The sequence below is a fragment of the Desulfosudis oleivorans Hxd3 genome (genome assembly GCF_000018405.1).
Taxonomy (GTDB): Bacteria; Desulfobacterota; Desulfobacteria; order Desulfobacterales; family Desulfosudaceae; genus Desulfosudis; species Desulfosudis oleivorans.
Genome location: NC_009943.1, coordinates 344,400 through 402,070, shown reverse-complemented (window position 1 = coordinate 402,070; position 57,671 = coordinate 344,400). Strand labels below are relative to the sequence as shown.

Genomic DNA, 57,671 nt, shown 5'->3' with positions numbered 1-57,671 from the left:
CACCTATTTCTGCGGCAGTTACTGCGGTTACGGGTTTCATGAGGATGGGACCCGGGCCGCGGTAACCGTGGCCCGCCACCTCGGAGTCGAGCTATGAACTCAAAAATCTTTTGCGTAGACCTTTACCACAGGCGCTACGAACCGGTTGCCCATGAGTTCCACTATCCGCTTTACATCTATGTGATCGATCTTGAAGAGCTGGCCGCCCTGGACCGGGAGGTGCCGCTTTTCGGATACAACCGGAAAGCGCTGGTATCGATCCACGACAGGGACTACCTTTCCGACGCGGCGGGCACCATCAAAGACAAGCTCTTTCGGCTGCTTGAACAGGAGGGGCTGCGCGAAACGGTTCACACCGTTTACCTGGTCACCGCGGCCCGGTATGCCGGTTATGTTTTCAACCCGGTGAGCTTTTATTACTGCCTGGGGGCGGACGACGCTGTTGCCTGCATCGTGGCGGAAGTGAACAACACCTTTGGCGAGCGCCATATCTATGTGCTCAAGGACCACCTCCCCGCCCCTGAGGGCTGGGCGGCGTCCTTTCGGACCACCAAGCGGTTTCATGTTTCTCCTTTTTTCCCGCGGCAGGGGGAATATGAGTTTTTCTTTTCCCCCATCGGCGAAACAATGGATATCCGCATCAATTATTACCGGGAGGGCCGGCCCCAGCTGAAAACCCGGCTGAAGGGGCACTGCCTGCCGCTGACCCGCCGGACCCTGGCCATGACAGTGGTCCGCCGTCCGATCCAGGCGGTCATGTCCATTCCCCGCATTTTCTATCAGGCGATCATTCTTCATTACAAAAAAGGGCTCCCCATTAACAGCAAGCCGGCGCCCATGGACCCGCGAACCATGGAAAAAGCCCCGTCGCCCGTTCTTCAGAGAATATACCGGTCAGCGGTGGGGGGCGTGTTGTCCACGCTGCGGCAGGGCAGCCTCACCCTGGTGCTGCCGGACGGCCGCCGGCAGGTTCATGGCCGGCTCGGAAAACAGCAGGAAGGCGTCATTGAAGTACACCATCACGCGTTTTTTAAAAAGTTGTTTTTCAGTGCCGACATTGGCCTGGGCGAAGCCTACATGGCCGGGGACTGGTCAAGCCCGGACCTGGCCGGCGCCATAAAAGTCCTGGCCTGCAACATCGAGGCCCTGGACCAGCGGACCAGCGTCCTGCCCGCTTTTACCAGGATCATCGACTTTGCCCGGCACCGCCGGCGGGCCAACACGGTGCCCGGTGCCCGGCAAAACATCGGGGCCCACTATGACACCAGCAACGCGTTTTTCAGCCTGGTCCTGGACCCTACGATGACCTATTCCTGCGGCCTATTTGAACGCCCGACAGATGATCTGCATCAGTCCCAGCTGAACAAAATTGCGCGTATCTGTGAAAAAGCCGGCATTCAGGCCACCGACCACGTGCTGGAGATCGGCACGGGGTGGGGCGGTTTTGCCGTTGAGGCGGTGCGGCAAACCGGGTGCGCCCTCACCACCACCACTATCTCCCAGGAACAGCATGACTATGTGACACGAATGGTTTCCCGGCTGGAAATGGAAGACCGCATTGAGGTGCTGCAGCAGGACTATCGGCACCTGCGGGGCCGCTTTGACAAAATTGTTTCCATTGAGATGCTGGAGGCGGTGGGCCACGAATATTACAGGGACTATTTTTCCATCTGCGCGTCCCTGCTGAAACCCGGTGGCCGAATGGTGGTTCAGGTGATCACCATTCCCCATAAGCGTTACCATGCCTATCGCCGGCGGGCGGACTGGATACAGAAGTACATTTTCCCCGGCGGCATGCTGCCTTCCCGGGAAATTCTGGAAGAGACCATCAATCGCTGGACATCCCTGCAGGTGGCCGAAGTGACGGCCCTCGGCTCCCATTACGTGCCCACGCTGGCCGCGTGGCGGAACAACCTGCTGGCCCGGCGGGCGCAAATCGAAAAGCTGGGGTTTGACGACCGGGCGTTTCGCATGTGGGAGTACTATTTTGCCTCCTGTGAGGCCGGGTTTTCAGCCGGTATTATTGACAATATACATATGGTTCTGGAAAAACCGGCCCCATAAACAGGAACGGTTCTGAAAAAGGAGCGGCGATGGATCGACGTCAGTTTTTAAAGCACCTGGCCCTGTGGTATGCCGGGATGGTGGCCACGGCGCCGGTGTTTCGCCTTCCGGCCGAGGCCCTGGCCCTGCCATCGGAAAAGCCGGAAATCGTGGTGGGCCGGGGCCAGGATTATCCGGCCCTGGTAAAGGCCGTGATCCGCCAGGCCGGGGGCATGGAGCGGTTTGTGAAAAAAGGCCACCGGGTGGTGATCAAGCCCAACATCGGATGGGACCGGACCCCTGAACAGGGGGCCAACACCCATCCCCTGGTGGTCCGGACCCTGGTGGAACTGGCCCTTGGCGCCGGTGCCGCGTCGGTGTCGGTGTTTGACCGCACCTGCAACGAGGAGCGGCGCTGCTACCAGAACAGCGGCATCAAACCGGTGCTGGACGCCATGGGCGATCGCCGGGTAAGATGCGAATTTATTGATGACCGCCGGTTTGTGCCGGTGACCATTGCCCGGGGCAAGGCACTCACCGAGTGGCCCTTCTATAAAGAGGCGCTGGCGGCGGACTGTTATATCAATGTACCGGTTGCCAAGCACCACGGCCTGACCGGCGTCACCCTGGGCCTGAAAAACATCATGGGCATCATCGGCGGCAGCCGGGGCCAGATTCACCACCGAATCGACCAGAACCTGGCCGACCTGAACTCGGTGCTGCGGCCGGACCTGACCGTTGTGGATGCCACCCGCATTCTGACAAAAAACGGGCCCCAGGGCGGCAGCCTGGAAGATGTGAGCATTCGCCACACGGTTTTTGTTTCCACCGATCCGGTGGCCGCCGACGCCTATGGCACGACCCTGTTCGACCTGGCGCCGGACGCCGTGGCCCCAACAGTAGCGGCCTACAAGATGGGTCTGGGTGAGATGGACATGGATAAATGTCGGATCATTGAAGTTTAGAGGACGGCTCCTCGACCCCTTGGATCCTTGGACCCTTCGTGCCACCCGAATTGAAGATGAAAAAAAACAGGACAACCCCGTGAACCAGAACCGCCTTTTCAAACGATTGCGCCAGGCATGCCAGCTGCTGTTTCTGGCCCTGTTCCTGGCCCTGTTCCGGCTTACGGATTACTCCGGCGCGGACACCATTCCCTATGCGGTCAACATCTTTTTTCGCTGGGACCCGCTGGTGGCGGCCTCGGTGATGCTGGCCGGTCGGGCCTTTATCTTTCTGCTGCTGCCCTCCCTGGCGGTGATCGGCCTGACCCTGGTGTTCGGCCGGGTTTTCTGCGGCTGGATCTGTCCCCTGGGTACCCTGATCGATGCCGGGGGCAAGGTCATTCAACCGGTCCGGCGGACGCCCCTGCGCTGGCGGGCCGCCAAGTACATGGTGCTGACAGCGGTCCTGGTGTCCGCGGCCTTTGGCGTGCAGTGGGTGGGGTTTGTGGACCCCTTTGCCCTGCTGGTGCGGGGCCTGACCATTGCCGTGGACCCCATGCTCAACGCCATGGTCGCGGCCGGTTTTGACGCCGTCTATTTTCACGGCCCCTCCTGGGCTGTTCCATCCAGCGAAGCGGTCTACGATGTTTTCAGGGATTTTATTCTGCCGTACAAGCAGTCCCGGTTCCTGCTGCCGTTTTTCACCTTTTTCATGCTGGCCGCCATTTTTGCCATGGAGCTGCTGGGCCGGCGGTTCTGGTGCCGCACCCTGTGTCCCCTGGGCGCCATGCTGGCCCTGGTGTCCCGGTTTTCTTTTTTTCGCCGAATCCCCCTTTCTTCCTGCAAGGGGTGTGATGCCTGCCGTCAGCAGTGCCGGATGGATGCCTTTACCGAAAACAGGGAAATGATGGCCGAAGAGTGCAGCCTCTGCATGGACTGCCTGGATTTCTGCCCGAGAACCATAACGACCTTCCGGTTTTCCCGGCCCGTCAATAAAACCGGTCCGGACCTGGGCCGCCGCCACTTACTGGCCGCCGGCCTGGCCGGCCTGGCCCTTCCCTTTTTATCCAGAATTGATGCCGCCGCATCGGCCCCGCTGCAACGGGTGATCCGTCCCCCCGGGGCCCTGGTCGAAGAAGATTTTTTGAAAACCTGTGTCCGTTGCGGGGAGTGTATGAAGGTGTGCATTCAAAACGCGTTGCAGCCGGTTTTTCTGGAGCAGGGGGTTGAGGCGATGTTTACCCCGAAACTGTTGCCCCGCCTTGGATACTGCGAGTTCAACTGCACCCTGTGCGGCCAGGTCTGCCCCACCGGGGCCATTTCCCGGCTGACCCTTGACGAAAAACACGCCTTTGTCATGGGCCGAGCCGTGATCGACAAAAACCGGTGCCTCCCCTTTGCCCGGTCCGTGCCCTGTATCGTGTGCGAGGAGCACTGCCCCACCCACGACAAGGCCATCCGGTTTGAGACGGTTCAGGCCGTTGACACCGGCGGGAACACCGTGACGCTCAAGCGGCCTTATGTGGTCGAAGCGTTATGCGTGGGCTGCGGCATCTGTGAAACCGTATGCCCGGTGGCCGGAAGGGCCGCGATTTACGTGGTGGCTGAAAAGCGGGGCTGGTGACGGACGGCTGGTGTTAAAAAAGATTTATCTCCGGTTTACAGGAAAATACGCTTTGAGATCAATACCGTAAAGACAATTCGATTTCGATCCCGATAGCGATTTCGACAAACAACCCGGGCGCTTACCAGACCAGGGGCCGGTATATCCATCCGGTATCGCCGTCGGCGTGTTTTATCTGAAGCCAGTCCCCGTCGTTTTTGATCACTTCAAAGGGAACCCCCTTTTCCGCCTCAAACACCACAGGGTGGTTTGTGCCGGGGCCGGATCGGACATTGACCCGTGTTTTTTTCACAATCACCGTGGAAGTGGCGGACACCAGCGCGCCATAAATCCATCCTTCATCACCTTCGTAATCCTTGAATTTCACCCACCCGTCCTTTTTTTCCACCACCACTACCGGGTAATTTTTTTCCGCCTGCCACGCCTTGTCATAACTGGTGCCCGGCCCGGTCCGAATGTTGGCCGTGGTGGCCGTCACCGAAAGCCGTTCCTGCGAGAAGGCCGGGGCCGCGACCAGCAGCGCGCAGATAAAAACCATGCAGAAGGACTGAAAAAGCCGAAGGTTTGTCATATATCTCTCCAGTTGCCGAATTTATGCTTCGTAAAATTTTCTTGCCGGCAGTTCGATGCAGGTGAGCTTGTATCCGTACACCGCACCGGTGTCCACGCCGATCTTATTATCCTTGACCACCACCTCGGGATAAGGCGTATGGCCGAAAATCACTATTTTTCCAAAATCATAAGAAGATTCAATAAACGGCTTTCGAATCCACAGTAAATCTTCGGGTTTCTGCTGCTCCAGGGGCACACCGTCCTTGAGTCCGGCATGGACAAAAATATAGTCATCGGTTTCGTAGTAGAGCTGCAGGGCGTTAAAAAAATTCAGGTGTTCCTTGGGCACCGAGATGTCGCCGTCTGGGCTCATGTAGCCTTTCAGTGTCTGTTCGCCGCCGTTAAACAGAAAACTGACCTCGTCCTCGCCGGAAAGATAGTTGAAAAACAGCTCTTCATGGTTGCCCTTGAGAAACACAATGCCGGGATGCTTTTTCCGCAATTCCGCCAGGTACGCCACCACTTCAAAAGATTCGTCCCCCCGGTCGATATAATCTCCCAGAAAGACCAGGGTGTCTTCTTTGTAATTAATGGGAATCCGGTCCATCAGTACGCGAAGCTTCTTATAGCATCCATGAATATCACCGACGGCAAAAATTTTTCCCATCCTGCAGGCGTCTTTCTTTTTCAGTATTTACGGGCCGTCACCGGCCTGATGGTTCCACCGCTCATTCGTTCCGGCACCGTTTATTGATTTTGCGTCAACCTTTACAGTGTAGCCCCACTTACCCCCAAAATCAACCGATGCCGATGATTTTCCCGGCGTTGAACACCACAAAGGAAGCGCACCAGGCCACCAGCGTGGTATAGGCCACGGTGAACATTGACCAGCGCCACGATGCCTCCCGGGAAATGCTGGTAACTGTTGCAATACAGGGGATATACAGCAGCACAAACACCATGAGCGACAGGGCCGAAAGCGGGGTCATGCCCGAGGCCCGCAGGGCCTTGCCCAGGGCACGGCCGTCCTGGTCGGCAACGGCATAAAGCACCCCCATGGTGCTGACAACGATCTCCTTGGCCACAAACCCGGTCAGCAGGGCCACGCTGCCCCGCCAGTCGATACCGATGGGCTCGAACACCGGTGCCACAAACCGGCCGATGCGGCCCATGTAAACCTGCTCGCTGCGCTCCCGGCTTCTGGCGTTCCTGATCGCGGTAATGGCGTTTTCTTTTTCCGCGCCAATGGCGGTCAGGGCCTGTGCATTCTCCGTGGCAGCGATCCGTTGGGTGTAGGCCGCTTCAACTTTCTGAAGCTGTGACTCATAATCCACCGAATAGGCGACGTTCCGGGGAAAGGCCGACAAGGCCCACACCACGATGGCGCCGACAAAAATGTAGGTCCCCATCTTCCTGATAAACATCCTGGCCCGGTCCCACATGTGAATCACCAGGCTTTTTGCCATGGGCATGCGGTAGGGCGGCAGCTCCATGACAAAGGGGGCATCGGCCCCTTTAAGCAGGGTGGAGCGGAAAAGCCTGCCCGTGAGCATGGCCACCACAATGCCCAGCAGGTAGATCATGAAAATAACGGTGCCCGCGTTTTTCGGGAAAAAGGTGCCGGCCAGGACAATATAGACCGGCAGCCGGGCCGAGCAGGACATGAAGGGCGTGATCAGAATGGTCAGGATTCGGTCCTTGCGGTTGTCCAGGGTACGGGTGGCCATGATGGCCGGCACGCTGCACCCGAACCCCATGAGCATGGGAATAAACGATTTTCCGTGAAGGCCGATCAGGTGCATGATCCGGTCCATAAGAAAGGCGGCCCGGGCCATGTACCCGGTGTCTTCAAACAAGGCGATGCAGAAAAACAGAATCAGGATGTTGGGCAGGAAAACGGCCACGCTGCCCACGCCGGCCAGCGCGCCGTCGATAATCAGGTCCTTTACCAGGCCATCGGCCAGCAGGCCGTCCACGCCGGCGGCCAGCAGGGCAAACCCGCTTTCGATCCAGGTCATGGGGTAGGCCCCCAGGGAAAAGGTGGCCTGAAACATCAGCCATATAAAAAAGATAAATATCGGAAATCCCAGGTACCGGTTGGTCAGTACCAGGTCAATGTTCCGGGAAATATCGGCCCGGGCCCTGGGGCTGACATGGACCACCTCTTTGATCAGGCCGGCGATAAACCCGTACCGCTCGTCGGTCATCACAATTTCCGGGTCGTCGTCAAAGATATCGGTCAGGTGGCTGCGGCAGGCGTCTACCGTGTCCAGGATCGACCGGCTTCGCTCTTCGTAAGCATTGACCAGCCGCTGCCGAACGATCTGGTCGTTTTCCAGCAGCTTGATGGCCATCCAGCGGCTGTTGTAGATGGGTGGGCCGGCCTGTTCGATTTTTTCCCGAATTCGGGAGATGGCCGCTTCCGCGTCCCGGTTGTATTTCACCCGCCGCTCCGGCACGGTGATCTTTCCCGACTCGGCCAGGTCGATGGCCAGGTCCAGAAGGGTCTCCACTCCGTCATTTTTATTACCCACGGTAAAGGCCACGGTCACGTCCAGAAGCCGGGAAAGCGTGTCCGCGTCAATGGTCATGCCCTTGGCCCGGGCCAGGTCGGCCATGTTTAAGGCAAAAAGAACCTTGCAGTCCAGCTCCCGCACCTGGGTGGCAAGATAGAGGCTGCGCTCCAGGTTGGAGGCGTCAATAATGGTGATGACCACGTCCGGCGCTTCGTCGATGATGAAGTCCCGGGCAACGATCTCTTCAATGGAAAAGGGAGTGAGGCTGTAGGTGCCGGGCAGATCCACAAGCTGAATCTCGTAACCCCGCCGGTAAATCAGGCCCTCTTTTTTTTCAACGGTGACACCGGACCAGTTGCCCACCTTCTGGCGGGTGCCGGTAAGGCTGTTGAAGATGGTGGTTTTGCCGGAGTTGGGATTGCCGGCCAGTGCTATGGTGAATCGCTTTTTTTCCATCACGGGCTACCCGTTGTCCGGTATTTTTTCCACGGTTATCAGGGCCGCCTCTTCCACGCGAAGCGATACATGGTAACCCTTGACCAGAATTTCAAGGGGGTCTTTGAGAGGCGCGTATTTTTCCACGTGCAGGTCCGTACCCTGCACGATGCCCATCTCCATGATGCGGCGGCGAAAAGGCCCCTGGCCTCCCACGCGAACCACCCGGGCCGACTCCCCTTCTTTCAATTGACTCAACAACACGCGTAAACCCCTTTTAAAACAGGATAAACAAAAAACGTCAACGGAAAAGCCTACCAGAAACGACCCGAAAGAACAAGTACAATAGCTGTCACTAGCTGTCGAAAAACCGATAAAAGCACGACGTGGCGGTAAAGGCGGAGAAAGAGAGCGGGTACTCTGGCGAACAGTGTCAGGCGGCAGGGTCGTCCGTGTGCCGGGCCATCACCTTGCCGGCAAGGCCCCGGCCGATGGCATACCGCTTGTTACCCGAGGCGATCACCACCTGGCCCCTTGGGTCGGAAGTGATCACCTCCACCGGGTCCCCCGTTTTCAGGCCCATGGACATCAGGCGCATGCGGGCGTTGGTGCCGCCGGTAAACTCCTCGATCACCAGGTGCTCGCCCTGCCTGGCCCGGGACAGGGGAATCACCCGAATGCGGTTTTTCAGGCAGTCCGCGCAGATGCCGTAGATGTCCATGCGGTGGCCCAGCATGTGAAATCCATGGGCCGCGGCCACCTCGGCCTGAATGGTTTCAAGGGCATCGTCCACGAATTCGATGATCTTGCCGCACTTTCGGCAGAGCATGTGATCGTGGTGATCACCGAGATGGCAGTGCTCGTATCGAATCTTGCCGTCGTCAAACCGCAGCTTCTTGGCAAACCCGAACTGGGTGAGCAGGCGCAGAGAGTCCCGCACAAAAGAGGGATCGAAATCAAAGCCGTGTTCCGTGAGCCGGTCGATCAGTTCATTGGCGGTGATGTGACCCTCGGTTTCAAGAAACACCTCCAGCACGGTCATCATCTCTTCGAACCGGTCCACACCTTCGTTGCGGAACAGCTTTTTAAACTGGGACTTTTCCCTGTCGTGAAGTTTTGTCATGGCACTCTTTTTCAGAGGAAACATTTAGGAACCATCAATCCGGGTTGTCGGCAGGGTTGCCGGTTTTATAAGCCAGGGCCGCCTTTATGAATTCCCGGAACAACGGGTGGGGGTCTTCCGGCCGGGACTTGAATTCCGGGTGGAACTGGCATCCCAGAAACCAGGGATGGTCCCCTGCCTCCACAATCTCCACCAGCTCGCCGTTCGGTGACGTGCCGCTGATGATCAGGCCCTTTTCCTGCAGCGTGGCCTTGTAGTCGTTGTTGAACTCGTACCGGTGACGATGGCGCTCGGAGATGGTCGTCCGTCCATAGGCGGTGTGGGCCAGAGAGTCGGGCGCAACGGCGCAGGTGTACGCGCCCAGGCGCATGGTGCCGCCCATGTCCGAATCCACGTCCCGCTTCTGGATCGTGTTGAGCCGCTCGTCAAACCATTCGCGCATCAGGTAGATCACCGGGTCCGGCGTGTTCTTGTCGAATTCGGTGCTGTGGGCTCCGGCCAGGCCCGCCACGTGGCGGGCAAACGTCACCACCGCGATCTGCATGCCCAGGCAGATGCCGAAATAGGGAACCTTCCGGGTCCGGGCGTATTCGCAGGCCGCGATTTTGCCCTCAATGCCGCGGGGGCCGAAACCGCCGGGCACCAGAATGCCGTGGGCGTCCTTGAGGACCTCGGCCACGTTTTCTTTTGTGATGGTCTCCGAGTCGATAAACTGGAGATTCACCCTGCTTTTGTTGGCAAACCCGCCGTGGTAGAGGGCCTCGTTTAAGCTCTTGTAAGACTCGGTGAGGTTGGTGTATTTGCCGACGATGGCGATGGTCACGTCGTGTTCCGGCGCCTTGATGGCACTCGACAGGTTTTCCCAGAAGTCCAGGCGGGGCGCCCGGGTCCATATATGCAGCAGCTCGACGATCTTGTCATCCAGCCCCTCCCGGTTGAAGTTCAGGGGCACTTCGTAGATGTTGTCCACGTCCTTGGCCGTGATCACCGCGTCCTTGCTCACATCACAGAAAAGGGCGATCTTGGCCTTAAGCTCGTCGGAAAGCAGGCCGCTGGTCCGGCACAACAGGATATCCGGCTGAATGCCGATGCTGCGCAGCTCCTTGACGCTGTGCTGGGTGGGCTTGGTCTTCACCTCCTTGGCCGTGGGGATGTAGGGCACCAGGGTCAGGTGAATGTAAAGCACGTTTTCCTTTCCCATGTCGGTGCGCATCTGGCGAATGGCCTCCAGAAAGGGCAGGCTCTCGATGTCGCCGATGGTGCCGCCGATCTCGGTGATGACGATGTCGGCGTCGTTTTCCACCATGCGGATGCTGCGCTTGATCTCGTCGGTGATATGGGGAATCACCTGAACGGTGCCGCCCAGGTAGTCGCCCCGGCGTTCCTTGGAAATGACCGAGTGGTAGATCTTGCCGGTGGTGAAGTTGTTGTTGCGGCCCATGACCGCGTGGGTAAACCGCTCATAGTGGCCCAGGTCCAGGTCGGTTTCGGTGCCGTCGTCGGTGACAAAGACCTCGCCGTGCTGAAAGGGGTTCATGGTGCCGGGGTCAACGTTGATGTAAGGGTCCAGCTTCTGAATGGTGACGGTAAGGCCCCGGCTCTCCAGAAGAGCGCCGATGGATGCCGATGCCAGGCCCTTTCCCAGCGATGATACCACGCCGCCCGTGACGAAGATGAATTTGGATTTTGACGTCATGCCCACCTCTGCGCGTTATTCATACAGTTTATTGAAATTGTCGATGGCCTGCTGAATCTCGTCGGTGCTGCTGTCCGGCGGCCGGCCTTCGGCCGCGTCCGCCGGCGGATACCGTCGCTGCAGCGCGGTGATGTCAAAAAGGCCGCTTTCAAAAACGCTTTTTTTTGTCACCGTGTGGCTGCAGATGGTCTGTATCAGGCGGTGGTTCCGGTATATCTCTATGTGCATGGGAAACCAAAAGGCCCCCTCCTTGTGCCACTGGGAATAGCGGGCCTCCACCTGGGTTCTTTCTCGGGAATCATTGATTATAAGGCGAAAGGGCAGAAAGGTCTCCTTGGCCACCCAGAGCTGGGATGCCGAGGCGTCGGGAAACCTTGCCCCCACCACGTAGGCCACGGTGCCGTCCAGCCGGCCCAGGGAAGAAACCGTTGTGTCGATGCCCATGCCCACCAGACGAGCCGCCAGAAGCTTGCGGTCCCGGCACAGCAGGGGTTCCCGGTATCGCATCAGGGGGCTTTGGGCGGTGGACACCACGTGGCCGTCCACAATGGTCAGCGCCGCCTCAGGCGTGGCCACATAGATCCGCTTTACTTTTTTGAAAACAGACTCAAACCGAAACCGGTCGGGCGGGTCATACCAGGCGGTTTCCGTGGCAGTCGCCTCATGAAGGGGCGGGCAGGCCGTATCGGCCACAGCCGTGGTGTGAACAACGGAAAATTTTCCCGTTCGGCCCAGGGTGCTTGTCATGCGATCGAGTATCAGTTCTCCGGGCGGCACATACCCGGCCGCCGGCAACACGCCCCACAGGCAGGTCCCCACCAGGATCAACAACATAAACGCCGGTTTGAATCTGGGTGTCATGCGCAGCGCACGCTATCGGACGACGGCTGTAAAGTCGTTGGAGAGCACCGCGCCGGCGCCCAGGGCCTCTTCGATGCGGATCAACTGGTTGTACTTGGCGATCCGGTCGGACCGGGACAGGGACCCGGTCTTGATCTGCCCGCCGTTGACCCCCACGGCCAGGTCGGCGATAAAAGCGTCTTCGGTTTCGCCGGACCGGTGGGAGATCACCGTGGTATAACCGGCCTGTTTGGCCATGTCGATGGCCTGGAGGGTCTCGGACACCGTGCCGATCTGGTTGAGCTTGATCAGGATGGAGTTGGCCAGTCCTTCCCGTATCCCCTTCTCAAAAATGGCGGGGTTGGTGACAAACACGTCGTCCCCAACGATCTGGGTGGTATTCCCCAGCCGGTCGGTCATCATGACCCAGTTGTCCCAGTCCTGCTCGGCCAGGCCGTCTTCAATGGACAGGATGGGATATTTGTCAATGAGGTTTTCGTAGTAGTCCACCATCTGTTTGGAAGAGAGTTTTTTGCCCTCGCCCTTGAGAACATACTTGCCCTTTTCGTAAAACTCGCTGGCCGCGGCATCCAGGGCGATGCCGACATCCCTGCCGGGCCTGTAGCCGGCCTTTTTGATGGCCTCCATAATGAACCCGATGGCCGCTTCGTTGGACTCCAGATCGGGGGCAAACCCGCCCTCGTCACCCACGGCCGTGGCAAACCCCTTGGCCTTGAGCAGTTTCTTTAAGGTGTGAAACACCTCGGCGCCCATGCGCACGCACTCGGCAATGGTTTTGCCGCCCACGGGAATGATCATGAACTCCTGAATGTCCAAGCTGTTGGCCGCGTGAGCCCCGCCGTTGACGATGTTCATCATGGGCATGGGCAGGTGCTTTGCGTGAATGCCGCCCAGGTACCGGTAAAGGGGCAGCTCATAGGCGTCGGCCGCGGCCCGGGCCACGGCCATGGAGACCCCCAGAATGGCGTTGGCCCCCAGCTTGGACTTGTTGGCTGTGCCGTCCAGGCCGATCATGGTGCTGTCCACCATGAACTGCTCGTCCGCCGGCATGCCGTACAGAACCGGTCCGATGAGGGTGTTGACATTTTCCACCGCCTTTTCAACGCCCTTGCCCAGGTACCGTTTTTTGCGCGTGTCGCGCAGCTCAAGGGCCTCCCGGGTGCCGGTGGAGGCCCCGGACGGCACCGCCGCCCTTCCGGTGGCGCCGCCGGAAAGGGTGACATCCACCTCAACGGTGGGGTTTCCCCGTGAATCCAGGATTTCTCTTGCCTGTACCTCTATGATTTCAATCATCTTTCTCCTCCATGGAAGGGGTTGGCGGCTGAAAGTCGCGTGCTGGAAAAATCAAGCCGATGCTACTATCAAAAGGCGCTTGTGTCAAGGCCGGAAGCGGCTTATAATTGCCTGAAAAAAGGGCGTGAAGAGCAGTTCACGCCCTGAATGAAGCCGGGTTTGAACAGGCCCGGCCCAAATGCCGGCAACAGACAGGAGGCCCGATGGAAGCTCTTTCGTTATATAAAAAAGCGCACCTGGTGGTGGCGGCAATCCGCGTTCTGACCTACCTGAACAACAAACCGCCGACGGCAGAGGATGTAGAGGGCCTGCTTGGCACATCTTCCGAGGAGGTGCTCCTGGTCTGCCGCAAGCTGGAAAAAAAGGGGATCGTGGAGGCGGTGGAGGGGGCCTACGGAGCCCGGCTCTTTGTGCTGGACCATACAGCGATTGAGGAGATTTCCAGAGATCTTCCCACCAGCGGCATGGAAGAGGAGATCGAAAAGTTTAAAAAAACCCAGCAGGAGCGGGACAAAAAGATAGAAGAGATCAAGGCCAAAGAAGAGGAACGCAAGCGAAAACTGTTTGAACAGCTCAACCAGGGGTTGAAGCAGGGAAAACCGGTATCGGAATAAAACAGCGGTGATTATGTAGGGGCAACCTGCGGTTGCCCATCAGTCGGGCGGCCGCCGGCCGCCCCTACCCTGCCCGGCATCCAGCTACAAGGCCTCCCCCTCTCCAGATCGGGATCGCTATCGCTATCGGGATCGGGATCGAATCACCGGCTGATCGCGTCCCGACGGCTCAACTTTCATTCATCATTGCGCCGCAGGCGAAGCCATCTTTACCATTAAAACCTATTTTTCTTCTCCTTTTTTCCGTGTACTTTTCTTGACGGCAAGAAAAGTACCAAAAGAACCGCGCCCTGCGGCTCGGCTGCGCCGCAACGGGCGGGGGGCATCATTGTGGAGACGGGCCGGGGGAAAACACCAGGGTTTGTAGTGTGCCCGTAAGGGCATTCGGCAGAACGGTTTCAAACGCCTGACGGCGTCACTACAAACAGGAAAACGTCATGAAAGTTTGTTGAAGCGTGGCCTGCCGTTTGAGTTGCCGCACCGGGGTGCGGCGCTCCCGGGTTTGCCCGGAAACAAAGCACGGGCAAGGCTGCCGCTCTGGCTCGTGCCACCCGTGGATTCGATTTCGATACCGATACCGATTTCGATGACAGGGATAAGGGATCGTGCCCTGCCGGTTCAGGAACGCCAATCCCACTTGATCCCTTGATCCCTTATTTTTGCTTTGCCTCCTCCTTCAGCACCCGGCGCAGGACCTTGCCCACCGGGGACGTGGGCAGGGCGTCCCGGAATTCAATGGCGCGGGGCCGCTTGTAGCCGGCCAGCTTCTCCTTGCAGAAGTCGAGAATCTCCTGCTCGGTGGCGGTCATGCCTTCCCGAAGCTGCACATAGGCCTTGACCGCTTCCCCGCTTCTGGGATCGGGCACGCCGACAACAGCGGCCTGGGCCACCTTGGGATGCTGGAACAGCACCTCCTCCACCTCCCGGGGATAGCAGTTGAACCCGCCCACCAGGATCAGGTCCTTTTTGCGATCCGTGATGAGAATGTACCCGTTCTCATCGATATGGCCGATGTCGCCGGTGAGAAAATAACGCTTTCCATCAATTTCACGGAATACCTCTTTGTCCGCGTCCGGCTTCTGCCAGTAGCCCTTCATCACCTGGGGACCGTTTACGGCGATCTCCCCGTCCTCACCCTGGGGCAATACGGTTATGCCGGTTTCAGAGTCCACGATCTTGATGTCGGTGTTGGAAACGGGAAAACCCACGGACCCGAACAGGCGAAGGTCCTTGTCGCTGGGATTGCCGGTGATCACCGGCGAAGTTTCGCTCAGCCCGTAGCCTTCAAAGATGATGGAGCCGGTCTTGGCCTCGAAGTTTTTGGCCAGTTCCACGGGAAGCGGGGCCCCGCCGGAGGCGCAGCAAATCAGGGAACTCAGGTCGTATTTGTCCAGAAGGGGATGATTTTCAAAAGCCGAAAAGATGGTGGGCACGCCCACGAGAATGGTAGGCCGGTAGGTCTGAACCAGCTTGAGCACCTCAGTAAAGGGCGGGTTGCCGGCCCGGGGATCGGGCACGCAGATCAGCCGGCTGCCGCTGGCGCAGGAGGTGAGCATGCACATGGTCATGCCGAAGCTGTGGTACCAGGGCAGGACCCCGATGTAGCAGTGAAACCCGCCTTTGCGAATCTTTTCCGGCGGGGCCCCGGGCTCCTGGGAGAGATAGACCCACTCGTCCATGGCCTTGACATCAAACACGAAGTTGGCATGGGTCAGGGCCGCGCCCTTGGGCACGCCGGTGGTGCCGCCGGTGTAGATGATCAGGGCCAGGTCCTCAGAGGGATTGATTTCAACATCCGGGGCCTGGGCCGGATAGGACGCCATGATCTCGTCGTACATCACGTGGCCGGGCTCGTGGCTTTCGGCCTTTGGAATCTTGTTGAGCAGGGCGCCCAGAATCCGCTTGACCGGCGGCAGAAAGGCCTTGACGTTACAGATGACCACGGTTTCAACACCGGTCTCCTGAATCGCCTGCACCGTGGTGGGGTAGAACTGGGGATGGTCCATGCAGAAGACCACCTTTGATCCCGAGTCCTTGAGCTGGTAATTGAGTTCCGACGGTGTATAGAGAGGGTTGCAGGTCACGCACACGGCCCCGGCCTTGAGAATGCCGAAGTAGATCTCCGGGTAATGCGGCAGGTTGGGCAGGAAAATGGCCACCCGGTCCCCTTTTTTGATGCCGCTGGCGGCCAGAAAATTGGCCACCCGGTCGGCGGCCTGCTTTACCTGGGCAAAGGTGCGGGTGCCGCCGTTAAAAATGGTATACACATTGTCGGGATAGTCACGGGCCGCATCATCAAGAAAGGAAAACAGAGGATGTTCAAAGTCCGCGATCTCCCGTGAAACGCCTTTGGGCCAGTTGGTGGTGGGCCAGGGTTGGATGCTCATGACGGACTCCTTTTCATGGGGGTTTAAAGCATGGCACATGCCGTCCGGATGGGGGGCGTGCCGGACAGTCCGCAACGCGCTGAAACGGTTGCGACAAAATTTATGTTATTGTAGTTATAAAGAGGTTTGTTTTCAAGTGGAATTGACAGGCGGCGGGCTCCTGAACGTTTGGTTTATGGGTTGAAATTGAATAGTATTCACCAGTGATTCAGTTTACTTTGGAATCATTGGTGTCCAAAATAGCTTCCAAAAGGACTTTTAGACTTTACAACCATCTGAATTTGCAAATTCTGAAAATAAGACTGAAAACCATGTTGCCTCTGGAGAAACAAATTTTTTTATACACCACGTTGGGGCATTAATGGCAGGCCCCGCCCATTGCAGCGCAGCCGAGCGCAAACGCTTTTTTCGGGGAAAAGCGGGCAGGCTGTTTGAGCACCGCGAAGCGGGCGAGTTCCTGCCCGCGCCGAAAAAAGCGTTTGCGCGAGGGACGCCGAAGGCCAAGCTGCGGGGCGCGGTTCTTTTGGTACTTTTCTTGCCGCCAAGAAAAGTACACGGATAAGCAGGATAAGAGAGATGCCCTTTAAGAGCACTGCCTAAAGACAATTCGATTCCGATACCGATACCGATAGCGATTTCGATTGGGATAAACAACCGGGAGACTGTCCTGCTATGATTAAAACGTTTTTGGACAATAATACTTTGGAACAACAAGAAAACAAACCCTTGGACCCTGTACATCCGCTAAAGCGGAGAATGTCCAGAAAGGAAAACAAAATGACGCAGCAGCGGTTCGGCAAACTGGTTTTTATTCCCGGCACCAACAGCGGCAAGTATCCCTTCTGCAACTCCCTGTATATCGATGACGAGATGCGGGGCATCATTGATCCGGCCTCGGACGCGGAGACATTAAAGGCCCTTGCCGCGGCCGGTCCCATGGACCTGCTGATCAACACCCACTACCATGAAGACCATTTTTCATTTAACTTTCTTTTCCCGGGCGCCTCCCTTTGCGTGCACGACAAAGACGCCGACTGCCTGGCCTCCATGGATGCTCTGCTGTCCGCCTACGGCATCAATGACCCGGACACAATCGCCCTGTGGCGGGATTTTCTGGTGGAAGGATTCAACTACCGGGAACGGACCCCGGACAGAAGATTAACGGACGGGGAGATTCTCGATTTCGGCAAAACCCGGCTTCAGGTGGTGCACACACCCGGCCACACGCCCGGCCACTGCAGCTTTTACTGCGAGCAGGAAGGGGTCCTGTTTCTGGGGGACCTGGACCTGACCCCTTTTGGCCCCTGGTACGGGGACGCGGTCTCCAGCATTCCGGACACCATTGCGTCGGTGCGCCGGCTCATGGAGATTCCGGCCCGGGTCTGGATCACCTCCCACAACATGGGGGTTCTTACCCAGGGGGTGGCCGAAGCCGCGGCCCGCTACCTCGCGGTGATCGACGAGCGGGAACAGAAGATCGTGGATTTTTTAAGCACGCCCCGAACCCTGAATGAAATCGCGGCCCAGTGGTTTGTCTACAAAAAACCCCGGGAGCCGGAAATGTTCTACGCGTTCGGCGAGCGGGGCATGGCGGCAAAACACCTGGAATACCTGATGGAAAAGGGAGACGTCACAAAAGAGGGGGGCCGGTACCGGCGGATGTGAATCCATTTTTCAAATCACTATCGGGATCGGGATCGGGATCGAAATTGATATACGTTGTCGATTTTTGAAATTCGATTGCGATACCGATACCGATATCGATCGGGATAAACGGACAAAAGATATCCCGCCATATTCCGCGGTCCCGTACTTTTTCGGTGAGCCACATGGGAGAGCGGGCTATTCTGACGGAAGGGCATCAAACACATCCTCCATGCCCGCGGCGGCCAGCTCTTCGGCGGTGAGCCATTTGGCGCCCTGTTTGAAAAACCCCACCACGTTGAGCAGGTTTTCGGAAAGGGGCTGCTGGGTCCGGTCAAAGCCGCCGGACCACACGCCGGTCCCCTGCTTTACATCCACCAGGTAAAGGGCAAAGGCCACAGAGGCGGGCCGGCTGGCCGACGCGGCATATCCCTCCCGTTCCCGGAACCGCCACACGGTTCCCGCCATCACGTAATCCACATTCAGGGCCGCGCCCACGCGCCGGGCCAGCAGGAGCAGGGTGTCCACGGCCGGGTCCTTGTCCATGGCGGCCCAGGTGTCGGCCGCCGTATGCATGGGCGTTACCGCCTCTCCCCACCGGTTCGCCGCCGCCTGCCAGGCCAGCCGGGTCAGAACACGGTTCGCGTCTTCCGGGAAATCTTCCTGCGTAACACAGAGATCCGATACCGGGCAGGTCAGGGTCAGGTCCAGAGGGGCCCCTGATTGAAGGGCATGTCGTCCTTTTATAAAAGGCATCACGCACAGGGTGGCGCCGGGCAGTTGAATCGCCGGGGATGGTTTGTGCCGGGGTCCGGCGGTAAAGCACCCGGCCAGTAAAAGCGCCATTGCCCATGCCAGGAGCACCTGCGCCGTTAATCGATTCATACCACACCTCCGTTGAATGAAAACCGCCGGCCTGCTGTCTTGCGCACGGCCGGGCGTTGGGCGCCCGGCCTGTGGCGGCATTGGCCCGGATATTTCACGGGTTGATTTTCATACATCGCCCGCGGCGGCACAAGGCGAAAAAGCGGAAAAACCGATAATTTTTTTCGCGGAATAAACCACCAGATATGGTGATTATGCATAATTATGCAACAATATGCATTAATTTAATAAAAAATATACATAATTTTCTTGACTCCGCTATAATGAATCATGATTAATGTTAATTAAAATTAATTATCAAAAATTATCATACGCTTTATTGCGGTTTCAGCCGCCATGTCAACTCTTGAAAATCAGGGACAGCTAATGGGCAAGACAAAAAATCGTTTGAACAAGATACGAGAGTCACTCCTGTTGAGCAAATCCGAGCTTGCCAGAAAGGCCAATGTGTCGCCGATCACCATCGCGCGAATTGAAGCGGGGATGCCCTGCCGTATGGAGACGCAACGCAAGATACTCAAGGCCCTCGGATTTGAACTTTCCGAACGAAACAAGGTTTTTGACTAGGAGAAGAATATGCTTTTCGGAAAAAAGGATCATCTGGTGGGGCTTGACATCGGCTCCAGCGTGGTCAAGGTCGCGGAGGTGGCCGTCTCCTCCTCTGGTCGAAGCCTGCTGCGGTTCGGCACCCTGGAAATGCCGGCAGGCGCCATTGTGGAGGAGGGCATCAAGGATCCGGAGGTGGTGGCCGCCACCATAAAAGAGCTTTTTTCACTCTATAATATAAAGGAAGACCGGGTGGCGATCTCCATCGGCGGATACTCGGTAATTGTCAAAAAGATCAACGTGCAGAGCATGAGTGAAGAGCAGCTTCAGGAAGTGATCGCCGTTGAGGCGGAGCAGTATATCCCTTTTGACATCAACAACGTGAATTTGGATTTCCAGATTCTGGGCGACAATGACCAGAACCCCAACCAGATCGATGTGATGCTGGTGGCGGCCAAAAAAGAGACGGTCAACGATTACCTTAACGTCATCGATATCGCCGGGTTGACGCCGGTGATCATTGATGTGGACGCCTTTGCCCTTCAAAACATTTACGAAGTCAACTATGAGGCCGAGGAGAACTGCGTTGCCCTCATCGACATCGGGGCCAACAAGACGTCACTCAATATTCTGAAGGGCAGCAAATCGGTATTCATGCGGGATGTCTCCTTTGGGTGCAATCAGATCAATCATCATATCGCCACCAAAATCAACTGCAGCCTGGAAGAAGCAGAAGAGCTGAAGCTCAGCGACAAGCAGGAGCGCATCTCAACCGACGAGCTTAACAGCATCATCTCTTCGGTGGTGTCCGACTGGACCACCGAAATCCGGCGGGCCCTGGATTTCTTTTATTCCACCTACTCCAACGATCATCTCAAGTGTATATATTTAAGCGGCGGCGGATCCAACATCCCCGAATTCAGGCAAATGCTGGCGTCCCAAACCTCCTCGGAGCTGGAAATACTTAATCCTTTCAGCAACTTCGACGTCAAGGACGACCGGCTGGATTCGGCTTACCTGAAACAAATCGCACCCCAGGCAGCCATCTGCATGGGGATTGCCATCAGACGGGTGGATGACAAATGATAAAAATCAACTTACTCCCCTATCGGGCGGCCCGGCGGAAAGAGAATATTCGAAGACAGATCTCGGTATTTCTGCTGTTTTTTATTTTCGTGGCCATGGGATTGACGTATTATCATATTGTGCTTTCCGGTAAGGTATCTGCCGCCAAAGATCGGCTGCAAAGAACCCAGTCGGAACTCAAGAGCTATCAGGCCAAGGTGAAAGAGGTCGATGAGCTGAAGGCCAAACTGGCCACACTGGACAAGAAGCTTGACGTGATGGCCAGGCTCAACCTCGACCGGAAGGCGCCGGTGCTCCTGCTTCGTGAGATCGCGGAACTGACGGTAAAGGGGAGAATGTGGATCACCCGTCTGGAAGAAAGCGGCAACACAGTTTTCGTGTCAGGCATTGCCATGGACAACAAGACCGTGGCCACCTTCATGACCCGCATCGAGGAATCGTCTTTGTTTTCAGGGGTGGACCTGAGCAATCTTGTGCATGAGGAGCGATCGGGGCTGAAACTGAAGCGGTTTGAACTCAGGTGCTCAAAAGCGGCATAGGGTAAAAAATTATGAAAAATCGTTTTGAAAAATACTCGGAGTCCATGAAGCCGGTATTCGAGGCCGTTTCGAGCCTCACCATGATCCAGCGCATTCTTATCGTGGTGGTGGTCTTTGCCCTGTTGATCGGCAGTTTCGTGTTTTTCTCTTACATGCCCAAGTACAAAGACATCGCCAAAATAGACAAGCAGTATGAAACGGTGGCAAAAGAGCTGAACGTTGCCAAACAGAAGGCTGCCCAGCTTGGGGCACTTCAGGAAGAGTGGGCCGAAAAGGAAGAGAAATTCAAACTGGTCATGGCGGCGCTTCCGGACAAAAAGGAGATCCCCTCTCTGCTGTCCGAAATCTCCAGAGCCGGTAACAGCGCTGGACTGGAGTTCACCCGGTTTGTTCCCCAGCAGGAAAGTATCCGGGATTTTTACGCCGAGATTCCCGTGGCCATCAGCATCACCGGCCCCTACCACAGCATCTCCCTGTTTTTTGAAAAAATCGCCGAAATGTCACGCATCGTGAATGTGCGGGGCATAAACATAAGTGCCAGTAAAAACGCCGAGGACACGCTTTCCACGCAGTGCACCACGGTGACGTACCGATTTCTGTCACCGGCAGAACAGGCAAAAACACAACCCAAAGGTAAAAAAAGATGATGCGCGTGCGTAAAAACCTTATTATCTGTTTAGTGTGTGTCTGCCTGGCGGCGGGTGTGGGATGCAAGAAGGGGGCTGACAACCCCCCGGAGCAAGCCGAGCCTGCGCGGCAGACCATTTCCATGGAACAGCCGGCGCCGGCCCCCCCGGCGGAACAACCGACAGCGCCTGAGGTGATGGTTGTTGAAGAGGAGGCTCCGGGACCAATGGTGGTGACAGGCACGCCGCAGGTTCCGGCCGAAACAACGCCCCCGGCATCCGGACCGGCAACAGAAACAGAACCGGTGGCAAAAAAGGCGGCCGAAGGGCCTTCGGCCGAGGAGCAGCAGGCACCGTCCGATATGCCGCCCACACCTGCTGAGGAGCCGCCGGCCCCACCGGTGGAAGCCGTTTCCGATTCCCCGGCGCTGACGGATACAGCCGATCCGGAAGAAACGGATATCGCCCTGCCGACATCGGAAGTGGAAGCAGGCGCGGGAACAGTGGATGGCACTGCCATGGAAACAACGGATGAAATGGAAGAAGCGCCTGCTGACGACGTTGCGTCTGAAATCAAAATCGTGATCGACCTGATGGGAGAAGAGGACCTTGATGCTGAAGAAGCCGCCAAGACAACGGCCGAGAACCAGGCGCTGGCCATGTTCAGCCCGTTTACTCCCCTTTTCCAGAAAGACGCAAGCGAAGATGACATGTTTCTGGAACAGGACTCCCAGCGGAAACGGGCCTTTTTAACCCCCCTGGAGCGAATCAGCCTGGGCCAGTTACAACTGTCCGGCATCATCCGGGCCGCCAGCGGCAACCGGGCCATTGTGACCGACGCCACAGGCAAGGGATATGTGGTCAAAAAAGGTACCTACATCGGGCTGAATTCCGGCCAGGTGGAAGAGATTGTGGATGATCGCGTGATTGTTGTAGAGATGGTCGGCGGACGCAGGGCCGTAACCGAATTGAAACTTCAGAAACCAGCTGGAGAATAGAATATGCACAGGATGAACGCAAAAAAAGCGGCAAAAGTTCGCGGTACTCTTTATTTTCTGAGCGCCATTTTGATGGTGGCGATGATCGCGGGATGCACTCCCTCCGCAGGGGTCCGGCAGGGCACCGAGGCTACGGCACCGGAAGCAACCTCTGACACCGGGCAATTGGCCAGACGTATTACCGGCATATCAGTCAAGGATACGCCGGATGCCGTGGTGGTCTCTATTCAGACCAATCACCTGGCAGACTATACGCTGGCGGAACCGCCCCTGGAGCAGGCCGTGGTGCTCTATTTTCCAGAGGCCGGCCTGGCCACGACCACGGCCGATCCGGCGGAACCCAACGATCTGGTGGGCACCGTTACCGCTGCGGAGCTGATTGCCGGGGGGCCTTCAAAGGTCGTTATTCCCATGCAGCAGCCCGGCCTGGCCTACGAGGCGATGCGGGGCCAGGACAACAGCCTGAATATTTTATTTAACAAGACGGCGGTTTCCCCGGCACCGGAAGCAGCCTGGGGACAGGAAGAGGCCGCGGAAACGGTTGCTGCGGCAGAAACAAAAGAGGATGCGTCTTCTGTTGTTGAGGACGCCACACCCGCGGCACCCGCCACCCTGATGGAAGACATCACGGTGACCGGCGATGCCGATGCCCTGGATATAACGATTCTGGCCGACGGCGCCATCACCGATCATAAACTGAGGATACTCAAGGCCCCGCCCCGTATCGTTTACGACCTGCCCGGCATTCGAAGCACCCATGCGGGCGAACAGCGCATTGCCGTGGATTCGGCCATTGCCGGCCGCGTGCGCCATTTTGCCCACCCCGACTACCTGCGGGTGGTAGTAGACTTAAAGGATGACCTGTATCTTGGCAAAGCCAGGGCTTACAGCTTAAGCAACGGCTTGCTGATTCACGTGGGGGAGAAAGAAACCCCGGCCCTGGCCGCGGCCCGAAAGACCGGACCGGTGACCACCGAAGCCCGGACCTCTGTTGCGGAGGCCGCTTCCGTTGAACCTGTTGACGCCTCCCCGGCGGTTGCACCGGCACCTGCGGAGCAAGAAGCCGAGCCGGCCCCCGCCGTGGCGGTCAAGCGCTCCGGCAAGCCGGCCATGGTCAACCGCATCGACTTTATGGAAGAGATGGACGGCCGGTCCGCCATTGAAATCGGCACCACCCGGCCGGTGGATTATGAGATGCTGACCATTTCCGGCAACCAGCTCTTTCTGAAGCTGGACAACACCGACATTCTCAGCTATCGTCAGCGGCCCCTTATCACCACCCGGTTTGAAAGCGCGGTGGACCTGATTTTGCCGGTACAGACAAAAAAAATGAAAGAACAACGGTTTTCCGCGGTCAACATCGACCTGCGGGAGGCGGTGCCCTACACCATAAAACAGATGGATAACACCATCCGCATTCTGTTTGAACCCTCTTCCGTTGCCCCGAACCCGGCAAAAGAGGTGGTGATTCCCACGGAACTGGCCATTGAGTCCCTGGTGACCGACACCGCCGGAGCGCCGGATATCGAGACAGCGGTCACGGAACCGGCCCCGGCATCTGAAGCGCCGGTGACGCCTCCGGAAACCGACGTACCGGCCCCGATTGGAACCGTTGCGGCGCCTGAAGCCGCGGTTCCCCAGACCGCGCCTGCTTTCGAGGCGCCCACCGGCATGCGTACCGAACCCGATGCACCGGCGCCATCCCTGTTCGGCAAAAAGAAAAACTTTACCGGCGAGCCCATTGCCCTGGATTTTTACAAAACCGACATTCGCAACGTGATTCGCATTCTCAAGGACGTAAGCGGCAAGAACTTTGCCATCGACGATGATGTGTCGGGCAGCGTAACCTTAAGTTTTGTCAACCCGGTCCCCTGGGACCAGGTGCTGGACCTGATTCTTGAGATGAACAATCTGGGTATGGTGGAGGCCGACGGCATCATTCGCATCGCCACCCAGGCCACCCTGGTGCAGCAGAAAGAGTCGGAAAAGGCGGCCCTGACAGCCCAGCAGGACATGAAAAAGGCCGAAGAGACCCTGGCCTCCCTGGTCACCGAGTATTTCTCCATCAGCTATGCCAACGCGGGTGAGGATATTCTGCCCCATATCGAGGGCCTGCTGTCGGACCGGGGCCATGCCAAGGTGGACAACCGCACCAACCAGGTGATCATGACCGATGTGGAAGAGAAGGTGGAAAAGGCAAGGGAGATCATCGCCAAGATCGACAAGGTGACCCCCCAGGTGATGATCAAGGCCCGGATCGTGGAGACCAGTTCCAGCTTCTCCAGGGAGTTCGGCACGGAGTGGGGTATTGACAACCGTTACAACAGCCCCAACATCAACATCGGCACCGACGGCGCCTACAGGGACGAGATGGGCGGCACCTACACCTATGATGTGGCCTTGAACAGCCTCTCCTCTCCGGTGCAGAACCTGATCGGCATCAACTTTGCCAGAATCATCGGCACTCCCTTTTCCCTGGATGCCAAGCTCTCCCTGATGGAGTCCACCGGCGACGTAAAGATCATCTCCACACCCAAGGTAGTGACCCTGGACAATAAAACCGCCACCATCTCCCAGGGCATCGACTATCCCTACACCGTGGTGGAAGATGGAGAGGCGGACGTCAAGTGGAAGACCATTGACCTCAACCTGGATGTGACGCCCCACGTGACCCCGGACGACCGAATCTCCATGAAGCTCAACATTCAGAAGAACGACGTGGGTGAGATCATCAACGGCGAGCAGTCTTTCAACACCAAACGGGCATCCACCGAGCTGCTGGTCAATGACGGCGACACCGTGGTAATCGGCGGCATCATCAAGGAACGGGAAGGCGCGGGTGAGCGGGGCGTGCCCTGGATCTCCAAGATTCCGGTGCTGGGCAACCTGTTCAAATACAAGACCCGGTCGGATGAAAAAAGCGAACTCCTGATTTTTATCACGCCCAATGTGGTGCGTCTGGATTAGGCGGATAACGAATGTTACGAAAAACAGGTACCGATGATATGACAGAAAACAAAAGGGAGCATGCCAAGATGAGAATACTGTTTTCCCATGGTATTAAATTGTGTGCGGTACTGGCGGTTCTGCTGCTGGTCGCGGCAGGGTGCAGCAGCAGCGGAGGGGAAACCGGAACCACACCGGTGGTACCCACAGGCTCAGACCCGGCCGCCGTTGCTCTTTCCGCAACGCCCGGCACTATTTCGGCAGGCGGAACCGCAACAATCACCGCCAGGGTGACCGACGAGGACAGCGCCATTGTAGTGGGGGCAACGGTTGTCTTTTCCGCTGAAAGCCTATACGGCACTATTACGGCTACAGCCGATACCGATGCCAGCGGCGTGGCCACAGCCACCTTCACCTCTTCCGGCCAGACCGGCACAACCACGATTGCCGCCTCTGTCGGCTCATCGGTGACCGGCTCCACCACCCTGACCATCACACCGGTGGCAGCTTATCTGTCTCTTTCCACATCCCAGACGTCGATTCTCACCGACGGAGTGGACGCGGCCGATATCACCGCCACCGTGCTTAATGCCAGCCGGGTGCCCATTGAAGGCATTGCCGTCAATTTCAGCGTGGCTGCCGGCCAGTTGAGCGTAGCCAATGTAATGACCGATGGCAGCGGTCAGGCGGAAACCAGCCTGACCTCCGGCACATATGACAAGACCAACCAGGTCGTCACGGTCACGGTTACCGCTCAGGACCTGATTGCCACCATTCCCATTCAGGTCACCGGTACCACGGTGTCCCTTAGTATTGACGAAACCGTTCTTGCCAGCGGTGGCACACAGTCCACACCCCTGACCGTCACGGTCAAGGACGGCGGCGGAACGGAAATTTCCGGCGCTGAGGTAACCCTGACCCAGAGCGGGTCCGGCACGGTCACTCTGACCCCTGCGTCCGGCACCACAGCAACCAATGGAACCCTTGCCATAACGGTCACCGGCCAGAACGCGGGCAGTGTCACCATCACGGCCACGGCCCTGGGCGCGTCCGCCAGTCAGGCTGTCACGGTCTCCGGCACCCCTTTTGAGATCACCAGTCCTGCGGCCAGCTCCGTGTCTCAGGAGACCGGCACCGCCCTGCCCATTACCGTGAGAAGCCCGGACAACCATGATGTTAAGTTTGTCACCACCATGGGAACATGGGACATCAACAACCAGGTATCCGCCACCCTTGCGGCGGGAACCGGTACTGTCACCAGCACCCTGAATGTCGGTATCAATGCCGGTATTGCCACTGTGCGGGTGGAGGATAACACGGACAGCTCCATCAGCGATACCCTTCAGGTGGCGATTTACGCGCCTTCCGATGAGGCGACCAGGCTGACTCTTCAGGTCTCACCTTCCACCATTGCCCCAAGTTCCGGGGGTGTCACCAATAATACCACGATCAAGGCAACCGTGAAAAACGGGGATGGACAGGTCGTGGGGGACGCGCCGGTGATTTTCACATTATTTCGGACCACCGGCGGAGGGGAATATATCTCGCCGCCTATCGTTTATACGTCTAGCAATCCCGAATCTGGAGTGCCTATCGGCGTGGCCACCACCGACTTTTATTCCGGCTCCCTGGTTTCCAATACCCAGGGCGTCTTATGTCTGGGGCGCATTGACGGTGCGGCAATCGCCGGTCCGGCCAAAGTATTTGATTTTGACCTGGCAACCGGAACCATCACCCGCAGCGACACCGGGGGCAGTTTTATTGCAGACGGTTTTAAGGAAGGCGATACGATCCGGGTTTCCGGGTCAGAGGAGAATGATGATACTTATACGATTACAACCGGAGGCTTGGCAGCCGGGTCTTTGACGGTCGATGACTCCTTGAAAGCCGATGAAAGCCCAGGGAACCCGGTTGTTATTGCCACGGCAGAGGACACCGACGTGGTCTCCGTGGTGATATCCGGAGAAGGCAGTTCAGTGGCCATCGGCGGGGCCACGGTGATCGAAGAGGTTGAGAACAACCCGGCCGCTTACAAATACCCCATGTCCGTGCTGGTCAACGACTCCGGCGGTAATGCCGTGCCCGGTGTCACGGTCACCCTGAGCCTCTGGCCCACAAAGTACGCCACAGGTTATACCGACCCGGATGCCGGGCCGATCATTACCGGCGAATTCTGGAATGAAGACCTGAATCGCAGCGATTCTCTGGATATCGGAGAAGACACCGACGGCAATACGTGGGGGGGTGTGTTTCCTCCAAGATATTTTGGTGTCCTTGGCGAGGGGGCCTACGACACCGCCCTTAACGGAATCATTGATCCGGCCAAATCGTGCGCAGGCGCCGTGCCGGTCACCGTGGTCACCGACGAAAACGGCTTGGCCCAGTTTGATCATGTGTATCTGAAAAATAATGCCGCCTGGGTCAAGGTGGAATACCGGGCCACGGCCCTGGTTTACGGCAGTGAGACCGTGTCGACCCTGAACATGTGGCTGCCCTTTATTGAAGACGAAAAGGCCAATCTTCCGAACTCTCCCTGGGGCCCGTACCCATAAAACCGACACCAAAGAATTTAAAAAAGGGGCTTTTACAAGCCCCTTTTTTTTTTGCATAAAGCCACCGGCCACAGAGAAGGCCTTTGCCTTTTTTTATCCACGCACCTTCTGTGTAAAGAAAAACCGGTTCACGCAGTGTCGTTTTCCTCGTTTTTTACCAGGACGTCGATGATTCTGGGAATATAGTCGTCGGCTTTGTCTGCCAAAAAGGTGCAGGCCCCGGCCCCGCGGTGGCCCCCGCCCTCAAATTGAGAAAGCATCTCCCCCACGTTGACATTGCACCCCCGGTTGAAGATGCTGTGGCCCACGCTGACAATGACCCGGCTTCGGTCTTCGGCCGGATGGCGAATTTTTACGCTGACCACGGCTTCGGGAAAAAGCGAATAGGCCAGAAACCGGTTACCCGTGGGTGCAACGTCCAAGGCCCGAAAGTCGGTGACCGCCACGTGGCCGTAAAGGGTGGTGTGTTTTTTAAGGTGGGCTGCCAGGTTCCGGTTGTCTTCAATGGTCTGCCGGCACCGGGCCTGGACCGCGTCATGGGCCATCACCCGGTCAATGGGCAGACGGCCCAGCAGATCCACCAGCAGGTTCCAGTAGGGCGCTTCAGACCAGTCGTGGTTGACAATGGTCATGGAGAGCAGGATATAGGGGTGATCTTCGGGCCGGGCCACCTCATCCGCGGACAAGTCCGCGGCATCAATCTTGTCGGCCTGGGCCACCAGTTCGGAAAAGTCCCGGCTCAGCCTCTCTTTGTAATACTCATACACCAGCCCGGCGGCGGACGGCGCCACCCGGAAAAGCCCTTCAAAGGGAACATCCACCCGGTTGGAGTGGTGGTGGTCGAACCAGAGGGAACAATTCTCATGAAACGGCAGGTTGGCGAGAATGTCGCCTTTTTTGATGCTCACCTCGTTTTTCTGAATCTGGCTGGGCTCCACCCAGGCAATGGGCGCCGTGATGTCGGCCACATCGTAAAGCAGGACCGCGCACACAATGCCGTCAAAGTCCGGGCGCGTCACAATTCGCATGGTTTATCCTTTATTGTCTATCAGTTATATAAAACAGGGCTTTTTTTGTGCCAGCCTAACAGCTATGGTCCTGTAATTCAATGTGTTTGTAGTGACGCCGTCAGGCGTTCTACGGCTGTCCAATCGCGATGCCCTTACGGGCACACTACAAACAGTTTCTTCGCTCCGCACCTCCCCCGGTTCGTAGTGACGCCGTCAGGCGTTCTATGGCTGTCCAATTGCGATGCCCTTACGGGCACACTACAAACATTTTCTTCGCTCCGCACTTTCCCCGGTTCGTAGTGACGCCGTCAGGCGTTCTACGGCTGTCCAGTTTCGATGCCCTTACGGGCACACTACAAACATTTTCTTCGCTCCGCACTTTCCCCGGTTTGTAGTGACGCCGTCAGGCGTTCTACGGCTGTCCAATCGCGATGCCCTTACGGGCACACTACAAACAGTTTCTTCGCTCCGCACTTTCCCCGGTTCGTAGTGACGCCGTCAGGCGTTCTTTGGCTGTCCAGTTGCGATGCCCTTACGGGCACACTACAAACAGTTTCTTTGCTCCGCACTTTCCCCGGTTCGTAGTGACGCCGTCAGGCGTTCTATGGCTGTCCAGTTTCGATGCCCTTACGGGCACACTACAAACAGTTTCTTCGCTCCGCACTTTCCCCGGTTTGTAGTGACGCCGTCAGGCGTTCTACGGCTGTCCAGTTTCGATGCCCTTACGGGCACACTACAAACAGTTTCTTCGCTCCGCACTTTCCCCGGTTCGTAGTGACGCCGTCAGGCGTTCTACGGCTGTCCAATCGCGATGCCCTTACGGGCACACTACAAACAGTTTCTTCGCTCCGCACTTTCCCCGGTTCGTAGTGACGCCGTCAGGCGTTCTACGGCTGTCCAATCGCGATGCCCTTACGGGCACACTACAAACAGTTTCTTCGCTCCGCACATCCCCCGGTTTGTAGTGACGCCGTCAGGCGTTCTATGGCTGTCCAGTTTCGATGCCCTTACGGGCACACTACAAACATTTTCTTCGCTCCGCACTTTCCCCGGTTTGTAGTGACGCCGTCAGGCGTTCTATGGCTGTCCAATTGCGATGCCCTTACGGGCACACTACAAACAGGCCTTTTCCCGCCTTCTTATTCATAAGGAACCACCCGGCCGTAGCTGCTGGCATCCGCCTACCATGTCTGGTAAAATATGAAACACTATTAAAATTCACCGCACACGGGTTCGATACCGATACCGATAGCGATCCCGATTTTGATTTCGATTTTGATTTCGATTTTGATGCGTGGAAAGGAGAGAATATCATGCTGGCAAAAATCATCATCAAGCGCCGTTTCAGACAAGGGGCCACAGACGAGATTCTGGCCCTGCTTCACGACCTGCGGTTTGCCGCCATGTCCCAGCCGGGGTATGTGTCCGGCGAGACCCTGATGCAGAACGATGACCCCCGAAAGCTGGTGGTCATCGGCACCTGGCAGGACATGGAAAGCTGGCACCGGTGGAAAAACAATCCCCGGCGCAACGAATTCGAGGTCATGCTCAATGTCTACCAGGAAGGGCCTACGGTCTACGAGGAGTACGTGCTGGGCACGGCCCTGCGCTGACCCCTGACATGGCGCTTGTCATGGGGCGGTTTCGGTTCGGTTGCGGCCGTTCTTCTTGGCCCTGTAAAGGGCCCGGTCCGCCGCCTTGATCACGGCGTCGGGGGTGGTGTGGCGTGACGACCGCTGGGCCAGGCCGATGCTGACCGTTACAGACACGCGCTTTCGCTTTCCCGGCGTTGCCTTTTCCGGGGCGCTGCCGTCTTTTTTCTTCCGGGCCGGGCTTCGAATGGTAAAGGCGGACCGGCTCACCGCGTTCCGGGCTGCTTCCGCCGCCGCTTTTCCCTGGGCCAGGGCTTTTCCCGGAAAAACAAGGGTAAACTCCTCCCCGCCGAACCGGTAGGCGTTTCCCCCGGCTCTTTTGAGGGCCGCGGCCACCTTTTTCAGCACCTCGTCGCCCACGTCATGGCCGTACCGGTCGTTAAACCGCTTGAAATGATCCACATCCACCATGGCAATGGTGTAGGTCCGACCCAGGGCCTGCAGCTTTTCATTCAGGGCCCTGCGGGACGGCAGGCCGGTCAGCTCGTCCCGGTAGGCAAAAAAGTGCCCGGTTTCCACCATGGAGACCAGCAGCACCACAATGGCCCCGGAGGCCGCCAGTTGAAGCACCACAGGGCCTTTCTGAAAGAGAAAACCGGCGGATACAATTGCTGTTGCCCAGAAAAAACCGTCCCGGGCCGGAGAGGGGTCACGCAGGTACATGACCAGGAGAAGCATCAGGGCCAGCAGGGCTGCAATCAGGGGAACCAGGGGAACATCCGGGAATCCTGAAAGCGCGCGGTGAAAAACAAACCGTGCCAGGCCGGGGTGATGGATGATGTCGGGAACCCTGCAGGCGGCCGCCGCGGCCGCGGGCACCAGGCCGATCCAGATCAGGCGGGAAAGCCCCCACATGTTGAGAAGGCCCCGCTCATGCCACCAGGCGAACAGAACGAAATGCAGCGGTGCCAGGACGGCTGCCGCATGATAATAAAACCGCTGTTGGGCCGTGGCGGACGAAAAAGTGGCCGGCACCAGAAGGGCCGCGGCCCCGGCCAGGCCGGCCAGCACAAGGACCGTGAAAAAATGGTTGCTTCTGCCCAGCCGCAGGGAAAAAAACAGGGCCGGCACCAGCGTGGCAATAAAAATCGTTTCGGAAAACCGTAAAACAGATTCACGGGTTCCGTCCGCCCACAGCAGTATGATGATTGCCAGGGCAATCATGCCGGAAGGGAAAAAAAGGCGTCCCAGCTTCTTCACGTTCACGCTCCTTGTTGACCGGGCCACACTTTACCAGCACAAGGCCGTTTTGCCCAGCCCCTATTTTCAGACCATCCGTCGGTTTTGCGCGCCTGTGTCACCCCTTTTTTGCCGGCTGCCTGCCTGTTTTTTCCATACTTGCCCTGAACCCTTCGGCCGGGTATAAAGAAATGACGGCAAAGTAAAAAGCCCAATTTCTGCGTTGCGCTGCACCCACTCGTCACTGCGGCGTACGACAAGTACGCCTCATTCCTCGGGATTTGCGACGCCTTGAACTTGAACTTTTTACTTTGCCGTCTTGGGAGTCAGGCAACAGACTATAACCATGACTTGACAAACAGCCGAAACGTTCGGTTTATGGATTGAAATTGAATATGATTCACCAGTAATTAAATTTACTTCCGAATAACAATAGCGCAGTAACAAAAACAGGAAACCAACAGGTATGAAACGGGTGGGCGTTATATCGGACACGCACGGGCTGCTGCGGGAATCGGCAGCCGCGGCCCTGCACGGGTGCGACATGATCCTTCATGCCGGCGACATCGGTCACCAGGGCATTGTCGACACGCTGGCATCCATTGCCCCGGTGGTGGCGGTGCGGGGCAACATGGACCGCGGTGAATGGGCCGACCGGCTCCCTGTCTTTGAAACCGTCACCGTGGCAGGCGCAGACATCTATATGCTGCACGACCTTCTGGCCCTGGACCTGGACCCGGCCGGGTATTTTGCCGTGGTGATCCACGGCCACACCCACGCGCCGTCCGGCACCACCAGAGACGGGGTCCTTTATTTCAATCCCGGCAGTGCCGGACCCCGGCGCTCCAGCCTGCCGGTGTCAGTGGGACTGCTGACCATTGATGACGCATCGGTAAAAGGGACGTGGGTGATGCTGGATGCCTGATAGGGACAGGATTGCGTCGCTGCGCAATGACCCCACTTCCGTCATTGCGAGGAGCAAAACGTTTTCCGTCATTGCGAGGAGCGTCAGCGACGAAGCAATCTCCTTCGTATATGAACAAGATTGCTTCGCTACGCTCGCAATGACGCGTGGTATGAACAAGATTGCGTCGCCTGCGGCTCGCAATGACACAAATATGTACGGGTTGCTTCGCTGCGCTTCCGCCGTCGCCAAAGGCTATGGCGGACAGGCGCAATGGCGTTTAAAATAAACGCTCTTTTAAGTTACAACCCTTTCAACCGGTCCACCTGCGGCTGGTAAGACTTGTCCAGCTTGATCGCTTTTTTGAAAAAGGCGTCCGCCCCCCGGCCGTCACCCGACTCCAGGGCGTCCACGCCCCGGGCAAAGAGCAATGCCGCCTCAATACTGCTTTTGGAGCTTGCCTGGGCTACCGCTTCCTTGGCCTGCATGGATCCGGCGATCTTTTGCGCCAGGTCCCGCTCAAGGGTAAAAAAATCGTCGGTCTTTCCGGTGATGGACTCGGCCATGATCAGCGCCCCGGTCTCCACCTCGACCATTCTCATGTCGATGCGGACATTTTTGCCCATCACCATAAAGGCCCCGAAACCAATGGCCTGGGCCCCGAGCATCTTGCCCATTTTCACGGCCGTGGACGCGTCAATGACCCCGGTCTGGCCAAGGGTGATCTCGTCAAGCAGGGCACGGATCTTTTCCCGCTCCACCAGCGTAAACGCTGCCTCGCTGTTGGCCAGCTCGGTCATCAGCATCACGGACAGGCCGCTTTTTAACGGGTCATAAGTCTCCGGGGTGGTGACGGAGTTATTTTCAAAGGGCAGAATGGCAAGGGTCCGATCCCCGTCCGGGGACGCGCCTGCCGGACCAACAGGCAGCACACACGCCATTACGAAAATGGCCGTCGCTACAAACAGAATCCGTTTTTTCAAGGCGGAATACCTTTCTTTATAAAATTAAAAACCCGTGACACAGCCCCGGTCGGGGCTATAGGGATCAGGCGGTTCCGATCCTGAAAAGGACCGGGACCGCCTGATCGTCAATATTTTAATGGCCGCCGCTGCCGCCGCTCAACGAGTCCTTCTTGGCCTTGTCTGCTGCCGCCTGGTCGTTTACCGCGGCGGCAAAACTGTTTTTCAGCGACTCGGGGGTCACCTGGCCCATACCCCCCGTGCCGGATGAGGAGTCGTCCGGGCAAGATTCGCGGCCCAGAAGGGCCAGCTCAAACTGGGGGTCAGCCTGAAGGGCCTTGTTGAAAAGCTCCAGGGCTGTTTTCCAGTCCGCCTGGTCCATGGCATCCAGGGCCTGACCATAGTAAAGCACCGCGTCGATGTTCTTTGTGTGGACCTTGCCGACAGCCGACTGCTCGGCCGGGGTGAGCTTGATGCCCTTCATCTCCGCCACACCGGCGGCAATGGCGCCGGGCAGCTGAAAAAAATTGTCCCTTTTTACGGTCAGGGCCGCGTTGCCGATCACCTTGCGTCTCGTGGTGGAAGCCAGGGCCGTGTCCGTGCGAATGTCTTTGGACAGGGTGCCCACGATCAGGTGTTCCGCACCCACCAGCCGGCCCAGGCGCGGCGCGGTTTTTGAATCCACAATACCGGTCCGACCCAGGGCCATCTCCTCCATCAGGGCCTGAAGGCGAAGCCTTTCAACCACCTGAATGGAATTGATATGTGAAAGATTGCTGATGGTCATGGCGGCCAGAGCCTTCTGAAAGGCCGCCATATTCTTGCCGGGGGTTTTGTCTTCATAATAAAACACGGCATAGGTCTCCACAGGGGGCTTTACCGTGGCCAGTTTTTTTTCTGATGCCACCGCCTCTTTGGCAAGCTTCTTGTTGTAGTCGATTTTCAGCAGGGTGATCTGCTTACCCACCGCTTTTTCCAGCAGGGGCCGCGAGGGATCTTCAAAGCTTTCAAAGGTGGCAATGGCGTTTTCATAATCGGCTTTTGCCACATAGGCCACACCCAGAAACAGGATGGCTTCCGGGTCGCCGGGATTCATTTCCAGGGCCTTCTTGAGCGTGGCCACCGACTTGTCCAGTTCGCCTTTTTCAAGATAGGCCCGGCCCAGCATGTAGGTGGCCTGGAACGAATCGGGTTTCTGCTCCAGGTAGGCGGTGAAATCGGCAATAGCGCCGTCATAGTCCTTTGTCTGGAACTTGTAGTCCCCCTTCACATAAAGGGAGCATCCGGCAAAACCGGCCAGCAGAAAGCCGACCAGGCACAGGCATGTCAGTATTCGTTTCATGAGCGGGTTTCCTTTCTTCTTAATGTTCGATTATATTGTTTATTAATGATGTTATGCCATGACTGACAGAACGTATCGGCGTGTCTCTTTCAAGGTCCGGTTATAATACCGTTTCAGGCCATGGTTGTCAAACATCAATGCCGGTGATCAACCGTGCCGGAGCGGTTGACACGGGCCCGCCGCTGCGACTATGCTTGATGGACTTTTTACGGGTTTATCATGCTTGTATGGCAGCAGCAATCAGGTCGCTTTTTAAATGCAGGAACAAAATGAATAAAAACAGGTTGCAACGGTTTCTGTTCCCGGCCCTCTCCCGGCGGTATATGCTCCGCGTCGTTCTGGTGGCGGCCGGCGCGTTCCTGTTTTTCGGATATGTGTGCATACCGTTTCGCATTCAGGGCCACAGCATGGCCCCCACTTATGAAAACGGGGCCGTCAACTTCTGTTTTGCCCTGCGCTACCTGTTTTCCGACCCCAGCCCCCCGGACGTGGTGGCGGTGCGGCTGGCCGGCACCCGGGTGATGCTGTTAAAACGGGTGGTGGCAACGAAAGGCCAGGCCGTGGCGTTCCGTAACGGTTTTCTTTTCGTGGATGGGCGAAAGGTGGCCGAGCCCTATGTGGAGAAAAAAAGCGACTGGAGCCTCCCTTCACGCACCGTGAAGCCCGGCCATGTTTATGTGGTGGGGGACAACCGGAGTGTTCCCATTGAAAACCACCAGTTCGGCCAGACGCCGACAACCCGAATTGTGGGGGTGCCGTTATGGTAAAAAGAAAGTATTGGATCGCGGCCCTGGTGCTGGCCGGGGCCGGCATCGGCCTGGCCCTGGTGCTGGTGGACTGGGAGGCCAGGGCCGTCAAAAAGCGAATGACCGCCATTGAAAAAGAGCTGCAATGGGCCCCGGAGGACAACGACCTGGTGGTGGCGGCCCGGATCAAGCGGGTGGGCGCCATGGTGACCGACCCCTGCCGGATCGACATGCCCACCTATCAGGTCGCCCGGTCCTTTTCGCAAAAGGATGTGGCCCCTTACCTGATGATGGCCCGCAGGCGGTACACTCAGGTGGCCGTTGCGTTTCACGACATGTCGGTTGAATTTTCCGGGGCCGGCACGGCCCGGGTGGTGGCCACCGCCCGTGTCCGGGCCGTTGCCTCGGACGGGCTGCGGGACGATGAGGTGATGGAAATCGCCCTTGTACTGCAAAACAGGGAAAAACAGTGGTATATCACATCGGTTGAAGAGCAGGTGGTGCTGGAGAGATAAAGCCGCTCAATGGGTTGACGGCTTCGTAAAAAGTCCAATTTCTGCGTTGCGCTGCACCCCTCGTCACTGCGGCGTACGACAAGTACGCCTCATTCCTCGGGATTTGCGACGCCTTGAACTTGAACTTTTTACTTTGCCGTCTTGTTCCTGACTTTTTACGATGGCATCAATCAGTTGGCAGCTTTGCAAAAATCCCTGCCCCGTTTCCGGTATCACATCTGTCATGAGGGCACGAAAAAGGTTTCCAATCCAGTCCCGCCAAGGCTGGATTTCGCAAGATCAAGGAAAACAAGGGGTTCAGCGGAGGCGTACTGTTGTACGCCGCACAATGAAGCCCGCAGTTTGACGCAGAGATTGCGGAAAAAGGCCATTTATGGATGGAAACTAAGCAAAATTCAGAATCATACTGTCATTTGGAACAAACATGGCGTGGGCCAGGCCGCTTTCCCTGGCAAGATACCCCGGTGTGGCCACGCCTGAATCAAACTGGGCATAATCCACAAAGGTCCGGCCGTCGACACGCACCTTCATTCCGGCGGCCGGGGCCTTTAACGGCACAATGGCGGTGGCCGCCCCGAGATTGTCGGGAAGGCCGGAAAGGCCCATGATTTCTGCCTGCTTTCCGATATTGATCTCCAGGTAGTGACGGGCACGGGGATCAATTCGGTCTTTGTATGTGTCACCGATGGTGGTAAGAATGGTATCAATGGATGCGTTCATTTTTCATCCTCCTTCAAAACGGTTGTTTGTATGGTCGCCCGGATCAAGTGAAAACGGCTTCCGGGAAGTTTGACGTGTTAAAAAGATAAGGCCTTGGTCTGGAAACGCAAGCATGGCTCGGTTAATATATTGAAAAAACAAGAGATAAAAATAGATTCAGCGCCGGCAAAGCCGTTTGATTTCTGGAGCGACCACTCCAGAACTTTTCTTGAAATGGCCTTTGACATGACCCGCCGGGGAAAAATGGCCCATTCGGACGGACATGGCGCAAAAACCGGGGAGTGCGGGGATACGGTTGAAATGTTTATCAAAAAAGGAACTGACAGCATCATCGAACAGGTGTTGTTCGACATTCGCGGATGCCGCAACACCCATGCTTCCGCCAATGCCGTGGCCGTTCTGGCTGAAGGCAAAAAGATCGAAGCGGCCTGGGAGATCACCCCGGAAGCCGTTATCGACCTTCTTGAGACCCTGCCACCGGACCATTTTCACTGCGCCGAGCTGGCGGTGGGGGCCTTTTACCTGGCCCTGGCCGACTGTCGGAATCAACACGAATCGTAAAAAAAACAGTGCCCGCCTGAAGCGCTTGAGACTTCAGGCGGGCACTGTTCATACCCGGCTTCAAAAGCGTACGGATTTTAAAGTGTCATTGCGGGCGAAGCGAAGCAATCTTGCCCATATGCGAAGGGGATTGCTTCGTCGCTTTGCTCCTCAATGACCGCGTATGTGGATTAATGCAGCCCCTTTTGAATTGGTTCTACCATCCAATCGTCAAATAGTCGTGAATGGAGTCGGCGGCCACGCGGCCGGCACCCATGGCCAGAATGACCGTTGCCGATCCGGTGACGATGTCACCCCCGGCCCAGACCCCTTTCCGGGTGGTTTTGCCGGTTTTTTCATCGGCCACGACATAGCCCCATTTGTTTAATTCCAGCCCTTCGGTGGATTGGGTCAGCAGGGGGTTGGCACCGGCGCCGATGGCGATGATCACCAGGTCGCAGTCAATGCGGAACTCCGACCCCTTGATCTCAACGGGCCGGCGGCGGCCCGACGCGTCCGGCTCGCCCAGCTCCATCTGCAGGGCCTCCATGCCGATGACCCGGCCGTTGTCGTCGCCGAAAAACTGTGTGGGGTTGGTCAGCAGCTTGAACTGGACCCCTTCTTCTTCGGCATGGTGAACTTCCGCGGCCCGGGCCGGCAGTTCGGTCTTGGACCGGCGGTATACAATGTAGGAGTTTTCCGCACCCAGGCGCAGGGCTGTGCGCGCCGCGTCCATGGCCACATTGCCCCCGCCCACGGTGACCACGTTTTTGCCCCGGATCACCGGCGTGTCATATTCGGGGAACCGGTAAGCCTTCATCAGGTTGGTGCGGGTCAGGTATTCGTTGGCGGAGAACACGCCGGCAAAGTTTTCGCCGGGCACGTTCAGAAACATGGGCAGGCCGGCGCCCACACCCAGAAACACCGCGTCATAGCCCTGCTCGAACAGTTCGTCCACGGTGACGCTGCGGCCCACCACCACGTTGGTCTCCACCTTGCCGCCCAGGGTCTCAAGACCGTCCACTTCGGAGAACACAATCTCTTTGGGCAGCCGGAACTCGGGAATGCCGTACACCAGGACACCGCCGGGCCGGTGAAACGCTTCAAAAATGGTGACATCATGGCCCTTTAACAGCAGATCCCCGGCAACGGTCAGGCCGGAGGGGCCGGAGCCCACCACCGCCACTTTCTTGCCCGTGGCAGGGGCCCTTTCCGGAACCGGGGCCTTGCGGTTGGCCCGCTCGTGATCCGCGGCAAACCGCTCCAGGTTGCCGATGGCCACGGGGTCGCCTTTTTTGCCGAGAATGCACTTTCCTTCGCACTGGGCCTCCTGGGGACAGACCCGGCCGCATACAGCGGGCAGGCCGTTTCGCTCCCAGATTTTGCTGATGGCGCCGGTAAAGTCGTTGTCTTTAACCAACCGAATAAACCCGGGAATGTCCACCCGTACCGGGCACCCTTCCACACAGGCCGGGCTCTTGCACTGAATGCACCGGGAGGCCTCGGCCACAGCCGCTTCCGGGGAGAGTCCCAGGGGCACTTCGTCAAAGTTTTTCGCCCGTACTTTGGGCGGCTGCTCCGGCATGGGCTGCCGGGGCGTTTTCTCTTTTTTTTCTGTATCTGCCATGGTGATTCCCCCGTTATCCTTGCTTTGCTTTATTCAAAAAACAGGCGTGGCTCTCTTTTTCGTCCGCCGTATAGGCCCGCAGCCGCAACGCCAGCTCGTCAAAATCCACCTGGTGGCCGTCAAATTCCGGGCCGTCCACACAGGCAAACTTGGTCTCGCCGCCCACCGACACCCGGCACCCGCCGCACATGCCGGTACCGTCCACCATGATGGGATTCAGGCTCACCATGGTCTTGACCCCGAACTCCTTTGTCAGGTTGGAGCAGGCCTTCATCATGGGCACCGGCCCGATGGCCACCACCAGCTTGATATCGTTGTTCTCTGTGAGAATGCTCTTCAGCACGTCAGTGACAAACCCGTGGTGCCCGTAAGAACCGTCGTCGGTGCAGACCCGCAGGTCGGAGGACGCCGCCTTCATCTGCTCTTCCAAAATCAGCAGATCCTTGTTGCGCGCCCCGATGACGCAGAACACATGGTTGCCCGCCTCTTTTAACGCCCGGGTGATGGGATGAAGCACGGCCACGCCGGTGCCGCCGCCCACGCAGATCACCTTGCCCAGCTTTTCAATGTGGGTGGGGGCCCCCAGGGGACCGATCACGTCCATGTAGGCGTCCCCCTCTTTAAGCGTGGCAAACAGGGCCGTGCTCTTGCCCACGATCATGAAAATAATGGTGATGGTGCCCTTTTCCGGGTCGGTGTCGGCCATGGTCAGGGGAATCCGCTCTCCGGTCTCGTTGGCCTTGAGAATCACAAACTGTCCCGGCTTTGCCTTGGCCGCGATCAGGGGGGCCTCGATCTCGTTGAGCACCACCGTGCCCTGGGCCATCTCCTGTCGTTTTACGATTTTAAACATGGTATGCCTCCTTTGCGAAAACACATTACATCCATACCGCTTTCTTCCCGCATTTATTTTTGTTTCCACCGGCAAAAACACCTGAATTCCACCGATGGCAAACCCGTTTTACCTGTGGTATGAAAGAACAGTCTATAGCACACATGACATGACAAAAAAAGAAATTCCGGAAAGGACGTCATGATACAACTGTTTGACAGCCACTGCCACCTGGACGACCGGTCTTATGCCGACGACCTGGACAAGGTGCTGGACCGGGCGCATGTGGCCGGAGTGGCGGCGGCCATGGTGGTGGGCACCACCCTGGAAAGCTCAAACCGGGCCGCGGCACTGGCAGCGCAGCACGAGGGCCTGTTTGCCTCGGTGGGGGTCCACCCCCACGACGCGGCCCGGTGCACCGAACACCAGATCAAAAGCCTGGGCCGCATCGCCGCGGAAAACCCCAAAGTCCGGGCCTGGGGTGAAACCGGCCTGGATTTTAACCGCATGTACTCCCCTGAAGGCGACCAGGAAAAATGGTTCGAGCGGCAGATCGCGGCGGCGCAAAAAGCCGGGCTTGCCATGATCTTTCATGAACGGGACTCACAGGGGCGGTTTCTTCAGCTGCTCAAGTCCTGTTTTTCGAACACGCAAAAAGGGGTGGTCCACTGCTTTTCCGGCACCCGGGCCGAGCTGTCCGCCTACCTGGACCTGGGCCTCTATATCGGCATCACCGGCGTGCTGACCCACAAGACCCGGGGCCAGGACCTGCGGGACATGATGGGCCACATTCCGGACAGCCGAATTCTCATCGAAACCGACGCGCCCTACCTCACCCCGGCGCCGGAGCGCAACCGTTTCCGGCGCAATGAACCCGCCTTTGTAAAAAGCGTGTTTGACACCCTTGCCGCCATTAAAAATCGGGACCCCGCTGACCTGGCCGCCGTGCTGTGGAACAACACCTGCCGTCTGTTTGACATTTAACCCCCCCCCAACCCGGCACCTGCCCATGGCGCCGATTCATCTGGCCTTCTGTTGCAACCCATGTTATACTGACAAGCTAATGTATCGGGATATATGAAAAAACCAACCAAAAAATGAAGGAGGGCAAATGGCCATCAAGGATTATAAAAATATTCATGAAATGCTCAAGGAGACGATTGACGCCCGCGCCGACCAGACCGCCTACCGGTGGTTCCGTGAGGCCGGTGTGACGGACTCAATCACCTGGGCCGGGTTTTACGACCAGGTCCGGCAGGCGGCCAAAAGCCTTATTGCCCTGGATGTAAACAAACAGGACAAGGTCAACATTCTCAGCTACACCTGTTATCAGTGGGTGCTGTGCGACATGGCCATTGCCTCCTGCAACGGGGTCACCGTGGGCATCTACCAGTCCAACCTGCCCCATGACTGCAAATACATCATCAACCATTCGGACGCGGTGGTGATCTTTGCCGAGGACCAGAAACAACTCGATAAGCTGCTCTCCATTCGGGCCGATATTCCCAACATTCGTAAGGTGATCCTGTTTAAAGGCAAGGGGACCGGAGATGGCTGGGCCATCAGCTTTGACGAGTTCCTGGCCCTGGGAAAGGATGTGGCCGACGAAAAACTCAAGGAACGCATTGACGCGGCCGGCCCGTCGGACCCGGCCGCCATTGTCTACACATCCGGCACCACCGGCGTTCCCAAGGGCGCCGTGCTGACCCACGACAACCTCACCTTCACGGCCCAGTCAGCCAGGGAGTGCGCCGATATTCACGAAGGAGACAACACCTTCCTGTTTCTCCCCCTGGCCCACGTGTTTGCCCGGCTCTGCGTCTACTTCTCCGTGCTGACCGGAACCTGCACCACCTTTGCCCGCAGCATCGACACCCTGGTGGACGACCTGAAGGCATCCGAGCCCGACTGGTTTGCCAGCGTGCCCCGCATCTATGAAAAAGTTTACGCCAAGGTGATCAGCGGCGCCGAAGCCAAGGGCGGCCTGGCCCTGAAAATTTTCCGGTGGGCCTGCACCGTGGGCAACGAGATCAGTGACCGCCGGCTCAACAAACAACCCATTCCCGCGGGAACGGCCTTTAAATACAAGATCGCCACCAAGCTGGTGTTCTCCAAGCTTCAGGCGGCCCTGGGCGGCCGGGTACGGTGGTGCATCAGCGGCGCCGCACCGCTGAACCCCGATATCGCCAAGTTTTTTCATGCCGCCGATGTGCTGATCCTGGAAGGCCTCGGCATGAGTGAAAACACCTCCTTTACCAACGTCAACCGGGTGGACAACTACCGGTTTGGCTGGGTGGGCCAGCCCGGCCCCGGCATTGAGCAGAAGATCGCCGAAGACGGAGAAGTCCTGTTTCGCGGCCGAAACGTCATGAAAGAGTACTACAAGATGCCCGAGGAGACGGCCAAAACCATTGCCCCGGACGGCTGGCAATCCACCGGCGACCTGGGCGAGATCGACGACCAGGGATTTTTGCAGATCACCGGACGGAAAAAGGACCTGATCATCACCGCCGGCGGCAAGAACATCGCGCCTTCGGCCATCGAAGGGGTGATCGCCACCTCCAAGTATATCGCCCAGGTCACGGTGATCGGGGACCGGCGAAAATACCTGACCGCGCTGGTGGTGATGGACCCGGAAACCGTGGCTGAATACGCACAGAGCAACAACATTGCCTTTACCGACATCAACGACCTGGGTCAGAAACCCGAGATTCTCAAGCTGATCGAGACCGAGGTGGCGGAAAAGAACAAGGCCTTTGCCTCGTTTGAAAACATCAAAAAGGTGACCATCGTGCCGGAGTTCACCATTGACAACGGCCTGATCACCCCCACCTTCAAGATCAAGCGCAACGTGGTTATGGAGCGGTTTGCCGAAAAGATCGACGCCATGTATCCCAAGGACTGATACACAGCAACGCTTCCAAGAGAAAAGAGCCCGGACAGGAACCTGCTGTTCGGGCTCTTGTTTTTCGCACCTTTACCGCCTCTAATCGAAATCGGGATCGCTATCGGGATCGAAATCGAAAATTTGCTTTTCCGCTTTTTGTCACTCCGGGCACCGCCCCGGGGTCCAGTTAAAATTGGTTTTTCTAGCACATTTATCAGTGTACTTTTCTTGGCGGCAAGAAAAGTACCAAAAGAACCGGCCCGTGCAGCTTGGCCTTCGGCTTCCCTCGCGCAAACACTTTTTTCGGCGCGGGCAGGAACTCGCCCGCTTCGCGGTGCTCAAACAGCCTGCCCGCTTTTTCCCGAAAAAAGCCTTTGCGCTCGGCTGCGCTGCAATGGGCAGGGCCTGCTGTTGATGCCCTGACGTGGTGTATAAAAAGAGTTGTTTCTCCAGAGACAATCGTAATCCGGGATATTCGGTTCGGTGCATGTCCGTCCTGACGCACGCCGCTATCGGGGCGCCATCTTTTCCAGCCGGCACAAAAGGGACTTTATGGGCACCGACGCGGTCACCGGGCACAGGGGCTCGTCATTGGTCACCATGTTGATGTTGAGCCGGCGCCATCCATCCGCCACCCCGTACCAGAAGCCGTGGGGTGCGTGCACCACCCGGGGGTCAATGTCCGCAAAAAGGCGAATTTTAATTTCCACCTTTGCCCGGGGCGTGGCCAGATAAACCCATTCCCCCTCGGAAACCCCCAGGTCGGCGGCCGTGTCCGGATGAATCTGAAGCTCCGGGTCCGGTGCCTTTTTTCGCAGGGAGGGAATGTTCCGGTGGGAGGAGTGGTAATAAACGATATTGCGGCCCCCGGTGGTCAGGATCAGCGGATATTCCCTGTAAAGATCGGGCCGGCTGACCGGTCCTTCGTCGGGCTCACGGAACACCGGCAGGGGCGCGATGCCCAGCCCGGTCAGGTATTCAGCGTAAAGCTCCACCTTGCCCGACGGGGTCCGGAACCGCCCGGTCTTTTCGTATCGCTTATATTCGACGGGATTGGCGAACACACCGGTCTTCTTAAATTCCGCAAAGGTCATGCTCACCGGCTCCAGCCGGTAGTCCAGAATTTCGGTAACCGACTTCCAGTATTCTGTAAGCCCCATTTTTTGCGCCAGGCCGATGAGGATCTCCTTTTCATCCCGGCATTCCGGCACCGGCTCCACCGCCTTTGGCTGGCAGAAAAGATGGTTTTTCATCAGCAGGTCTTCCACGTCGTCCCGCTCGCTCCAGTGGGCCGGGGGCAGGATCACATCGGCCAGCTCGGTGGTGGGGGTGTGAAAATAGTCCACGCAAAAAAGAAAGTCCAGGCGCTGGAGCACCGAGCGTACCCTGGCCGAATGGGGATAAGCGCACACGCTGTTGTTGGCAAACAGGCCCAGGGCCCTGACCGGATAGGGTTTGCCGTCTGTGATGGCCGGCCACACCGCCTGGGGCGGGCAGGGAATGGGCACCAGCCCGAACAGGGGATAGGTGTCGGCGCCCAGCTTCTTGGCGGCCTGGTCCGGGGGGAGGTTTCTGGGCGCGTCATAGTCGGAACCGTAGCAGCTGCGTTTGCGGGTGGGCGGCGTGCAGTTGAGGTTGCCGCCGGGCACCTCCAGATTACCGGTGATGGCGGCCAGGATGGTCAGGCCCCGGGTCAGGTCAAAGGCGTCGTTGGCCTGGCACACGCCGCCCATGCCCGGTCCCACCACCGACGGCCGGGCAGTGGCAAACACCGTGGCCGCAGTTTTGATCTGACCGGCCGGCACCCAGGTGATGGATTCAACCTTTTCCGGGGCAAAGTCGGCCACATACTCCCGAAGCCGGTCAAACCCGGATGTCCACTGCTCCACAAAAGCCTTGTCGTAAAGCCCGTTTTCAATAATCACGTGAATAAAAGAGAGCACCAGGGCCACGTCCGTGCCGGGCCGCAGCCGCAGCCAGTGATCGGCTTTTTTGGCAAACCGGGTGCCTCTGGGGTCAACCACAATCAGCGTGGCCCCTTTTTTCAGGCCCTGGTTGATATCGTAAAGGTAGAGCCCGGGCCAGGAGTTTTCCGGGTTGTGGGCCCACAGCAGCATGCACCGGGTGTTGGCGTAATCCGGGTCCACCAGGCCGAAGCCGGTGGTGGTGGCGCTGCCCAGGGCCAGGGGGCCGCCGCTCATGTTGGAGGGGGCCATGAAGTTGGGGGACCCGAACAGGGCCAGAAACCGGTTGATGTAAGGCGCCATGCCCCGGGTGGTGCCGGAGCCGAACACCACGGACTCGGCCCCCCACTGCTCCCGGCTTGCCAGCAGCCGCTCGGCGACCAGGCCCAGGGCATCATCCCAGGAGGCCTTTTCAAAACGCGTTCCCTGCCGTTCCCCCACCTTGATCAGGGGCGTGGTGATCCGGTCCGGGTGGTAGATGATCTCCATGCAGGCCCGGCCCTTGGGGCAACTGTAACCGTGGCTGTGAGGATGGTCCTTGTCTCCATGGACGGCCGTCACCCGGCCGCCCTCCACCTCAAGCACCAGGCCGCAGCGGGAGTGACACTCAAAACAGATGGTTTTAACCTTTGTGGTTGCCATGGCCATTACTCCTCTTTGTTCTCTGAAAAAACCTTAAAGGATTTACGCCGACACTTCATCCAAATCGCTATCGGTCTCGACATCATACGCCGCCATACGCTTAACCGCTTGTTCTCCGCCTGTCCTTTTTTTCCGAGCCGGATTTGACGATTTTTTTCTTTTTCACCGAGGCCAGCCACTCCTTTTGCTCGGCCTGGTATTCAGCCTCGGTCTGGTGATACCGGGAAAAGTCGGGATTGTCCAGGTCCGGCTTTTGCCCTTTCCAGTTTTTGAAAAGATCGATCAGCTTTTTGATCTGGTCTGTCATGGCTTTTTGGCTTGCCGCATCCATCGTTGCAAAACACTGAGCCCTCCACTACCCATGGATGATGCCGGCATTCTACAAATCAAAAGTGTCCTTGAAAAAACGATCTCTTTTAGCCCGATTATTTCATGAGATTTTCCGACATAACTGTGGTGAAAAACACCTCGAGCCATTCATGACGATTTGCATTTTTGATAACCACCTGCATTGCAGCATATCATTGATAATGATTGCATGGCAATAAACCAAGCGATCAAGAACCCGACCATTACCCGGTTGACCGGACAGTCCAACAGAATTGCGGCAGGTGGTGGTCCTGTAAAGGTCCGTCCGGGCATTTCATGAAATAGTCGAACATGATCCGTAATGTAATGTTTTTAAGAGATTCCGGTGATTTTGCACAAAGTCGAAATGTCTGGTGAACAGGTTCACGTCTGTTGTCAAAACAAAAAGCCCCCGTGCGTTTTGCAGGGGGGCTTTTTTGTTTATGAAAGATTAAGGGAGAAAGCTTATCCGCGCCACTCGGTGTCGTCCACCGTGGTCTTGAAGTCCGGCGTGACAACCGACGGGGCCTCTTTGTCCGCCACCGCGGCCATGTCTTTTTCAGAGGGTTTTCCCACCAGCACGATGCCCTTCTGCGGGCATTTGTCAATGGCCTTGAAAATATCTTCCAGGTGCTCAGGATCGTAATCGTCGTAGTTGATGCAGGAAAGATTGTCCTTGATGGCAAACAGGCCACAGGCCCGCTCGCACGCCTTGCACCCCAGGCAGCCTACGTCGCAGACCTTCTTGACTTCCTTGCCCGCGTCCTTGTTGGAACAGAGTACGGCAAACACCCGGTCCGCCTTGAACGGGGTCATGGTGATGATGTTGCGCGGGCAGGCCTTGGCACAGGCCCCGCAGCCCACGCAGGCGGTATAGTCCACAACGGCCAGGCCGTTGATCACATGAATGGCGTCATAGGCACAGGCCTCGACACAGTCGCCGAACCCCAGGCAGCCGTAGGTGCAGCCCTGAACATCGGCCACGATGTTGGCGGTGACGCAGCGCTGCTCACCCCGGTAGTCGCTGATGCCGTGCTTGTCTTTCGTGTGGGCGCCACAGTGAACAATGGGCCGGTAAGGCAGGGCCTCGCCCACCTCCACGCCCATGATCTGGGCAATGGCCGCCGCGCAGTTGGCGCCGCCCGGGGCGCACTTGTTCACCGGAGCTCCCTGCATCACAACCGCTTCGGCATACTCGCCGCACCCCACAAAGCCGCAGCCGCCGCAGTTGGCGCCGGGAAGGGCCTTGGAAACCGCATCCACCCGGGGGTCCACCTCCACATAAAAGGCCACGTTGGCCCAGCCCAGTATGTAGGTCAATATCACCGCCATTCCCACCAGGGTTCCGGCTGCCAGTCCGATGGTTACCGCCGACATAGTCATCCTCGCATTTAAATATATTTAGGCAAACATTCTAGTTTTCAATTGTCACCCGGGCCAGAACCGGCGCCGCATCCTGCAAGTTGATGCTCATTTCCTGGGCCGGTTCCGGCTTCAGTGCCTTTTTCAGGCCTGAATCCACGCCGGTGAATCCCATAAATCCCATGGCCAGAATCCCGGCGGTCACCAGCGTGATGGCCGCGCCCTGAAGCGGCTTGGGCACGTCGCACATGTCCAGCTCCTCACGAATGCCGGCCATGATCACGATAGCGATGGTAAAGCCCACGCCGCCGAAAATGGCCAGCACCAGTGCCCGGCCCAGATCCCACGCCTCGGCCGGATTATCCACAGCCACGTTGCTCATGATGGTCAGACAGGCAAAGAGAATGGCGCAGTTGGTGGTGATCAGGGGCAGAAACACGCCAAAAGATTTATAAAGGGGCGGAAAAAACTTGCGCACATACATCTCCACGAACTGCACCGAAGAGGAGATGGCAAAAATATAGACAATGTAGCTCAGGATGGTCAGGTCCACGGCCGCCGCCTGCTCCCCGGGCAGAAAGAACCCGGCGACAAAAGCGGTTAGCGGGGCGCCGGGAATCAGGACAAAGGTGGTGATGGCCCAGCTGATAAAGGCCGCGATGGTGATGACAAATGTCACGGCGCACCCCATGCCGAAAGCCATGCTGATGTTGCGGGACACGCCGATAAAGGGGCAGATGCCCACAAAGTAATAGAGCACGAAGTTATTGATCAGGGCCGCGCTCATGGCGATCAGGAAGATGTCAATAATATAATTCATCGCTTTACCTCTGTTCGGTTAGCTGTTTTTTTCTTTTTTGGCTCTGTTGGCCGTAAACCAGTTCACCAGGCCCAGCAGCAGGCCGAAGGTGAAAAACGCGCCGGGCGGCAGGGCCATGATGACCCAGTCGGGCCAGACATCCGGCAGCACGGGAAGACCGAAAAACATGCCAGTGCCCAGGATCTCCCGAACGGTGGCGATGCTGGCCAGGGCCAGGGCAAACCCCAGGGACTGGCCGATGGCATCGGCCCCGGCATGGAACACCGACTGTTTGGAGGCGCACACCTCGCACCGGCAGATGATGATGCAGTTCACGATGATCAGCGGGATGTAGGGGCCCAGCGCCTTGCTCATGTTGTACATGTAGGCGGCCAGGAACCGGTCCACAATGGTTACAAAGGTGGCGATGGTCAGGGTGAAAATAACAATCCGCAGATGGGGTTTTAAAATGTTGCGAATCAGGCTGATCATCACATTGGCACAGAAAAGCACGAAAAGAACGGCCCCGGCCATGGTCATGGCCGACTGCATGTTGCCAGTGACCGCCAGTACGGGGCAGAGGCCCAGCAGCTGGCGGTAGACCGGATTTTCCGGAATAATGCCCTGTAAAAATCTTTCCATCGGTGTGGGTTCGGTCGACATTCTTTACATCCTCATATGTTATTGAGTTGGCGCAACCTGTCAGTCAACTGTCGAAAGCTGCCCCTTTACGTCGTTCAGCGTGCTGTTGATAATCGTGCACACGGCCCGGGAAGAGATGGTGGCGCCGGTGATGGCGTCGATCTCGTTTCCCGCCTTGGCCCCGGTCTTTACCACGGCCAGACTTTTGTCGGTCTTTTTCTGAAGAAACTGATTTCGCCAGTCGTCCTCAATAATCTTGTTGCCCAGTCCCGGGGTCTCCTTCTGGTTTAAAATAAAAAGGCCGGTGATGGCGGACAGATCCGGGTTGACGCCCACCAGCAGCTCGATCTTATCGGCATATCCCTGGCCGGAACTCTTGATAACCCAGCCGGCCGGCTCACCGTTCTGCATGGCCTTGTAGACGTCGTAAAACACCTGCCGGCCATTTTTCTCCAGGGCCAGGGTGGTGGACTCCATTTCAATGGCCTCGTCGGCCCGGTCAGCCCCCAGCACCAGGCCGGGCACCTGCTGCCGGGTCTCGTTGATCTTGTTTTCAAGAATCTTCGGAGAAAGGGTCAGCTGAACACCAGCCAGTGCCCCGCCGTAAAAAACCGCCAGCAGCAGCACCAGCCATGCCTGAACAATGTAATTGTTTTTCATAGATTTTTGTTCCTGCGTTACGTTTAACGACACGTTATGATTTTTCAGGCCGCTTCTTCGACCTTGACCGTTCCAAAAGGCTTGGGAATCATCCACCGGTTGATCAGCGGGGTCATGGCGTTCATCAGCAGTACCGCAAACATGACGCCCTCGGGATAGCCGCTGAAAATCCGCAGCAGCATGATGATGGCGCCGACCCCCAGGCCGAAGACAAACTTGCCGCCGGATGTCAGCGGGCTGGTCACCGGGTCGGTGGCAATATAGAAGGCCCCAAACAGCAGGGCCCCGCCGAACAGGTGGTGCAGAACAGTCCATTCAGAATCGGGGTTGGCCAGGCTGACCAGCACCGCGCACACCACCACGGCCAGGATCACGCCGGCCGGAATCTCCCAGGAGGCGGTGCGGCGAATGCACAGGTAGGCGCCGCCGATCAGGCAGGCCAGGGCGCTGCCCTCCCCCAAAGAGCCGTTGGTGGTGCCGATAAACAGCTTAAACAGCGGGGTCACCACCCCTTCCTGCTGAAACAGGGTCAGGGGCGTGGCCTGGGATACGGCGTCCACTGCTCCACCGGCGGTCATGTAACCGGAGGCGGCCATGGCGCCGGCAAAGGCGATCATGACAAAGGCCCGGCCCACCATGGCCGGGTTAAAAATGTTCATGCCCAGGCCCCCGAAAATAACCTTTCCGATGCCGATGGCCACAAAAGACGCGATCACCCCGACATACCAGGGCGCCGGTCCGGGCAGGGACAGGGCCAGAATCACGCCGGTGATGGCCGCCGACCCGTCTCCCAGGGGAATGGGCCGCTTGCGCATGCGGGTGAAGATCGCCTCCGCCGCCAGGCAGCTGACCAGGCAGATAACGAGCTGCTTGACGGCAAACATGCCGAAGACATAAACCGCCATGCCCACCACCGGAATCAGGGCGATAAGCACATCGGCCATCATGCGCCGGGTGGTGAAAGACTCGTTGGACAGATGGGGAGACGGGGCCGTCTGAAGGACCGGGCCCGCCGTGGTCTCCCGGGCTTCTGCTTTCTTGTCTGCGTTTTCGTTCATAACCTGCTCTATCTTTGTCTGGTGATGATGTTATTTTTTCCTGGTGGCCATGATAGCCGCCTTGCCCATACGGATCAGCTGGACCAGGGGGAGGCTGGCCGGACAGGTGTAGGCGCAGCAGCCGCACTCCAGGCAGGTAAAGATATTGTATCGCTCCGCCACTTCCAGGTTCTTATTCCGGCTGGCGACGGCCAACTTGCTGGGCACCAGGTTCAGGGGACACACATCCACGCACCGGCCGCAACGGACACAGGCGGTCTCTTCGGCTTTTTTCACATCATCCCGGGTCAGCACGGTCACGCCGCTGGCGCCCTTGGTGACCGGCATCTCCATGTCGGTAAAGGCAAACCCCATCATGGGGCCGCCGGAGACGATGCGGGCCGCTTCGGGCCTCAGTCCGCCGCAGAACTCAATCAGTTCACCGTAGCTGATGCCGATAGGCACCAGCAGGTTCTTGGGCTGCACGATGCCGCCGCCGGTGACGCACACCACCCGGTGGGTCAGGGGCTTTTTCCGGAGCACGGCCCGGGCCACGGCCACCACCGTGCCCACGTTGCTGACCGCGGCTCCCACTTCCAGGGGCAGCTTTCCGGGCGGTACTTTTCGTTTCATCACCGCCATGATCAGGTGTTTTTCACTGCCCTGGGGATACTTGGTTTTCAGCACCGCGATCTTTACGGCGGTTCCCTGGGCCGCCCGGGTCATGGCCTCCACGGCCTTGGGCTTGTTGGCCTCGATGCCCACCACAATCTGTTTTGCGCCCACGGCCCGGCCGGCCAGCAGCGCGCCGCATATCACGGCGTCCGCTGCTTCCACCATGATCCGGTAGTCCGGTGTCAGAAAGGGTTCGCATTCGCAGCCGTTGATCAGCAGGGCGTCCACGGGCCGCTTGTCGTTGGGCATGATTTTTACATGGGTGGGAAAGGCGGCACCGCCGAGCCCCACGATGCCCGCCGCGGAAATGGCCTCGGAAATGGCCTTGGGGTCATGCTTGTCCGCCGCGTCTTTGGGCCAGTCCCCGCCCAGAATCTCTTCCATCAGGGCCGCGCCTTCCAGCTGGTCGCCGTCGGCCTTGATGGGCACTGCCGGCACATGGCGTCCGTTGGGAAGGGTCACGTTTAATACTTTTTGTACCTTGCCGTTGATGGGCGAATGAATCGGCACCGACACAAACCCGGTGGCCTTGGCGATCATCTCACCGAACGTCACGTCCTGCTTGGCCTTGACCACGCATTCGCTGGGCGCGCCGATGTTCTGCATCAGCGGCACCACAACCTTTGCCGGGGTCGGCACCACCTCAATCGGCACATCCTGTGAAAAGTTTTTATGGCCCGGCGGGTGGACACCCTTTGCAAAGGTGCCGCTGCCTTCAAAGCCTGCTAATTTCAGCCCCATGCCGTCTCCTTAAAAATGCATCCTGATAATAACGAGTGAGTACAGGCAGGATAAAATCCATGCCAAATCGTTTTCTATATCACCTGAAAAACAGGTATGTCCATATTTTTTTCCCCGATTTTTTATTTTTTGGCCGGCGCCTAATGAATATGGTTGACACGGCTCCGGTTTTGGTCTACTGCTCATAACTTTGAATGAAAAGGTTAGTTTCCAGAACAAGGATATCGCAATATTTTTTAAAAAATTAATTTTGGTTTTAAAGGTGCCGGTAATGATGAAAAAGAAAAACCGTGTATTGATGCTGAGCGTGATGGTGGTGGTGGCATGTGTCTGCCTGGGCGGCCTTTATGGACTTTCAACAGGTGCCGATGCGGCCGAAGATGTAAGCATTCTCCAGATTGACGCGATGCAGCCGTTTGCGCCCCTGGAGCGCCCGGTGGTGCGTTTTTACCACGACACCCACACCGCGGCCCCCTCGGGACAGGACTGCACCGTGTGCCACACGGCGGACGGGTTTACCTTTATTGAAATGCCGGGGGATGCGTCGGCCAGGGCCACCATGGACGCCTGGCACAAGGCCTGCATGGACTGCCACAAAGGCCTTGTGAAAAAGGGAGAGGCAACCGGCCCCATGACCTGCGGCGAATGCCACCCCAAGGGAGCCCGCAAACTGCTGCCCGAGATGCCGGCCACCGGCTTCTACGACGCGTATCATGATTTTCACATGGACGCCTTGAGCGGCGGCTGTGAACTGTGCCATCATGACTATGATCCCGCCACCGGTGAACTCTATTACGCCGAGGGAATGGAAACCGCGTGCATTGAGTGCCACGGCGACACCGCCGACGGCGATACCCCCTCCGTAAAGGACGCCTCCCACCTCTCCTGCATTAAATGTCACCTGGACATGGCGGTGGGGCCGGTGGCCTGCGGCGAGTGCCATCAATAAAAAATTGGCTACTGAAAGCATAAATATTTATATTAATTAAGGAATACAGGTTCAAGGAGGCCGTATGTCGGATCCAGCAAAGTGGGATTGGGACACAGGCGAAAAGCTTGTATCGGACATCAATCAGTGGCAGTCCGATTATAAATGGGTGGAAGAGCCCTATGCCAGCCCGGACGGAGAAAAAGTGGCGGCCATCGTCAATGTGGACGAAGGGGAGTTCAATGTCTGCGTGAACGGCGAGGCATGGGAGCGGGAGGCCAATTTCGAAAAGGCCTGGTACCTGCGGTTTTCGCCGGACGGCCGCCTGACGGTGATCGCCTCCGAAGACATGGCATGGACCGTTGTGGTGGACGGCGAATCCTGGGAGGAAAGTTTTGACTACGTGTGGGACACCCGTTTTTCCACTGACGGCAGTGTGATCGCCGCGGCCACACAGGCCGATGGCGAGTACGCCATAGCCGTGGACGGGGTTGCCTGGGAAAACCGGTACGGCAACATGAACTGCATGCATTTGAGCGCCGACGGCAAGAACAGCGCTGCCGCGGTGCAAACCGAACCCTGCGGCGAACCCGAGATATTCAAATTTCAGGAAGGGGTTTACACGGCGGCGGTCAACGGCGAGCCCTGGGACCGCAACTTTACCAGCGTCTGGAACATGGCCTTTAACGCTGACGGCACACGCCTGGCCGCTGAAGTGCGCCTGAACCTTTACGACTACACCATTGCGGTGAACGGCAAGCCCTGGGACAAGGTGTTCGGCTGCGTGTGGGAGCCGATTTTTCATCCGGTCAAGGGCACGGTACTGGCCCCGGTCATGGCTGACGGCGGCTGGACCCTGGCGGAAAACGGCAACCTCATCTGGGACAAGCGGTTTATTCAGGTGTGGCACCAGATGGTCAGCCCGGACAACCGGAAAATCGCCGCCATTGTGGCCCCCTCCTTCGGCCGGTGGACCATGGCAGTCGACGGCGAACCGTGGGCACTGACCTTCGGCGATATGGTGACTGACGCGGTGTTCTCCCCGGACAGCCGACGCCTGGCCTGCCTGGGAAAAGAAAACGAACGCTATACGGTGGCCGTGGACGAAAAAGCCTGGAACACCACCTTTGACATGGCCTGGAAACCGGTCTTTTCTCCGGACTCCAGCATGGTAGCCGCCAAAGTAGCATCCAACGGCAAATACACCATCGCCCTGGACGGCAAAACCTGGGGCCGGTCCTTTGACGCCCTGTGGGACCCGGTATTTTCTCCGGACGGAAAGAAACTGCTCTGCCGGTGTGTGGAAAACGGAAAGTATTTCCGGCGCGTGGTGCCGGTGACCGAAATAAAATAAGATCAGGGAGACAACCATGAACACTCCGGATACCTTTGACGTCATATACAATTTTGTCAGCGGCCCCCTTGTGTGGGCGGCCTTTATCCTGTTTGTCGGGGGCAGCATCTACCGGCTCTGGAAAATGCTTGCCCTGGTCAACAAAAAAGACCGGTTCATCTTTACCTACATGAGCCTGTATCACAGCCTGCGCTCCATCGCCCACTGGATCGTCCCCTTTGGCACCACCAGCTGGCGCATGCACCCGGTCATGACCGTGGCCACCTTTGCCTTTCACATCTGCCTGCTCGTGCTGCCGATCTTTCTGGCCGGCCACGTGGTGATGATCGCCTTTTCCTGGGGCGTGAGCTGGCCCACCCTGCCGGCGGGGGTAGTGGATGTGATGACCGTAATCGTGATCGCCTGCTGCATCTTCTTTCTGGTACGCAGAATCGTGCAAAAAGAGGTCAAGTACCTGACCACCCCGTCGGACTATGTTCTGCTGCTGATCACGGCGGCCCCGTTTGTCACCGGTTTTTTTGCCTATCACCAGTGGCTGGACTACCGCACATGGATCCTGCTTCACATTCTTTCCGGAGAGATCATGCTGGTGGCCATTCCCTTTACCCGGCTGAGCCACATGCTGTTTGCCGTGTTCACACGTTCCTACATCGCCTCTGAATTCGGCGGGGTACGGTGTGCAAAAGACTGGTAAAAACACCTACAACCACTGCTTTTTGTTCCCATGCAAGGAGGAAATATAGATGGCCGAAACAGCTGAAAAAGAAAAAAAAGTCATAATAGACGAGGGGCTTGATACCGGAGCCAGGCGACTGACCCCGGAACGGATTAAAACCGTATATAACAAAATGCTGGGCAAGGCCATGGGCGCCAAGGTTCGCACCTACGTGGACACCTGCGTTCACTGCGGCCTTTGTTCGGATGCCTGCCATGTCTACCTGTCCAACGATAAAGATCCCAAGTATTCACCAGCCGGAAAGGTGAAGCGGACCCTTGGGGAACTCATCAAGAAAAAAGGCAACGTCTCTCCGGATTTCATCAAGGAGATGTCGGAGATCGCCTCCACCGAGTGTAACGTCTGCAAGCGGTGCGCCATGTACTGCCCCTTTGGTATCGACGTGGCCTACCTGATGCTGGTGGCCCGTCGCTTTTGCCACCTGTGCGGGGTTACCCCCCTGTACATTCAGGCCACGGCCCACAGCCATGCCGCCACCATGAACCAGATGTGGGTAAAAGAGGATGAGTGGATCGACACCCTTCAGTGGCAGGAGGAGGACGGTCGCGAAGAGATGCCCAACCTGCGGATTCCGCTGGAAAAAGAGGGTGCCGAGATCATGTACTCCGTGATCGGCCCGGAGCCCAAGTTCCAGCCCACCCTGATCTACAACGCCGCCATTATCATGAACACGGCGGGGCTTGACTGGACCATGCCGGCCACCCCGGGGTGGGACAACAGCGACATGGCCATGTACACCGGCGACAACGAGATCATGGGCCGGGTCAAACGGGCCCATTTCGAGGCGGCGGCCCGGCTCAAGGTCAAAAAAATCGTCATGGGCGAGTGTGGCCATGCCTTCCGCTCGGTCTATGATATGGGCAACCGGCAGCTCGGCTGGAAAATGCCGCCCATTCCGATTGTGCACGCCATCGAATTTTACTATGACCTGCTCAAATCCGGTAAAATAAAGATAAAAGAAAAATACAAAAAATCGGTCACCCTGCACGACCCCTGCAACGTGGTCCGGGGCCGGGGCCTACATGAAAAGGCCCGGTACGTGGTCAACCAGATATGTGAAAACTTCATCGAGATGCACCCCAACCGTGAGCACAACTACTGCTGCAACGCCGGCGGCGGGGTGATCAACTGCGGCCCTCCCTTTAAGAACAAGCGGGTGATCAGCAATTCGGTCAAAGCCAAGCAGATCGCCGACACCGGAGCTGAAATTTTAATCACGCCCTGCCACAACTGCCACAGCGGCATGGAGGATATCATCAGCTACTACGAGGTCGGCATGCACACCAAGTTCCTCTCCGAGATCATCTACGAGGTGATGGAAAAACCCGAGCCCGCCGAGTAGACAAAAACGCTTCATGAAAGACAAAAAGCCCCTCCTGATAAAGGGGGGGCTTTTTTTATTGGGACTTTCTCCAGTCTAATGGAGGCTCAGGATTCAAGGGGTCGAGGGGGCCCCTTTCAAAACCATCGACCGCACTGAAAAGCATGCAAGTCTTTACTACCACTAATCGGGAGATGAACTGTTTATCCACCGTGCCCGCGTGATCACACACCCCAGGGAAAAGAACATAAAGATCATGGACGCAAACAGGTGAAAAAAGTTTAGGACCGGCATCATGGGAAAATCCACGGACACGCCCGGCAGGTTTTTTACCGCCATCACAAGGCCGGAGAGCAGGGCCAGCACCAGAAACACGACACGCAACACACCGGAAGTTGTCAGGCGTAAGCCCCTGACGCGCAGGCCGGTGTAAACAATGGCGGCATAAACGGCCAGGGCCACCAGCACGGCGCCGGCCACATAATGCACCTGCACATTGACCATGAAGTTGCTCGACCACCCGAAGCCCGGCACATTCCCCACGTAGTAACGGCCGTAAAGGGGCATGTTGCCGAACCCGGTAAAGATCGCCACGCCGACCCCCACCCGGTAAAGCCACAGAAGAAGGCGGTCTGTTATACCGATCATCACATGTTCTCCTTTTCATGGTCTTTGTTGCCGGCCAGCAGTCCGAACCGGGCCACGGCCGCCACAATACCGGCCACCGGCGCAATGGCCAGGGCCGCAAACATCCGGTTGGGCGTGGTCATGGCATCGGCCACCGGTTGCAGGTGAGGTTTGCCCGGTCCTTTTTCCACCGATCCGTTTAGCACATCAAAAGGCACCGGTGACACATAAATGGTGTTGGTGCCGCCGTTTTCCTCCAGCCCGTAGATAAACCCGTTGGTCTCCTTTGCCAGCTGTCTTGCCTTTTCAATGATCCGGCTTTTCGGCCCGATCTGCTGAACATCCACAGGACAAACCTCAATGCAGGCGGGCAGCTCACCTTCGGCCACCCGGTCAAAGCACCGGTCGCACTTGTACATGACCCCGTTGCCCGCGTACTGGGGCATCAGGTTCAGGTGAAGCCCCACCCCGGACTGGCGTTCGGGAATGTGCCAGGGACAGACCGCCTTGCACTTGGCCCCGCCCATGCAGATGTCCGGGGAGATGGCCACGATGCCGTTGTCCTGCTGGTAGGCCGCGCCAAAGGGACAGAGCTTGGAGCAGGGCGGGTTCTCGCAGTGCATGCACCGCCGGGGAATGTTGAGCTCAAAGGGTTCGCCGTTGTGTTCACCGTAGGCCCGCTGAATGTAGAGCCAGTTGTAGGGGGTGAGCCGGTCGGAAACGGCCTGTTTTTCCGGGGCCGACCAGTCGGCGATCTTTACCTTTTCCCTGGGAATCATCTCGGGAATGGCGCCCTTGAGCTCCGGGAACTTGTGGCCGTTGACCTCCCGGCAGGCATACACGCACTCTTCGCAGCCGATGCACCGGCTCAGGTCCAGCAGGGTGCACAAGGGCTCACCGGAAGCAGCCCCCGCCATGGAGGCCAGGCCCGTGCCCGAGGCGGCCACGGCCCCGGCCGTGATCAGACCGGCCTTTAAAAAATTACGCCTGGAAATGGTGTCGGGCATGT

The 57,671-nt window shown here is 57.7% G+C and carries 52 protein-coding genes (1 of these 52 only partly in view); 24 read left to right on the top strand and 28 right to left on the bottom strand.

The window, feature by feature from the left end; all coding sequences use genetic code 11:
* The 4 genes from DOLE_RS01765 to DOLE_RS01750 form a co-directional block, all read left to right on the top strand.
* Positions 1-97, top strand: partial view of an NAD(P)/FAD-dependent oxidoreductase gene (locus tag DOLE_RS01765; RefSeq protein ID WP_012173779.1) — the 3' portion only. 1,175 nt of this gene lie to the left of the window's left edge; only the last 97 of its 1,272 coding nucleotides appear in the window; the start codon falls outside the window, past its left edge; the stop codon is at positions 95-97.
* The gene (locus tag DOLE_RS01760; protein WP_012173778.1) at positions 94-2,064 is read left to right on the top strand and encodes a DUF1365 family protein; all 1,971 of its coding nucleotides are present in this window, start codon (positions 94-96) and stop codon (positions 2,062-2,064) included. The genes DOLE_RS01765 and DOLE_RS01760 overlap by 4 nt, the downstream gene beginning before the upstream one ends.
* 29 nt (positions 2,065-2,093) lie before the next feature.
* The gene (locus DOLE_RS01755) at positions 2,094-3,008 is read left to right on the top strand and encodes a DUF362 domain-containing protein (RefSeq protein WP_012173777.1); all 915 of its coding nucleotides are present in this window, start codon (positions 2,094-2,096) and stop codon (positions 3,006-3,008) included.
* Between the two features lie 79 nt (positions 3,009-3,087).
* Entirely contained in the window at positions 3,088-4,611 is a 1,524-nt protein-coding gene (locus tag DOLE_RS01750) for a 4Fe-4S binding protein (RefSeq protein ID WP_012173776.1), read from the top strand.
* A 121-nt stretch (positions 4,612-4,732) separates the two neighbouring features.
* On the opposite strand, the gene DOLE_RS01745 is transcribed toward DOLE_RS01750, so the two are convergent.
* The 8 genes from DOLE_RS01745 to eno form a co-directional block, all read right to left on the bottom strand.
* Entirely contained in the window at positions 4,733-5,182 is a 450-nt protein-coding gene (locus tag DOLE_RS01745; protein WP_012173775.1) for an SH3 domain-containing protein, read from the bottom strand.
* Positions 5,183-5,203: 21 nt separating this feature from the next.
* Positions 5,204-5,830 carry a metallophosphoesterase family protein gene (locus tag DOLE_RS01740; RefSeq protein ID WP_012173774.1) on the bottom strand — a complete coding sequence of 209 codons (627 nt, stop codon included), beginning with the start codon at positions 5,828-5,830 and terminating at the stop codon, positions 5,204-5,206.
* A 130-nt stretch (positions 5,831-5,960) separates the two neighbouring features.
* Positions 5,961-8,135 carry a ferrous iron transport protein B gene (gene feoB, locus DOLE_RS01735; RefSeq protein ID WP_012173773.1) on the bottom strand — a complete coding sequence of 725 codons (2,175 nt, stop codon included), beginning with the start codon at positions 8,133-8,135 and terminating at the stop codon, positions 5,961-5,963.
* Between the two features lie 6 nt (positions 8,136-8,141).
* Positions 8,142-8,378 carry a FeoA family protein gene (locus tag DOLE_RS01730; protein WP_012173772.1) on the bottom strand — a complete coding sequence of 79 codons (237 nt, stop codon included), beginning with the start codon at positions 8,376-8,378 and terminating at the stop codon, positions 8,142-8,144.
* A 169-nt stretch (positions 8,379-8,547) separates the two neighbouring features.
* The gene (locus DOLE_RS01725) at positions 8,548-9,237 is read right to left on the bottom strand and encodes a transcriptional repressor (RefSeq protein WP_041280726.1); all 690 of its coding nucleotides are present in this window, start codon (positions 9,235-9,237) and stop codon (positions 8,548-8,550) included.
* Between the two features lie 34 nt (positions 9,238-9,271).
* A complete protein-coding gene (locus DOLE_RS01720; RefSeq protein ID WP_012173770.1) occupies positions 9,272-10,933 on the bottom strand; it encodes a CTP synthase in 1,662 nt (553 codons plus the stop codon).
* A 15-nt stretch (positions 10,934-10,948) separates the two neighbouring features.
* Positions 10,949-11,794 carry a hypothetical protein gene (locus DOLE_RS01715; protein ID WP_012173769.1) on the bottom strand — a complete coding sequence of 282 codons (846 nt, stop codon included), beginning with the start codon at positions 11,792-11,794 and terminating at the stop codon, positions 10,949-10,951.
* Positions 11,795-11,806: 12 nt separating this feature from the next.
* Positions 11,807-13,087 carry a phosphopyruvate hydratase gene (eno, locus tag DOLE_RS01710; protein WP_012173768.1) on the bottom strand — a complete coding sequence of 427 codons (1,281 nt, stop codon included), beginning with the start codon at positions 13,085-13,087 and terminating at the stop codon, positions 11,807-11,809.
* A gap of 203 nt (positions 13,088-13,290) precedes the next feature.
* Between eno and DOLE_RS01705 the strand changes: the two genes are divergently transcribed.
* Entirely contained in the window at positions 13,291-13,701 is a 411-nt protein-coding gene (locus DOLE_RS01705) for a hypothetical protein (RefSeq protein ID WP_012173767.1), read from the top strand.
* Between the two features lie 653 nt (positions 13,702-14,354).
* On the opposite strand, the gene DOLE_RS01700 is transcribed toward DOLE_RS01705, so the two are convergent.
* Complete coding sequence (locus tag DOLE_RS01700; RefSeq protein WP_012173766.1) at positions 14,355-16,088, bottom strand: long-chain-fatty-acid--CoA ligase; 1,734 nt, start codon at positions 16,086-16,088, stop codon at positions 14,355-14,357.
* 258 nt (positions 16,089-16,346) lie between these two features.
* The gene (locus DOLE_RS18370; protein ID WP_167320829.1) at positions 16,347-16,742 is read right to left on the bottom strand and encodes a hypothetical protein; all 396 of its coding nucleotides are present in this window, start codon (positions 16,740-16,742) and stop codon (positions 16,347-16,349) included.
* Positions 16,743-16,865: 123 nt separating this feature from the next.
* Here DOLE_RS18370 and DOLE_RS01695 point away from each other — a divergent pair, with 123 nt between their 5' ends.
* Positions 16,866-17,753: an MBL fold metallo-hydrolase gene (locus tag DOLE_RS01695; protein WP_041280294.1), complete on the top strand. Its 888-nt coding sequence runs from the start codon at positions 16,866-16,868 to the stop codon at positions 17,751-17,753.
* A 177-nt stretch (positions 17,754-17,930) separates the two neighbouring features.
* On the opposite strand, the gene DOLE_RS16940 is transcribed toward DOLE_RS01695, so the two are convergent.
* Positions 17,931-18,617 (bottom strand): hypothetical protein, encoded by a 687-nt coding sequence (locus tag DOLE_RS16940; RefSeq protein ID WP_012173764.1) that lies wholly within the window; start codon positions 18,615-18,617, stop codon positions 17,931-17,933.
* Between the two features lie 366 nt (positions 18,618-18,983).
* Between DOLE_RS16940 and DOLE_RS01685 the strand changes: the two genes are divergently transcribed.
* From DOLE_RS01685 to DOLE_RS01655, 7 genes are read left to right on the top strand one after another with little or no spacing between them, the layout of a single operon-like run.
* Positions 18,984-19,184 (top strand): helix-turn-helix transcriptional regulator, encoded by a 201-nt coding sequence (locus DOLE_RS01685; RefSeq protein ID WP_041280293.1) that lies wholly within the window; start codon positions 18,984-18,986, stop codon positions 19,182-19,184.
* A 9-nt stretch (positions 19,185-19,193) separates the two neighbouring features.
* Positions 19,194-20,249: a type IV pilus biogenesis protein PilM gene (pilM, locus tag DOLE_RS01680; protein WP_012173762.1), complete on the top strand. Its 1,056-nt coding sequence runs from the start codon at positions 19,194-19,196 to the stop codon at positions 20,247-20,249.
* Positions 20,246-20,788 (top strand): PilN domain-containing protein, encoded by a 543-nt coding sequence (locus DOLE_RS01675; protein WP_012173761.1) that lies wholly within the window; start codon positions 20,246-20,248, stop codon positions 20,786-20,788. Before pilM ends, DOLE_RS01675 begins: the two co-directional genes overlap by 4 nt.
* An 11-nt stretch (positions 20,789-20,799) precedes the next feature.
* Positions 20,800-21,435: a type IV pilus inner membrane component PilO gene (locus tag DOLE_RS01670; protein WP_012173760.1), complete on the top strand. Its 636-nt coding sequence runs from the start codon at positions 20,800-20,802 to the stop codon at positions 21,433-21,435.
* A 5-nt stretch (positions 21,436-21,440) separates the two neighbouring features.
* Positions 21,441-22,412 (top strand): pilus assembly protein PilP, encoded by a 972-nt coding sequence (locus DOLE_RS01665; protein WP_167320828.1) that lies wholly within the window; start codon positions 21,441-21,443, stop codon positions 22,410-22,412.
* Between the two features lie 12 nt (positions 22,413-22,424).
* Positions 22,425-25,379 carry a type IV pilus secretin PilQ gene (gene pilQ / locus DOLE_RS16935; protein ID WP_167320827.1) on the top strand — a complete coding sequence of 985 codons (2,955 nt, stop codon included), beginning with the start codon at positions 22,425-22,427 and terminating at the stop codon, positions 25,377-25,379.
* Between the two features lie 38 nt (positions 25,380-25,417).
* Positions 25,418-27,910 (top strand): beta strand repeat-containing protein, encoded by a 2,493-nt coding sequence (locus DOLE_RS01655; protein WP_012173757.1) that lies wholly within the window; start codon positions 25,418-25,420, stop codon positions 27,908-27,910.
* Between the two features lie 128 nt (positions 27,911-28,038).
* On the opposite strand, the gene DOLE_RS01650 is transcribed toward DOLE_RS01655, so the two are convergent.
* A complete protein-coding gene (locus tag DOLE_RS01650; RefSeq protein WP_012173756.1) occupies positions 28,039-28,938 on the bottom strand; it encodes an exopolyphosphatase in 900 nt (299 codons plus the stop codon).
* Between the two features lie 1,295 nt (positions 28,939-30,233).
* On the opposite strand from DOLE_RS01650, the gene DOLE_RS18365 reads away from it, so the two are divergent.
* Positions 30,234-30,533 carry an antibiotic biosynthesis monooxygenase family protein gene (locus tag DOLE_RS18365; protein WP_052294229.1) on the top strand — a complete coding sequence of 100 codons (300 nt, stop codon included), beginning with the start codon at positions 30,234-30,236 and terminating at the stop codon, positions 30,531-30,533.
* A gap of 18 nt (positions 30,534-30,551) precedes the next feature.
* Here DOLE_RS18365 and DOLE_RS01640 read toward each other — a convergent pair whose 3' ends face one another.
* The gene (locus tag DOLE_RS01640; protein ID WP_052294228.1) at positions 30,552-31,772 is read right to left on the bottom strand and encodes a GGDEF domain-containing protein; all 1,221 of its coding nucleotides are present in this window, start codon (positions 31,770-31,772) and stop codon (positions 30,552-30,554) included.
* Positions 31,773-32,217: 445 nt separating this feature from the next.
* On the opposite strand from DOLE_RS01640, the gene DOLE_RS01635 reads away from it, so the two are divergent.
* Positions 32,218-32,676, top strand: a complete 459-nt coding sequence (locus tag DOLE_RS01635) for a metallophosphoesterase family protein (RefSeq protein ID WP_012173753.1) — start codon at positions 32,218-32,220, stop codon at positions 32,674-32,676.
* 281 nt (positions 32,677-32,957) lie between these two features.
* On the opposite strand, the gene DOLE_RS01625 is transcribed toward DOLE_RS01635, so the two are convergent.
* Positions 32,958-33,638 (bottom strand): CsgG/HfaB family protein, encoded by a 681-nt coding sequence (locus DOLE_RS01625; RefSeq protein WP_041280291.1) that lies wholly within the window; start codon positions 33,636-33,638, stop codon positions 32,958-32,960.
* 115 nt (positions 33,639-33,753) lie between these two features.
* Positions 33,754-34,959: a tetratricopeptide repeat protein gene (locus DOLE_RS01620; RefSeq protein WP_012173751.1), complete on the bottom strand. Its 1,206-nt coding sequence runs from the start codon at positions 34,957-34,959 to the stop codon at positions 33,754-33,756.
* Between the two features lie 269 nt (positions 34,960-35,228).
* Between DOLE_RS01620 and lepB the strand changes: the two genes are divergently transcribed.
* Both lepB and DOLE_RS01610 read left to right on the top strand, forming a co-directional pair.
* Positions 35,229-35,726, top strand: coding sequence for a signal peptidase I (gene lepB / locus DOLE_RS01615; RefSeq protein WP_012173750.1), 498 nt, complete (start codon positions 35,229-35,231; stop codon positions 35,724-35,726).
* Positions 35,720-36,220, top strand: coding sequence for a hypothetical protein (locus tag DOLE_RS01610; protein WP_012173749.1), 501 nt, complete (start codon positions 35,720-35,722; stop codon positions 36,218-36,220). The genes lepB and DOLE_RS01610 overlap by 7 nt, the downstream gene beginning before the upstream one ends.
* 384 nt (positions 36,221-36,604) lie before the next feature.
* Here the strand turns inward: DOLE_RS01610 and DOLE_RS01605 are convergent, their stop codons facing one another.
* Complete coding sequence (locus tag DOLE_RS01605; protein WP_012173748.1) at positions 36,605-36,940, bottom strand: hypothetical protein; 336 nt, start codon at positions 36,938-36,940, stop codon at positions 36,605-36,607.
* 129 nt (positions 36,941-37,069) lie between these two features.
* Between DOLE_RS01605 and DOLE_RS01600 the strand changes: the two genes are divergently transcribed.
* Entirely contained in the window at positions 37,070-37,501 is a 432-nt protein-coding gene (locus DOLE_RS01600; protein ID WP_232362722.1) for an iron-sulfur cluster assembly scaffold protein, read from the top strand.
* A 196-nt stretch (positions 37,502-37,697) separates the two neighbouring features.
* On the opposite strand, the gene gltA is transcribed toward DOLE_RS01600, so the two are convergent.
* Together gltA and DOLE_RS01590 are read right to left on the bottom strand one after the other, a co-directional pair.
* On the bottom strand, positions 37,698-39,107 hold the full coding sequence (gene gltA, locus DOLE_RS01595; RefSeq protein WP_012173746.1) for an NADPH-dependent glutamate synthase: 1,410 nt from the start codon (positions 39,105-39,107) through the stop codon (positions 37,698-37,700).
* Positions 39,108-39,120: 13 nt separating this feature from the next.
* Complete coding sequence (locus DOLE_RS01590) at positions 39,121-39,960, bottom strand: sulfide/dihydroorotate dehydrogenase-like FAD/NAD-binding protein (protein ID WP_012173745.1); 840 nt, start codon at positions 39,958-39,960, stop codon at positions 39,121-39,123.
* Between the two features lie 180 nt (positions 39,961-40,140).
* Between DOLE_RS01590 and DOLE_RS01585 the strand changes: the two genes are divergently transcribed.
* Positions 40,141-40,923, top strand: a complete 783-nt coding sequence (locus DOLE_RS01585) for a TatD family hydrolase (protein WP_012173744.1) — start codon at positions 40,141-40,143, stop codon at positions 40,921-40,923.
* Positions 40,924-41,050: 127 nt separating this feature from the next.
* Complete coding sequence (locus DOLE_RS01580) at positions 41,051-42,844, top strand: AMP-dependent synthetase/ligase (RefSeq protein WP_012173743.1); 1,794 nt, start codon at positions 41,051-41,053, stop codon at positions 42,842-42,844.
* A gap of 491 nt (positions 42,845-43,335) precedes the next feature.
* Here DOLE_RS01580 and DOLE_RS01575 read toward each other — a convergent pair whose 3' ends face one another.
* The 8 genes from DOLE_RS01575 to rsxC form a co-directional block, all read right to left on the bottom strand.
* Positions 43,336-45,432, bottom strand: a complete 2,097-nt coding sequence (locus tag DOLE_RS01575) for a molybdopterin-containing oxidoreductase family protein (protein WP_012173742.1) — start codon at positions 45,430-45,432, stop codon at positions 43,336-43,338.
* Between the two features lie 100 nt (positions 45,433-45,532).
* The gene (locus DOLE_RS01570) at positions 45,533-45,739 is read right to left on the bottom strand and encodes a hypothetical protein (protein ID WP_153304328.1); all 207 of its coding nucleotides are present in this window, start codon (positions 45,737-45,739) and stop codon (positions 45,533-45,535) included.
* Positions 45,740-46,245: 506 nt separating this feature from the next.
* Entirely contained in the window at positions 46,246-47,157 is a 912-nt protein-coding gene (locus tag DOLE_RS01565) for an RnfABCDGE type electron transport complex subunit B (protein WP_012173740.1), read from the bottom strand.
* A gap of 37 nt (positions 47,158-47,194) precedes the next feature.
* The gene (locus tag DOLE_RS01560; RefSeq protein ID WP_012173739.1) at positions 47,195-47,962 is read right to left on the bottom strand and encodes an electron transport complex protein RnfA; all 768 of its coding nucleotides are present in this window, start codon (positions 47,960-47,962) and stop codon (positions 47,195-47,197) included.
* An 18-nt stretch (positions 47,963-47,980) separates the two neighbouring features.
* Positions 47,981-48,604: an electron transport complex subunit RsxE gene (rsxE, locus tag DOLE_RS01555; protein WP_012173738.1), complete on the bottom strand. Its 624-nt coding sequence runs from the start codon at positions 48,602-48,604 to the stop codon at positions 47,981-47,983.
* 39 nt (positions 48,605-48,643) lie between these two features.
* The gene (locus DOLE_RS01550) at positions 48,644-49,243 is read right to left on the bottom strand and encodes an RnfABCDGE type electron transport complex subunit G (protein WP_012173737.1); all 600 of its coding nucleotides are present in this window, start codon (positions 49,241-49,243) and stop codon (positions 48,644-48,646) included.
* 44 nt (positions 49,244-49,287) lie between these two features.
* Positions 49,288-50,301: an RnfABCDGE type electron transport complex subunit D gene (locus DOLE_RS01545; protein WP_012173736.1), complete on the bottom strand. Its 1,014-nt coding sequence runs from the start codon at positions 50,299-50,301 to the stop codon at positions 49,288-49,290.
* Positions 50,302-50,331: 30 nt separating this feature from the next.
* Complete coding sequence (gene rsxC / locus DOLE_RS01540; protein WP_012173735.1) at positions 50,332-51,696, bottom strand: electron transport complex subunit RsxC; 1,365 nt, start codon at positions 51,694-51,696, stop codon at positions 50,332-50,334.
* A 271-nt stretch (positions 51,697-51,967) separates the two neighbouring features.
* Between rsxC and DOLE_RS01535 the strand changes: the two genes are divergently transcribed.
* From DOLE_RS01535 to tmcB, 4 genes are all read left to right on the top strand, one after another.
* A complete protein-coding gene (locus DOLE_RS01535) occupies positions 51,968-52,645 on the top strand; it encodes a cytochrome c3 family protein (RefSeq protein ID WP_012173734.1) in 678 nt (225 codons plus the stop codon).
* Positions 52,646-52,709: 64 nt separating this feature from the next.
* The gene (gene tmcD, locus DOLE_RS01530; protein ID WP_012173733.1) at positions 52,710-53,978 is read left to right on the top strand and encodes an electron transfer complex subunit TmcD; all 1,269 of its coding nucleotides are present in this window, start codon (positions 52,710-52,712) and stop codon (positions 53,976-53,978) included.
* Positions 53,979-53,994: 16 nt separating this feature from the next.
* Positions 53,995-54,672, top strand: a complete 678-nt coding sequence (gene tmcC, locus DOLE_RS01525) for a TmcC family electron transfer complex membrane anchor subunit (RefSeq protein WP_012173732.1) — start codon at positions 53,995-53,997, stop codon at positions 54,670-54,672.
* 49 nt (positions 54,673-54,721) lie between these two features.
* Positions 54,722-56,056, top strand: a complete 1,335-nt coding sequence (tmcB, locus tag DOLE_RS01520) for an electron transfer complex ferredoxin TmcB (protein WP_012173731.1) — start codon at positions 54,722-54,724, stop codon at positions 56,054-56,056.
* A gap of 162 nt (positions 56,057-56,218) precedes the next feature.
* On the opposite strand, the gene DOLE_RS01515 is transcribed toward tmcB, so the two are convergent.
* Both DOLE_RS01515 and DOLE_RS01510 read right to left on the bottom strand, forming a co-directional pair.
* The gene (locus tag DOLE_RS01515; protein WP_012173730.1) at positions 56,219-56,683 is read right to left on the bottom strand and encodes a hypothetical protein; all 465 of its coding nucleotides are present in this window, start codon (positions 56,681-56,683) and stop codon (positions 56,219-56,221) included.
* On the bottom strand, positions 56,683-57,669 hold the full coding sequence (locus DOLE_RS01510) for a 4Fe-4S dicluster domain-containing protein (protein WP_012173729.1): 987 nt from the start codon (positions 57,667-57,669) through the stop codon (positions 56,683-56,685). Before DOLE_RS01510 ends, DOLE_RS01515 begins: the two co-directional genes overlap by 1 nt.
* Between the last annotated feature and the right edge of the window lie 2 nt (positions 57,670-57,671).

Excerpts from the sequence above, each read along its gene's own strand:
- eno (WP_012173768.1), bottom strand. The coding sequence starts at position 13,087 with ATGATTGAAATCATAGAGGTACAGGCAAGAGAAATCCTGGATTCACGG.
- pilQ (WP_167320827.1), top strand. The coding sequence starts at position 22,425 with ATGAACGCAAAAAAAGCGGCAAAAGTTCGCGGTACTCTTTATTTTCTG.
- pilM (WP_012173762.1), top strand. The coding sequence starts at position 19,194 with ATGCTTTTCGGAAAAAAGGATCATCTGGTGGGGCTTGACATCGGCTCC.
- DOLE_RS01650 (WP_012173756.1), bottom strand. The coding sequence starts at position 28,938 with ATGCGAATTGTGACGCGCCCGGACTTTGACGGCATTGTGTGCGCGGTC.
- DOLE_RS01515 (WP_012173730.1), bottom strand. The coding sequence starts at position 56,683 with ATGATCGGTATAACAGACCGCCTTCTTCTGTGGCTTTACCGGGTGGGG.
- feoB (WP_012173773.1), bottom strand. The coding sequence starts at position 8,135 with ATGGAAAAAAAGCGATTCACCATAGCACTGGCCGGCAATCCCAACTCC.
- DOLE_RS01745 (WP_012173775.1), bottom strand. The coding sequence starts at position 5,182 with ATGACAAACCTTCGGCTTTTTCAGTCCTTCTGCATGGTTTTTATCTGC.
- DOLE_RS01570 (WP_153304328.1), bottom strand. The coding sequence starts at position 45,739 with ATGACAGACCAGATCAAAAAGCTGATCGATCTTTTCAAAAACTGGAAA.
- tmcD (WP_012173733.1), top strand. The coding sequence starts at position 52,710 with ATGTCGGATCCAGCAAAGTGGGATTGGGACACAGGCGAAAAGCTTGTA.
- DOLE_RS01585 (WP_012173744.1), top strand. The coding sequence starts at position 40,141 with ATGATACAACTGTTTGACAGCCACTGCCACCTGGACGACCGGTCTTAT.
- rsxE (WP_012173738.1), bottom strand. The coding sequence starts at position 48,604 with ATGTCGACCGAACCCACACCGATGGAAAGATTTTTACAGGGCATTATT.
- DOLE_RS01635 (WP_012173753.1), top strand. The coding sequence starts at position 32,218 with ATGAAACGGGTGGGCGTTATATCGGACACGCACGGGCTGCTGCGGGAA.
- DOLE_RS01700 (WP_012173766.1), bottom strand. The coding sequence starts at position 16,088 with ATGAGCATCCAACCCTGGCCCACCACCAACTGGCCCAAAGGCGTTTCA.
- DOLE_RS01560 (WP_012173739.1), bottom strand. The coding sequence starts at position 47,962 with ATGAATTATATTATTGACATCTTCCTGATCGCCATGAGCGCGGCCCTG.
- DOLE_RS01655 (WP_012173757.1), top strand. The coding sequence starts at position 25,418 with ATGACAGAAAACAAAAGGGAGCATGCCAAGATGAGAATACTGTTTTCC.
- DOLE_RS01725 (WP_041280726.1), bottom strand. The coding sequence starts at position 9,237 with ATGACAAAACTTCACGACAGGGAAAAGTCCCAGTTTAAAAAGCTGTTC.
- DOLE_RS01535 (WP_012173734.1), top strand. The coding sequence starts at position 51,968 with ATGATGAAAAAGAAAAACCGTGTATTGATGCTGAGCGTGATGGTGGTG.
- DOLE_RS16940 (WP_012173764.1), bottom strand. The coding sequence starts at position 18,617 with ATGAATCGATTAACGGCGCAGGTGCTCCTGGCATGGGCAATGGCGCTT.
- DOLE_RS01590 (WP_012173745.1), bottom strand. The coding sequence starts at position 39,960 with ATGTTTAAAATCGTAAAACGACAGGAGATGGCCCAGGGCACGGTGGTG.
- DOLE_RS01715 (WP_012173769.1), bottom strand. The coding sequence starts at position 11,794 with ATGACACCCAGATTCAAACCGGCGTTTATGTTGTTGATCCTGGTGGGG.
- DOLE_RS01720 (WP_012173770.1), bottom strand. The coding sequence starts at position 10,933 with ATGACGTCAAAATCCAAATTCATCTTCGTCACGGGCGGCGTGGTATCA.
- rsxC (WP_012173735.1), bottom strand. The coding sequence starts at position 51,696 with ATGGGGCTGAAATTAGCAGGCTTTGAAGGCAGCGGCACCTTTGCAAAG.
- DOLE_RS01695 (WP_041280294.1), top strand. The coding sequence starts at position 16,866 with ATGACGCAGCAGCGGTTCGGCAAACTGGTTTTTATTCCCGGCACCAAC.
- DOLE_RS01605 (WP_012173748.1), bottom strand. The coding sequence starts at position 36,940 with ATGAACGCATCCATTGATACCATTCTTACCACCATCGGTGACACATAC.
- DOLE_RS01610 (WP_012173749.1), top strand. The coding sequence starts at position 35,720 with ATGGTAAAAAGAAAGTATTGGATCGCGGCCCTGGTGCTGGCCGGGGCC.
- tmcB (WP_012173731.1), top strand. The coding sequence starts at position 54,722 with ATGGCCGAAACAGCTGAAAAAGAAAAAAAAGTCATAATAGACGAGGGG.
- tmcC (WP_012173732.1), top strand. The coding sequence starts at position 53,995 with ATGAACACTCCGGATACCTTTGACGTCATATACAATTTTGTCAGCGGC.
- DOLE_RS01685 (WP_041280293.1), top strand. The coding sequence starts at position 18,984 with ATGGGCAAGACAAAAAATCGTTTGAACAAGATACGAGAGTCACTCCTG.
- DOLE_RS01550 (WP_012173737.1), bottom strand. The coding sequence starts at position 49,243 with ATGAAAAACAATTACATTGTTCAGGCATGGCTGGTGCTGCTGCTGGCG.
- lepB (WP_012173750.1), top strand. The coding sequence starts at position 35,229 with ATGAATAAAAACAGGTTGCAACGGTTTCTGTTCCCGGCCCTCTCCCGG.
- DOLE_RS01575 (WP_012173742.1), bottom strand. The coding sequence starts at position 45,432 with ATGGCAACCACAAAGGTTAAAACCATCTGTTTTGAGTGTCACTCCCGC.
- DOLE_RS01675 (WP_012173761.1), top strand. The coding sequence starts at position 20,246 with ATGATAAAAATCAACTTACTCCCCTATCGGGCGGCCCGGCGGAAAGAG.
- DOLE_RS01510 (WP_012173729.1), bottom strand. The coding sequence starts at position 57,669 with ATGCCCGACACCATTTCCAGGCGTAATTTTTTAAAGGCCGGTCTGATC.
- DOLE_RS01705 (WP_012173767.1), top strand. The coding sequence starts at position 13,291 with ATGGAAGCTCTTTCGTTATATAAAAAAGCGCACCTGGTGGTGGCGGCA.
- DOLE_RS18365 (WP_052294229.1), top strand. The coding sequence starts at position 30,234 with ATGCTGGCAAAAATCATCATCAAGCGCCGTTTCAGACAAGGGGCCACA.
- DOLE_RS01545 (WP_012173736.1), bottom strand. The coding sequence starts at position 50,301 with ATGAACGAAAACGCAGACAAGAAAGCAGAAGCCCGGGAGACCACGGCG.
- DOLE_RS01740 (WP_012173774.1), bottom strand. The coding sequence starts at position 5,830 with ATGGGAAAAATTTTTGCCGTCGGTGATATTCATGGATGCTATAAGAAG.
- DOLE_RS01760 (WP_012173778.1), top strand. The coding sequence starts at position 94 with ATGAACTCAAAAATCTTTTGCGTAGACCTTTACCACAGGCGCTACGAA.
- DOLE_RS01755 (WP_012173777.1), top strand. The coding sequence starts at position 2,094 with ATGGATCGACGTCAGTTTTTAAAGCACCTGGCCCTGTGGTATGCCGGG.
- DOLE_RS01580 (WP_012173743.1), top strand. The coding sequence starts at position 41,051 with ATGGCCATCAAGGATTATAAAAATATTCATGAAATGCTCAAGGAGACG.
- DOLE_RS01620 (WP_012173751.1), bottom strand. The coding sequence starts at position 34,959 with ATGAAACGAATACTGACATGCCTGTGCCTGGTCGGCTTTCTGCTGGCC.
- gltA (WP_012173746.1), bottom strand. The coding sequence starts at position 39,107 with ATGGCAGATACAGAAAAAAAAGAGAAAACGCCCCGGCAGCCCATGCCG.
- DOLE_RS01565 (WP_012173740.1), bottom strand. The coding sequence starts at position 47,157 with ATGTCGGCGGTAACCATCGGACTGGCAGCCGGAACCCTGGTGGGAATG.
- DOLE_RS01670 (WP_012173760.1), top strand. The coding sequence starts at position 20,800 with ATGAAAAATCGTTTTGAAAAATACTCGGAGTCCATGAAGCCGGTATTC.